Source organism: Photorhabdus akhurstii, assembly GCF_018448925.1.
Taxonomy (GTDB): Bacteria; Pseudomonadota; Gammaproteobacteria; order Enterobacterales; family Enterobacteriaceae; genus Photorhabdus; species Photorhabdus akhurstii.
Window position 1 is genome coordinate 346,027 of sequence record NZ_RCWE01000003.1, and the last position, 57,671, is coordinate 403,697.

Here is a 57,671-nt window from a genome sequence, read left to right on the forward strand (position 1 = left end):
CAGTCACCTGATAACGCGCGGTTACTGGCATTGTCACAGCGTCGGACAGTTGCTCCAGCAGCCAGAGACGTCTTTGCGCCGCAGAAAGTGGATAAGCACCAAGAGCTCCATGCTCAAGCGTGTACAGACGAAGCGTTTCTTCAAACGCGAGAGTATTGTGATTCCGCACGGTTTACTTCTCCTGAGAATGGGATGAACGTTGAGTGACGGCAATAAAGCTGATGGGTTTGAATTCCCAATCGCCTTTCACAGTTTGGCTGTCCGCACCTGCATCAAATTTCATAGAATCCAAGGTTGCTGCTATGCGCGCGATGGTCGGAGCAACATAGATATCCGCAATGGGCACATGTTGTCCGAAAGTGGCTTCAATACTTTCAACCATTCGCGCCACAAGAATCGAATGGCCGCCTATTTGGAAGAAATCGTCCGTGATGCCAAAATGTTCAATACCGAGCAATCGACACCAAATTTCATAGACTTTGGCTTCTGTCTCATTTCTTGGTGGAGTGCTATCGCGAGCAGCAGCAATGCGTGCCGCATGGAAACCAAGGCGTTTCTTATCTCGCTTTCCATTGCTTGTAAGTGGTATTTCCGGAATACGGTAATATTCTGTCGGCAGGTAAGCCTCCGGCAGGCTCTGTTTAAGTGATTCAAACGTGTGCGTCATCCATATTTTTTCATCATCGACATCCGCCGTAAGAACGATGAAAGCCTGTAGACAAGCTGAATCACCCTGGACGAACAAACGAGCAGCGGCATCTTCCACCCCGCTAAGCGTTCTTAGAGCAACCTCTATTTCTCCTAATTCAATACGATGCCCGTGGAGTTTGATCTGGTCATCACTGCGACCGATATAATCCAACAGTCCATCAGGCAACATGCGAACCATATCTCCGGTCAGATAAGCGCGTGAGCCTTCCGAGAATAAATCCGGCAGGAACTTTTTCGCTGTTTCTGCTGCATTGCCGTAATAACCTTTACTGACTCCCATCCCCGCAATCACCAGCTCGCCAGTAAACCCTCTGGGGACTGGATGAAAGTTTTTATCAACAACAGCAACCTGAGTTCCGGGAATTGGCTCGCCGAGACGAACTTTCCCACCTTGCTGCACGCAATATGCCGTAGACCAAATTGTGGTTTCCGTTGGCCCGTACAAATTCCAAAGTGTACTGCCTGACTGACATAGTTGATCGGCCAAATCCTGTGGTAACAATTCACCACCGCAAAACATGGTCAAAGATGGCCGAGGAGACCAACCAGCCTGCAACGCCATCGACCACGATACTGGCGTAGCTTGCGCGAAAGTGACCTTTCCATCGCTAAGGCAAGCTGCAAGTTTACGACCGTCACGCTGTGTCTCAACCGAAGCAATATAAACGCTGCCGCCGTGCACCAATGTCATAAGGAGTTCAAGCAGGGAGATATCGAAAGAGAATGTTGTCAGCGCTAACATACGATCATCAGAATCAATGTTTAGCAACTTCCCAAACGCACAAAGAGCAGCAATAAGGTTATCCTGTCCTATTTGTACCGCTTTGGGGCGTCCGGTCGAACCCGAGGTAAACATAATATATCCAGCAGTGGCGCTGTCAGCGGCAGGTATTACCGCCTGCTGGCCTGTTGGAACCAGAAGAGTTTTCAGGTCTATCGTGCCCGAATCTCTGAAGGTCTCAGGCACTCTATCGTCAGCAACCAACATTACACCATGTAGCCCTGATAAAATGTCTCTCAATCGTTGTTCAGGCATATCAATATCAAGTGGAATGTAGATCGCCCCCACATGCCAGATGGCAAGCATGGTCACAACCCAAGGCACACCTCGTCCACCCATCACGGCGACAAACGATCCGGGTTTAATGCCATGAGAGTGTAAAACACCTGCTGTGTTCAAGATATGTTGTTGTAATGAGCAGAAAGTCAGCTCCATTCGCTCATCACACAACGCAATGGCATCAGGCTGGCGTTCGGCTAATTCGCCAAGTCTGGTCGGAATACTGTCGAACTCGGGTTTCAGAGAATCCGCTACTGCTACCGATTCTCGACCACCAAACTGTAGTTCACCGAGCGACAAAGAAGGAGATGCAGTGAATTGACGCAACACAATTTCCAGCATCAATGCTATCTGTTTTGCTGTTGCAGCATCCAAGATATCTGTTGCGTATTCAAGGAAACCGGAAACGTTTTGTTCCTGATCCTCAAACAAGAATAAGGAAAGATCGAGGCGGGCAGCGCCCGTATCTATGTCAGAGAATTCAAGATGCAATGAGTCAACATCATGAGAACGTTGGGTATCCTGCTCATACCCGAATAGAACCTGAAACAACGGGTTGACGCCAGGAAGACGGACATGCTCCACACAGCGTAGCACTTCGGTCAGTGACGCTTCACCATGTTCAATAAGGTTGGAAAGTGTCTGCTGTACGTGCTGTAGGTATGTAGCAATGCTTTGTTCTTCATAGTATTGACTGCGAAAAGCACAAATATTGGAAAGGTATCCAATAACATTGCTTAACTCTGGCCGCATGCGGTTTGACGTCGGGACTCCAATCAAAATATCTTCTTGTTCGGCCATGCGGTGCAATATTACGCAATAGGCTGCCAAAAATACAGCAGCTGTCGAAACCCCGATTTGGGAGCAAGTTTGGCGCATATCTTGCCATTCGCTATGGTCAAAAACGAGCGGTATACGGGCACCGTTAAAAGATTGTTGGCTATACCGTTGCGCTAGAGGCGCGATTTCCAGCACCGTTCGCGCCCCGGCCAGTTTTAATTTCCAATAATCAAGTTGATAGGCAATATCACTATGATGGCTACGCTTGTTCCAGGCTGCATAATCGGCAAACTGCAATTCACTATCGTCTGCCACGACAGATTCATAAGCGCGAGTCTCATATGCAGAAAATACACGTTTTAGCAGCAATTGAAGCGATATGCCGTCACAGACAATGTGATGTGCACTGACAATGAATTCATAGTTTTTTTTACCCGTTTTCACCAATAATAATCGGTAAAGCGGAGCTTGTTCTAAAGACCACTCGCGTTTTATTTCCGCATTGATTAAACGCTGTATTTCTTTCTGGTCGTTTAGATAATCAATGATATGAATAGGCAATGTCGTCGAACGGGAAACGACCTGATTTAATTCTCCATGCGTATAGGAGAATGAAGTGCGCAGTATTTCCTGTGATGCCACAATAGAGTTAATGGCGTGTTGCAAGCGGAGAATATCCAGATCTCCAGTAATGGTGACACAAACTGCCATGGTATAGGCTAATTGCGATTTCTGGTTCAGTGCGTTAAGAAACCAAAGTTGTTCCTGACCAAACGAGGCAGGAAATACCATTATCTGATGTGAATTAACACTCATGCGATTCTCCTGACTAATTATCCGTGTTGTTCCGGTTAAGTCTTGGGATGACTGTAGGTGCCGACTTTATTGCGGTAGAATCAAGAAGGCTATGAATAAAATCAGCCTGTTGTTCAATGGTTGGTTTGGTCCAGAGATCATAGATAGGGATATGAATATTAAACTCTCGCCTCAATAACCCAGTTAATCTCGTCAACGTCAGGGAATGCCCACCAATTTCAAGAAAATTATCGTCCAGCCCCACGTCTGCGCCAATAATTTGCTTCCAACATGCAGCGACTCGTTTTTCAATGACAGTCATCTCCCGGTCATATTGCTTTTGTTGTTTCTGATTTTTATTCTCTTGTAACAGTAAGTTTCTATCGACTTTGCCATGCCTATTTCTCGGTAACCGGGCCAAAACATGAAACGCTGCCGGAATAGCATATGGCGGCAATTGGCGGGCCAACGTCTGTTTAATGTTGTTAATATGGGCAGCATGATTCTGTTCCTGTGTGCTCAGAGAAATAAACGCCACGATCTGCTGCTGTTGCCCTTCTCCTCTCACCAGAACAGCCGATTCCTCGACATTTTCGATAGCCAGCAATGCCGTCTGAATAGCCCCAAGCTCCACTCGGAATCCACGGATCTTCACCTGATCATCTTTGCGACCGACAAAATCCACGTTTCCATCAGGGAGCCAACGGGCCAGATCACCGGTGCGATAAAAACGTTGTCCGTCAGGTGCCAATAAAAATGACGCCGCGCTGCGTTCAGGATCATTAATATAGCCTTGTGCAACACCCCGCCCATAAATTACCAACTCACCAAGCACGCCAATACCAACACTTTTCAGGTTTTCATCAACAATACGCAAACGTGTCCCTGTTAGGGGGTGACCGATGGAAATCGTGTTGTAATGAGGCTGAGTCAATTCGACACCAGTGGAATAGGTCGTTGTTTCTGTTGGGCCATACAAATTCACAATGCGTGAATCAGGTAACACATGGCGCAAACGATAGTAAAGATGAGGGGACAAAGGCTCACCAGCGAGATTCACCACCCGCAGATCACGGTTGAGCGCATTATGATGCAACAGCGCCTCAACGGCTGATGGCACGGTGTTCAGTAATGTTACGCCGTTCATCAGCGAAGGGTGGTCGATGATATCGATAACCGAATGAACAAGCATGACGCAAGCACCTGAAACCAAAGGAGAAAACATCTCAAAAACCGAAAGGTCAAAGGTAATCGGCGTTACCGCCAATGTACACTGTAACTGCTCGCGGCCATAAACATATGTGGCCCAGAACATCAAATTCGCCGTGTTTTCATGGCTAATGACAACGCCTTTAGGCTGCCCAGTCGAACCACTGGTGAACAAAACATACGCAGTTGCTTTTAGATCAGAGAGATCTTCAAGTTGCCGCCTTTTCTCCACCAAAAGCTCACCGAGTAACCAACACTCGGTCATATCAAACAAGGCCTGATCGACAGAAAGATCCGTTATGATCGCCCGGCATCCTGCCTTGCGCACTATTGACTGGTTAAGTGCAAGTGGGTTTTCAGCACTCAAGGGAACATAATTCCCCCCACTCGCCATTACCGCCAACAATGTGGGAATAAGATTCACGTTACGTGATAAAAGGATGCCGACCGAATGTCCTTTCTCAAGCCCACGCGCTCGCAACTCACCCGCGATGCTTGCTACCCGATACCCCAATTCAGCATAGTTAATGGATTCAGTGGCACTTCGTATTGCAGGTTGGTCTGGGCATAGCGCAATATGCTTGAAGATAGAAGCAATTAAAGTTTCGGGATTATTGCTCGGTTGCGGACCGTTTTCCCATATTGCGAGTTGCTGATCTTGCCTGGCGTTAGTTTGCGGTAAAATTGACAACGCACATTGAGGATGACGTGTCATAGCCTGAATCGTGAGCTCAAACTGTTCAGCCATTGCTTGCGCTAACCATGCCGGATGTTGAGCAGGATCCACCTCAGCACGACCGAATAACATATTATCGTGTTGGGTCAGCAATATCGTATTGCTGAATGGACCGATGCAAGGGGGAGCTATCAAAGCTGATAAAGTTAACTCACCCAAACGTACCTGACCATGCCCGAGTAAAGCAGCTGCCAGCCCCTTCGGCATTCCAGGTGTATCCTGTTGAAACACTAAAGCTGCATTAGGGACTGGAGCCTGTAGCATCTCCTTAGCCATTAACATTGATAGCTCGGGATATCCCGCGCCAACCGTTGCCTGCATGGCATGGCGCAGTTGGGTCCCTGTATGTTTTACATATTCACCGACTGTGAAGTCAGCAATGTCGATGGGCAACGCAATGGTATTGGCAAAATAGCCTACATGCCGGTAATTGTTTTTATTCCGCCCATGTATTGTGATAGCAACAGGTACTCTTTGACTCATGCCCAGTTTAGACAGTGTCAGAGCCTGAGCGGCAAGCAAAACTGAATAGGGAGTAACAGTACAATCTTTGGCGAGTTGGGTTATACCGGCCGTCTCCAGTGGCCCAAGAACGAAAGGATACGCTACCATCTTTCGCTGTTCACTTAACCCTCTAGTCGCAATGGGCAAAGATAACGAACTCTCTTGTGATAGAGTTTTTACCCAAAAATCCTCGTCAATGCATACATTGGGATGCTTTATCTTCGTCTCCCGCCCAACAATTTTTTCAATGCAGGTTTCATCCAAATTGGCAACCAGCAATCCGATAGACCATAAATCAGCAATCGCATGATGTACGCGTACAACTAAGTACAAAAGGTTATCTTTCGCTTCAACAATCTCAGCTTGAAACAGCCGTTCTGACTCTATTTCGATAGGTTGACGCGAAGCTGGTAACAGAGCTTCCGATAGTGTGGTCACACCCGATTCATCAATGGTGCGAATACGGCAATACCCGGTGGTTTCAGGAGAAACCATGACCCAATACTTTCCATCTTGAAATTCGAAACGCTGCCGGAGCGCAATGTGTTGCCTGACAATATCATCAATACGTGATTTCAACTGTTGGGCAGAAATGAAACCATCAACTCGAAAAGCGATTTCAAGCACTAATCCTGGCAAATAAGGATCCATTGCTTGTTGGAGACATAACGCTTCCTGTCGCAAAGTAGCACGCTTTCTATTGCTCATTATTAATTAGAAATCCTTATATTAAATCAAGAAGAAAAATAATTAACATCACATAATGTCGCGTTACCAAATAGCTACATGAAGACACTTTAAGCAACATTACACAGGTAACCTCAAGTTACTTGCTGCTCACTAAAAAACTGTTAAATAATTAATAAATATAATATATAGATTTGACATTATGATTAAAATGTCAACAATAATAATCAAGATATTAATATTTTTTAGATGTGGATCTCAGGGAGCAAATAAAAGATGTTTAATTCAGACAAATTGAAAAAAAGTCCAGGCTTCATACGAACGTTCAGCCGCATAGCCCCGACCTATGAGAAAAAATACGGTGATAAATTGAGCTTGGCACATAATGAATGTCTGGAAGTCTTAAAACAACACACTTGGTCAGTTTCACCGCAATGCATACTCGATATCGGATGCGGCACAGGTGCTCTGCTGGAACGTCTCCATCAATTATGGCCCCAAGCCCGATGTATCGGTGTTGATCCTGCCGAGGGGATGGTAGATGAAGCAGCCAGACGCAGGCCATTTGCTTCATTTTTAAGGGGAAATGCCGAAGCCTTGCCCCTCGAATCTGCAAACATCAATCTCGTCGTCTGTTCGATGTCGTTTGGGCACTGGTATGACAAATCCGCAGGATTGAAAGAGGTAAAACGTATCCTCCATCCTGAAGGGCTGTTTTGTCTGGTGGAAAATTCCCCTCCGGGGTGGGGACTAACATACATAATCAACCGGTTACTACGCAGTCTCGCTGATTATGTTCCTAAAGAGGAAGTCATACGCCTTGCGGAATCAGTCGGTTTACACAATGTTCATGCATACACCACAGATCGCAATTTCATCGTATCCACATTTCAAGTTTCCCATTGAAGGCGGCTTACAACATGGATATTAAAAATAACCTGACACAACGTGTATTAGTAGTCGGAGCTGGGCCGATAGGACTGGCTGTTGCCTCTGCGCTCGCGTCTCAAGGCATTGCTGTCGATATCATCGACAAACGTGCTGCAGCATCTCCACATTCTCGTGCATTCGGCCTAGAACCTGTCACCCTAGAATTGCTGAACGCATGGGGTATTGCAGATGAAATGATACGCCAAGGAATCGTTTGGTCGAGCGCGCCTGTAGGCGATAAAAAAGGAAGAACACTTTCCTTTTCCACGCTGGCCCTTGAGTTTCCTTACATGGTTATCATTCCCCAATCCTATACAGAAGCCATTCTGACTGCATGGGCAGAAAAAATGGGTATCGATATCCAGCGGAATTGTAAACTCAAAACATTACAACCCACAGGCCAAAAGATAGAAGTAAAAATACAAGAAAAAAAATCAGATAAATTAATATCCAAGACATATGACTGGGTTTTAGGTGCAGATGGTGTGAATAGTGCGGTACGTCAACAGATGGATATCCCTTTTACCGGTCGGGATTATAAGCATTCTTTGGTTGTCGCCGATGTTATCCTTCACAATCCTCCTTCACCGACCGTCCATGCTCGTTCTGTATCAAGGGGACTTGTTGCTCTCTTTCCATTACCAGATGGCACATTTCGCATCAGTCTTGAAGATAATAAACGCATGACGATTCCCGTTGAACAACCGGTTACGCCAGAAGAAATACGTAACGGTATGCAAGCTATTCTGGGAAATGATTTTGGACTCGGAAAAATACTCTGGGGCGCACGTTACAGAAGCAAACAACGATTAGCGGACCAGTACAGAAAAGGCAATATATTCCTGCTTGGAGATGCAGCCCATACACATGTCCCTGCTGGCGGGCAAGGCCTTCAAATGGGGTTGGGAGATGCAGCTAATCTTGGCTGGAAACTTGCGGGCGTCATTAAAGGACAACTGTTACCGGAGATTCTCGACTCTTATGAAAATGAGCGCAGGCCTATAGCCGCCGCCGCACTGAAAAACACGGATTTACTTTTCAAGTTTAATACTGCATCGGGTTTTTTGGGACGCATGATACATTGGCTCGGCACACAAACCACCAAAATACCCTATGTGGAAAAAAAGGTTGTCAGCTTACTTGCAGGAGAAAGCGCCTATTACCATTGCTTGCGGCGAAAAGGTGATCATAAACTTGTCGGAGGTCGGTTACCCTATATTATTGTGTGTCTCAAAGCACAGAGCCAAGAACGTCTAAGCCTGACAGAACTGCTTCGGCAAGGAAAGTTTGTTTTAATCCATCGTGGTGCAGAAAAGCTAGCGGTAGAATTACGACATCATTATCATGAAATAGTTGTCGCGACGCTTGATGCGCCAAAAAACATTCTTAATGATGGACAAGCTGTAATAGTCAGGCCTGATGGCATTGTGTTGTGGGTAGGACACGATCTCCAACAAGCAAATGAACGACTTCGTTTCTGGATTTGAGAACGATTTGTTCGTGGCCCTGCGCTATCTGGAATATCAGCAACAAAAATGTGGAGCCACACCGTCGTATTCAGGCCAAACTGTAGCGTCTTTTGTCGGAGTACCGTCCAGGGCGGGGTTCCACTTTGTATTTAATTTAATCAAAGATAAGTTGACTACGGAATTCCTCTGACCAAATGGCTCTTCGACGTTTAGCCGCCTGACTGTCTTTTATACTGGTATTCTGTTTAATCACGCTTAATGCAATTCGGTTAAAAAGCGCCATTTGTGCAGCCCCATCAGGATCTTTGAGTGAGATAGCATCTTCTCGAAAAGTGACATCTAATACCCAATGCAGCTCGTTTTCTACCGACCAGTGCCTTCTTATTGCCTTAGCCACGATTTCCGCCTCCAACGGTAGCGAGCTGACATACCAGCGTGAATCACGATGGGGAGGCTGGCCTTTTACGCTTCGTTCACTGACGACTTCAATAACACTTTGTATTGAAGGCCATTGCCGCTGAAGGGCCTCCGGCAATACGGCACGAATTTGCATGACATGCCGAAATTCTGTCCGTCCATGACCACTATTTTTCTGCGTAAATTCAACAAGCTCATCACTCTCATAATGCGAAGCAAAATACGATTTGACCCATTCATAGAGGGTCTTTTGATTGCCTTTGAGACCCACAATAAAATCACCGCCGCGCTGAGTAATTAACGCAAGGGTTTCTTTCTGGCAATGCAAGGCATCCATAGTGACAATCGTGCCATCAAGCGCCAGTAATTCAATCAATTGTCTGGCAACCGGACCTTCCTGACCTTTGCTTTCGGCTGCCTGATGGTATAGGGCTACACCGGATTCAACATCATAAGCACTGACCACATGCAGGGCTTCAAATAATGTCCCCTTACAGGTTCCTCTCAGGGTTTTTCCATCAATGGCGATAAGACTTTTTCCTGCCCTGACCCGACGCTGGTTGATCCAGGCATAAAAGGCTTCAACCAGTGCATCTTGCTCTATCATTTTGATAATATTAGCAATACAGTGACGACGAGGAATACCGTGAGTAAAATGCGTGTATTGTTTAAGCCACTCGCACTGTAACTCACCAAATTCCTGAATCGATTTCCAGCCAGAAGCGCCGCATAATACAGCGGAGAAGGCTAAAAAAATCACATCCATTAATTCATGTTTTTTATTGATGTCAGAGCGAGTGTCTTCTATCTTGTTGATAAAATTAAAAATACTCATTATTAGGATCGCTTTTTTATGGAAGAGAGAGATCTTAACGTTTTAATGAGAGAAATGCCTATAAAAAGTCATATTCTGATTTTTATTTAACCAAAATAACCTCATTGAAAATGTGAGATCTTACCCTGCCTTACAGGCTGCGGAGCATTTTATTAAAATTGACGTCGGCGGCATCAGCAGTAGTGCCGGGATCAATTTTGCCAGTGGAACACCGGGTATAGGTTCTATAGGTTCGGGGTGGGGAGGAAAACTGCCGGATATGCTGGATAAATTGGAACAGGTCAGTGCTGAAATATCCACTCCTGTTTCTCAAGAACCACTCAAAGAAATTTGTCTCAGTTGTTTGATGAAAGCTGAGTTTGAAGAAGTAATAACCGTTATCCGGGGGTAATTATGACATTTGAGCGAAAAATTGGTTAATTACCAGAAAGAACATCCCGGCATTCGGCTTTATTTTCAACAGGTATATTATATTTATAAAAATATTAGTGTTCACTATACGCTGTGTCCTGAATTGAATGGTATTGTTTAAAGTAAAAGCAGGGTAAAATCAGAGCGACCGCTTGAGTGATTGAATATTATCCAAACGGGAAAAGCCTGCCTGTAGCACTCGTTCCAAAAATATGGTGATTAATTCATCTTGAGCGATGGTGTGAATTAAACGCATCCAATTGATAAAACAGAGGTTAAATTGTTTTGGATTGATACGGGCAATAATGATGTCATCGACGGGAGTCCTTTCTTTGAATATATCTTATCCAAGAAACCACTGATGATGCCCTTCGATGTGCTCTTGAATCTCACTCCAGCCCTTCATACCCCCACATAATGAGGCAAACAAAATATCGAATAGAGGGATAAGTGACTTTGGCACTCTGGCGTGGATCTTGGATGTCTGAGAAGTATTCGGTAAAGCTGTCAAGGGATATGGTATTTGCTCTCAAAAAGAGAGTATCAGATCATAACTATTCTCAGAGATCAAATCTGATTTTTTAACAAAATATTCACGATCTTGCCTTGGTTGAGAGGGTAAAATATTATTTTGTTGATTGCATTTAATAAATATTCAGAATATACATAATTATTGCAACTATAATTGTTACGGGGCGTGTAGCCCCGACTCTATTAAAGTATATTTGGCTATTTTAATCGTTTCTCTAAATTTTCGATGAAATCGTTTGCATTAAGCCCAACTCCACAGGCGGCTATTATCAGTTCCTTGAATTCGTAGTAACAACCCTGTTTGTAGATTTTTTCATCTAACCACTGGATTAAGCGGTTGAATTTTCCTCTAGAGAGTTCCATTTCGATCAAAGGGTTTTCTCGTGCTTTGTTGAATAGTTGGGCTGAAATAATTGCGCCCATGAGATAGCATGGAAAATACCCAAAATAACCCACGGCCCAGTGAATATCTTGCCAGGGGCCTTCATGAGGTAATGGGCTTATGCCAAGGTACTGTTCGAATAATTCTTGCCATCTTCCTTTGAGTTGTTTTATAGGAAGTTCTCCGGAGAGCAATTCTTTTTCTATTTTATAGCGTATAAAAATATGCGCGGGGTAGGTGAAGTCATCAGCTGTGACACGGATACCACCCGTATAGATTGTGTTGAAATATTCACATAATCTCTTTTTGTTGAAATAATCAACATAGCCAAATTTACTTTCTAGCTGCGTAGCCAAATATCCTAAATAGGCGTTGGAATGACCAACTTGTCTTTCAAATAGCAGGGCCAGACCTTCATAGATACACATTCCTCTAGAGTCGCTGACTGGTTGTCCAGGGTGTTGTTTTGGAGAGTCTTTAATGGTGGTGGCCAAGCTGAAGGTGAACGGCTTCTATTTTACTGAAAACAGCCTTGACCGATTCAGTTCTCAGGCCCAGTTGATGTTGTTCCAATAAGGCATATCATATGGGCTGATCTCAAGTTTTTCTCCAAGGGAAGAGGCATATTAATGCATTTAGTAGAGGTCTACCTGAGGAAGCTTGGGAAGACGTTTTTTGTAACAACGCACTCGGACTCTATGGACTCAGGATAGAACAAGAGACGAATAGACGATTGGTGCGAGTGGTTGAAAGTTAGTCTAATAATTTAATTAGCGGATTTCTATGAGCATTATTCGAGTAAGAGATTTGAGTAAATCCTACAGTATTTACTCAAAAAACCCTGGTCTGTTGGGCAGTTTAAAGTCGTTCATTAAAAGAGACTATTCAGTCGTACAAGCGGTAAAGGCGATCAATTTCTCCATCGAAGAAGGAGAAATTGTGGGTTTTCTCGGGGCGAATGGGGCGGGAAAAACGACTACTATGAAGATGTTGGCTGGTATCATTCTACCCTCTTCTGGTGATGTTAAAGTTTTGGGACATACACCTTATGAGCGTAGGAACGAATATTTAAAGTCAATATCATTTGTAGCTGGACAGAAACAGCAACTTGCTTGGGATCTTACGCCTAATGATTCCTTCATACTCAATAAGGTTATCTATGATCTCGAAGATAATGAATTTTTCAGATGTCGTGACGAACTGGTTGAACTGCTTTCTATTCGTTCAGTGATTAACAGACCGGTTCGTAATTTGTCTCTCGGTGAGCGTATGAAATGCGAATTAGCTTTATCATTGCTACATAAGCCAAAGGTTTTGTTCCTGGATGAACCCACTATTGGGTTAGATGTTAACATGCAGCGCATCGTCCGAGAATTCATTCTGCATTATAATCAGACGTATAAAGCAACAATTCTCTTGACTTCTCACTATATGGCGGATGTAGAAGCACTTGCGCGACGTGTTGTCATTATCAATTCGGGAGAGATTGTCTACGATGGGCAGCTCTCGCATTTAATTGAAAAACGTTCACCCAAAAAGATTATAAAGGCTAGTCTTTCAGGTCCGATTAGTCCAGAGCTGAGTTCATTACCCGGCTTGCTATTCTATGATGGTCACGATATTGAATTGATGGTGGAGCGTGACACATTATCTTCTGCAATGACAAGGTTGATGTCGGAACGAGTCGTTTTTGATATCTCTATCCATGATGAACCGATAGATCGTGTGCTGGAGGGGTATTTATCCTCGAATGGTGAGTTTAATGTGCAAATCTTTTAAGCGGACCCTACAGTTATGGAGGGTGCTCATTGGTCAATCTTTCTCTCAGGCTATTGCATATCGAGCGCAGTCGATGGTTTGGATGATAGGTGGTGTAATGCCCATTGCTGTGATGTTAGTTTGGCTTAGTTTGGCAGATGGAGGGGCTATTGGCGGTTATACGCCCAGCGATTTTGCGGTTTACTTTCTTTCCATTTACTTGGTGCGTCAATTAACGTCCATTTGGGTAATGCAACGCTTGGATCGTGATATTCGCCGAGGGGAACTCTCTATGTTATTGCTGCGTCCTGTGTCTCCTCTTTATTGCTATATTGCGGATCATGTGGGACAGATGATTGTTAGAGGACCGATTATATTAGTGGTTTTTATTTCTGGTATCGTTTTAACTGGTAATTTGCAACGCTTGGATATCTGGAGCTTTTTGTTTTTTTTACCTTCACTTATGCTTGCTTGGATTATCATTTTCCATCTTTATTATTGTCTAGGCTTGTTGGCTTTTTGGATTAATAACGCAATGGCATTTGACCCATTGCTTTGGGCGCTTTATACGATACTTGGGGGATCCCTCATTCCTCTTGATTTATATCCGTCTGGTATCGCAGGATTATTGAAAGTTTTACCTTTTGCATCGGCAATCGATTCTCCAGTGCAAATAATATTAGGAAAATTAGATCGTGGAGAATTATTGACCAGTTTTTTGATGCAGTTATTCTGGGTTATAGCGCTCATGTTAATTCGTGCTTTGCTATGGTCGGTAGGATTAAAAAAATATACGGCTTCAGGAGCCTAGCTAAATGCGGTACGGTTTATTATTATTGGTGTTAATAAGGAATTCTTTCGTCTTAGAGCTTGAATTTCGGCTCAATGCTTTAGTCAACTTGATTAATTCCTCCCTTGCTTGCCTGCTGGCTTTGCTTGTTTTAACGGGGTTCTTCGGTCAAGTATCCCAAGTAGGAGGGTGGAGTTTCAATCAAATGGTTGCTTTACTTGGCGTGACTCTCATTGTGGAATCATTAATCGATAGCTGGTTATTTCCGAGTATCCACTCTTTATCTGAATACATCAGGCGAGGTGACTTGGATTTTATCCTTATTCGCCCCGTCGACCCTCAGTTTTTTATCACATTTCATCGTTTTAATGTGTGGGATGGTGCAAATTTCGTCGTTGGATATATAGTTGTTCTGGTTGCTATGTATCAACAAGATGCTTTGATATTTTCAAACTTCATGCAGTTTAATTTGACACTATTATTGGGTGCGTGCATTTTCTATTCTCTGTTTATGTGTTCAAATCTCATCGCTTTTTGGTTCACTAAAGTTTCTGATGTATGGATTATTTGCTATTCTCTCATGGATATGGGACGGTTTCCTGTCAGTGCTTATCCTGGTGCTATGCGATTTGTTTTGAGTTTTATATTACCAATTGTTTTCGTAAGTAATGTGCCTGCGCAAGCTGCTTTGGGAATGCTTAATTTTGGCACGTTGGCTATGGCTTTTATGTATGCATTAGGGGCGTTATTTTTCACCCGATACCTTTGGCTTAAAGCGCTATCAAGATATAGTAGCGCAAGTAGTTGATGAGATGTATTTAAGGAAAATGGAGGGTAAATTCACATAATAAGTGCATAAAGGTGTTTTTCCTATTATTCAGGGTGCTAGCTCTCTAAAATATAAAGGAAAACCTATTGCGCTTGAAGGAATGCAAACAGCTTGTGAGGTAAACTTGATTGCCAGTCAGAGTAACGGCCTATTCCAATAGGGCTATTTTATTTGCCCTTCTTTGCCATAAAGAGCGAACCTAGGTAGTGCTCAGACAAAAGCATGAGCTTTTGAACGCACTTTTAGTGCGGCCCGTAGGGTGAGCGAAGCGAGTCATCCTCACGTATTACATTCTGCATTCATGCTCTCACTATGATTGCGTTTTATGCTTCGACATTAAATGATGTTTTAAATAAGGGGTTAATTGTTCCAATAGATTACTATTAGATTGGGCTATAGTAAGTTCTTCCCAGCCATCAGTGGACAGTATAAAAACCGTTGAGAGAATTATGGTCATCTCATCCGTGGGAGTTGATGAGGTATACCCGTTAGCTTTGAATACACCTAGTTCAGTATGTATTCTGCTGATTTTGAATGGCAGAAGTGACGTTGGTAATTTCATCAAAAATCATCCTTCAATGGTATGAAGTAGAAAGAAATTGTAAGAAAAAGCGTAAATGCTAATGTTATATGGAAGAGATAACCGTAGCCAATCACTTGATAAATAGCGCCTCCCATAAGACCTCCCAAGCATAACGCACCCCAAGAGAAAAGTCTGTAAACAGCATTAGTCCTCGAAAATATACCCTCCGGTATTAATTTCTGTCTGTAAGTTACAGCAATACAATCCCAAAAACCCATACCACAGCCGAGTAAAAAAACGGATAAAAGCATTGCATAGATAGTATGATTCAGCGCTATAACAAGGGTAGATAAAAATGCCAAGCTCAGTGAAATGGATACGTCAGAAACCGGGACGACAGAAAACACCATTTTGAAATCATCGCCGGAAAATCATTCATGGCTAATGTCCCGACCAAACGTTTTGGTTTTGTGCAATGTCTGGAAGATCACTCAGAAGAAAACTCATAGCCCAGCTATCTTCACAGGGTATTGTTCACTGTTCATTTATAAGAACGGTCTGCAACAATTACGCCTATTGGGATAGGCGCTAAATTTACCCATGACTCTTGAAATCAATGGAGCTGACGTCCGATAAGGCGGGCTCCATGATAAACAAACTCTATAAAGTCTCTAAGATAGTGATGAATTGGTTTTTCAGTCACATTAAGCATATTCAATATACATGAATATTGAATATCAGAGCCTATAAATTAAAGGTGGTTTCTGTTCACTTCACTTGATTGGCTATTATCACCGTAATATTAAGCTGAAAATTTAAATCACCTTATGTGGGCCAAAACATTCATAGTGAATAAATTGTTTATCAATTCCTATATCCAATAACTGCTTCGCTACATATTGCATAAAGGGGACAGGACCACAGAAATAGAAATGCATTCCCTCTGTTTTCAACGCCTCATTCAAAACTGCCAGATCCATAAAGCCTTTGTGTTGATAATGAATACCTTGTTGATCTTCATCCCTTGGTTCACGGTACCAAATTGTGCTAGCAAAATTTGGCATCGCCTGCGCCATTGTTGCGACTTCATTGCTAAATGCGTGATGGCCGCCGTGTTCAGCCGCATGTAACCAATTAATCTGGCTGTTGTGATTTTGCTGGTGGAGGTGATGCAACATACTCATCATGGGTGTCAGGCCAACGCCCGCAGAAATCAAAGTAACCGGTGTTTCTGGTTTAATATCAAGGAAAAAATCACCGCGTGGGGCGGCCAGCCAGACGGTATCGCCTTCTTGCATCTTATCGTGCATATGGTTGGAAACGATTCCTTGTGGCTCACGTTTGATTGCAATCCGATAGCTGGAACCATTTGGTGCTGCCGTCAGTGAATACTGGCGAATTTCTCGGTTGTCAAAACTATCATCTGCCAGATAAATACTCAGATACTGGCCAGGTTTGTAATCCATCACTTTCCCGCCATCTTGAGGCACAAATTCAAAGCTGCAAATCACTTCACTTTTTACCTCTTTCCGGCTGATACGGAATGGACGCAAACCACGCCAGCCGCCATCTGTTGATTCACCGCTATGATAGATTTGCTCTTCACGATTGATAAAAACATCAGCCAGCACGCCATAAGCTTTCCCCCAGGCGTTCAGAATTTCATTTCCCGGCTGGAACATTTCATCCAACGTTGCCAACAGGTGAGTACCGACTATCTGATAATGTTCTGGTTGAATATTCAGACTAGCGTGTTTATGCGCGATTTTTTCCACTGCCGGTAGTAGTACCTCTAAGTTATCAATGTTGGCTGCGTAGGCACAGATCGCATTGAACAGGGCTTCACGCTGATCGCCGTTAAGTTGATGGCTCATATTAAAAATGTTTTTTAACTCAGGATTATGTTTAAACATCCGCTCATAGAAGTGGGCTGTCAGTCTTGGTCCGGTAGCAGAAAGTAATGGAATAGTTGATTTGACAGTTGCAATAGTTTGGCTATCCAGCATGGTGAAACTCCTGAATTTCTTTCAAGTGATAATGAAAGTCATAACATGTATTTTAAATGCAACTTATACCCTTTTGGGGATTTTGTAAATATAGAATGTGGTCTTTATGGTGAAAAAAATATTCGTAAAAGATATTTGCACTAAGGAAAGGACTACTTTAGGTCATAAATTCCAACCAAAGAGGAAAAATGCAGTGTAATTTTCATTCTTCTATTTAAAATAGATATCTTGCTTGTGACAGGCATGCAATCGTTTGCGTAAAATATTTTGTCAAGACTATCTCATTCGGTGAAAAGGGTTTACACTGTGTGCCATTCGGCCCTTTAGGGTGTTGTTTGAAGAGAAGTTAGCTGAGTCAGGAGAACCCAATGTTAAAGCGTGAAATGAATATTGCTAGTTATGATCCCGAACTATGGCAGGCGATGGAGCAGGAAGTTGTTCGTCAGGAAGAGCATATCGAGTTAATTGCTTCTGAAAACTATACCAGCCCAAGAGTTATGCAGGCACAGGGCTCTCAACTCACTAACAAATATGCTGAAGGTTATCCGGGTAAACGCTACTACGGCGGCTGTGAATATGTAGATGTTGTTGAACAATTAGCTATCGATCGTGCTAAGGCGCTGTTTGGTGCTGATTATGCCAACGTTCAGCCACACTCTGGTTCTCAAGCGAACGCGGCAGTTTATATGGCTTTGCTACAACCGGGCGATACGGTTCTGGGGATGAATTTAGCGCATGGCGGTCATTTGACTCACGGCTCTCCGGTTAACTTCTCTGGTAAGTTATATAACGTTGTGCCTTATGGCATCGATGAGAGCGGTAAAATCGATTATGACGATATCGCGGCACAAGCTCAAAAACATCAGCCAAAAATGATTATCGGTGGTTTCTCCGCTTACTCCGGTGTGGTTGACTGGGCAAAGATGCGTGAAATTGCAGACAGCATTGGTGCTTATCTGTTCGTTGATATGGCGCATGTTGCTGGCCTAATCGCCGCAGGAGTATATCCTAACCCGGTTCCTCATGCTCATATCGTCACTACCACGACGCATAAAACACTGGCTGGTCCACGTGGTGGTTTGATCCTGGCGAAAGGTGGCGATGAAGAGTTATATAAAAAACTGAACTCTTCTGTATTCCCTGGTTGTCAGGGTGGGCCTCTGATGCATGTTATTGCAGGTAAAGCGGTGGCATTGAAAGAGGCAATGGAACCAGAGTTCAAAGCGTATCAACATCAGGTTGCAGATAACGCAAAAGCTATGGTTGAAGTGTTTTTGGCACGTGGTTACAAAGTGGTTTCTGGCGGTACAGAAAACCACTTGTTCCTGCTGGATCTGGTTGATAAAAACATCACTGGTAAAGATGCCGATGCTGCGTTGGGCCGTGCAAATATCACGGTAAACAAAAATAGCGTGCCTAATGATCCGAAGAGTCCATTTGTGACTTCTGGTGTGCGTATTGGTACGCCTGCGATTACCCGTCGTGGTTTTAAACAAGCAGAAGCGCGTGAATTGGCTGGCTGGATGTGTGATGTATTGGACAACATCAATGATGAAGCGACCATTGAAGCAACTAAGCAGAAAGTTCTGGCTATTTGCGCGAAATATCCGGTTTACGCATAAATTAAAATTTCAATAAATCATTACAAAACCTGCTCCGGCTAACATTGTTTGCTTAAATAAGATATTGAGGTGTGATGTGTGGATTTTCCCCCGGGAATATCCACTCCAAGATAACTCTCAATATCTAGTTTCTTGAGTTAACTAAGTTAGGGGTGGGTTTTTTGCATTTTTTACCAGGGGGATTAATGGTTATTCGATCGACGCGCTGGTTGGCGTTAGATTACTTCACATATTTCTTTTCTTACGGGATATTTTTACCTTTCTGGGCAACCTGGCTCCAGGGTGAAGGTATAGAGTACGATATGATAGGGGTTATATTAGGTGCAGGCTTGATTTCCCGTTTTTTGGGCAGTTTATTAATCGCGCCTACAGTTAAAGATCCCGCAAAACTTATTTTTGCGCTGCGTATATCGGCATTGATAACTTTTATTTTCATTATTGGCTTTACATTAGGAAATCATTGGGCATGGCTCCTGTTTGTCATGGTTGGCTTCAACCTATTTTTTGCGCCGATGATGCCATTGAGTGATGCGCTGGCAGGAACATGGCAAAAACAATTTCCTTTTGATTACGGCAAAATACGGGTTTGGGGTTCAATTGCCTTTATTATCAGTTCAGCATTAACTGGGGAATTAATTTCTGTCTGGGGACATCATGCCATCCTCATCACGATATTGTTTAGCGTCTTCTCTACCTTATTGGTGACATTACTTAGGCCCTCTATCATGCCGGTTGGGGAAACTAAATCTGCCAAAGTGGATGTTGTGTCATTTAAACAGTTGTTGTCTGAAAAATCAGTACGTCGATTCTTGTTATGTGTGGCTTTATTACAGGGCGCCCATGCGGGATATTACAGCTTCAGTGCAATTTACTGGAAAAATGCGGGTTATTCTGCCTCGGTAGTCGGTTATCTCTGGTCATTGGGCGTAGTGGCTGAAGTGATTATTTTTACTCTGAGTAATAAATTATTTCGGCGCTGGAGTGCCCGTAATCTTCTGTTGCTTTCTGGTATATGTGGTGTCATTCGCTGGGGATTAATGGGAACATTCATCGCATTACCGGTGTTGATTATCATTCAAATCTTGCATTGTGGCACATTCACTGTCTGCCATTTGGCGGCGATGCGTTTTATCAGTGCGAGAAAAGAAGGGGAAATTGTGCGTTTGCAAGCGGCTTATTCCGCGTTGGCAATGGGAGGCGGTATCGCTGTCATGACGGTAATTGCCGGATTTATGTATGATTATCTGCACGGTGGGATTTTCTGGATGATGGCCTTAATTGCTTTTCCTGCTATCTTTCTGCGGCCGCAGGTTAAAGCTTATAATTATTAACACTATAAATTTAGTGTCTTGCAATATTTTTGCAAGACACTAACTGCCTCTTAATAATGTTTTTATGAGATATCATGTCGAATAAATTAACAATAAAAGATATCGCTCGTTTGGCTAATGTCGGCAAATCAACAGTTTCGCGGGTATTAAACAATGAAAATAGTGTAAGTCCACAAGTACGTGAAAGAGTTGAGGCGATTATCCAACAAAATAATTTTGTTCCATCTAAATCAGCAAGAGCGATGAGAGTGAAAAGTGACAAAATCATTGCTTTAATTGTGTCGCGTCTGGGATCTTTTTCAGAGAATTTATCGATAAGTACCATGTTACCTCTGTTTTACCAGCGTGGTTACGATCCGATTATTATGGAAAGTAATTTTGATCTACAGCTTTTACAGGAACATCTACGTCAATTGGCATTGCGTCATGCAGATGGCATTATTTTATTCGGTTTCACTGGATTGTCAGAAGAGCTCCTCTGCCCTTGGCGTGACAAAATAGTGGTACTTGCCCGCGAATATACGGATTTTTCTTCTGTATGTTATGACGATATTGGTGCTGTGCGTTTATTGATGAATGAATTCTATCGGCGGGGACACAGAAATATCAGTTTTCTCGGCGTAGATGATTGTGATACCACGACAGGTTTGCTTCGCCATCAATCTTATCTAGCTTGTTGTGAACAGAAAGATCTGCGCCCACTTTCCGCCCAATGTGATTTAAGCTATCAGAGTGGATTTCAGCATGTTAATAAGGTATTGAGAGAGAAAACAACAGCTTTAATCTGTGCAACCGATAGTTTGGCTTTAGGTGCATATAAATATTTGCAGCAAAATAATCGGGAAGATATACAAATAGGTAGCATTGGTAATACACCTTTGTTGAACTTTTTATACCCTAACACGCTTTCTATTGATCTGGGTTATAGTGAGGCAGGTAAATATGCGGCTGGTCAATTAATTGCTCAGATAAACCAGCAATACCCTAAACAACAAGTAATCATTCCGAGTAAGTTGGCTTAAAAATAAGAAATATTGCCGTTTCAATGTGATCTTCAACCCATTTTTGGGAACGTTCCCATGACAAGCATAACCAAATGATATTAGGATGAAATTAGTTTACTAAGCATGCTAATTAGTAATTGATATTCACTTATGATGACTGGCTGTTATGAAAAACAAAATAAATTCTAAAGATATAGAAAAACTAATTACATTAATCGGTGGTTGTGAAAATATAGCCAGTGTAAGTCATTGTATTACCCGATTGAGGTTTGTATTAGTTGAACCAGTTAAAGCCAAGCCGGATGAGATAAAAAATTTACCGATGGTTAAGGGCTGTTTTACCAATGCAGGGCAATTCCAGGTAGTGATAGGCACTAATGTTGGCGATTATTATAAGGTTTTAAATAGTTATCTTGGTCAATCTGAATTGAACAAAAAAGATAAACAACAGGTTGAGAAGAAAAATATGAAATGGCAAGAGCGCTTCATTTCTAAGTTTGCGGAGATATTTTTTCCTCTCTTACCAGCATTAATTAGTGGCGGACTCATTCTAGGTTTCCGTAACATTATTGGTGATATTCCTTTTAGTGAAGGTAAAACTTTAGCTCAAACATATCCTATTTGGAAAACAATATATGATTTTCTGTGGCTGCTAGGAGAGGCAATATTCTTCTATCTGCCAGTGGGTATTTGTTGGTCGGCGGTTAGGATGATGGGTGGAACACCAATATTAGGCATTATATTGGGAGTAACACTGGTCTCGCCGCAATTAATGAATGCTTATCATTTAGGGCAACAAATCCCTGATATATGGAATTTTGGCCTGTTCACGATTGGAAAAGTGGGTTATCAGGCGCAGGTTATTCCGTCACTTTTGGCGGGCGTTACTTTGGGGTGGATTGAAGTTCAGTTAAAACGGGTGGTTCCTAGTTATCTCTATTTAGTCATTGTTCCGGTAGTTTCGTTAATATTGGCGACTTTTTTAGCACATAGCCTTATTGGGCCATTTGGTCGGTTAATGGGTGATGGAGTTGCTTGGGTTGTTAAGGCATTGATGACGGGAAGTTTTGCGCCTATTGGTGCAGCTTTATTTGGATTCTTTTACGCGCCGTTGGTGATTACAGGTATCCATCAAACCACATTAGCCATAGATATGCAGATGGTGCAGAGTATAGGAGGAACACCGATATGGCCTATTATTGCATTATCCAATATTGCTCAGGGCTCCGCAGTTGTTGGTATTATTTTAATCAGTAAAAAGCGTAATGAACGTGAAGTATCCGTACCTGCGGCTATTTCCGCCTATCTGGGCGTCACTGAGCCGGCAATGTACGGTATTAATATCAAATATCGATTCCCTATGCTCTGTGCCATGATTGGTTCTAGTTTAGCCGGGTTGATTTGTGGGTTGGGTGGTGTATTGGCAAACGGTATTGGTGTGGGTGGCTTGCCAGGTATTCTTTCGATCAAACCGCAATTTTGGCTAATTTACGCATTAGCTATGCTTGTCGCCATTATTGTTCCGTTGATTCTCACTACTGTTGTGTATCGGAAGAAGAATATGACCGGTATGTTAGCTGTCGAATAATGCGGTTAAATCTTCACAAATAACAGATATAAAAATATACCCTATGGATTTCAAGATGGATCGCGACGGCAAGGGAGCGAATCCCCGGGAGCATAGATAACTATGTGACCGGGGTGAGTGAGTGCAGCCAACAAAGAGGCAACTTGAAAGATGACGGGTATAACCATGTGGTTATTCAATTCAGGAAATATATTGATAAGGTGTTTTTGATGGACAAAATCATTCCGTGGTGGTTACAAGGTGTCATCTATCAGATATATCCTAAGAGTTTCCAGGATACTACGGGTAGCGGAACGGGCGATCTTAACGGCATTACTTATCGGCTTGATTATTTGAAGAAACTGGGCGTAGACGCTATTTGGGTGACGCCTTTTTACCGCTCGCCACAGGTAGATAACGGTTATGATGTCGCTGATTATTGTGCGATTGATCCGGCTTACGGCTCAATGGATGATTTTAAGCGTTTGGTTGATGAGGCGCATCAACGTGATATCCGTGTCATCGTAGATATTGTTTTCAACCATACATCGACTCAACACCCTTGGTTTAAACAAGCACAGGATATTGATAGCCCTTATCGGCAATATTACATTTGGCGGGATGGGGAACCTGGGACGCCGCCCAATAATTGGGCGTCAAAATTTGGCGGCAATGCTTGGGCGTGGCATGAAGCAAGCCAACAGTATTATTTGCACTTGTTTGCTGTTGAGCAGGCCGATCTAAACTGGGAGCATGAACCTGTACGGGCTGAACTGAAAAAGATTTGCGAATTCTGGGCTGGCCTTGGTGTTGATGGCTTCCGTCTGGATGTCATTAATTTGGTTTCTAAGCAGCAAGACTTCCCTGAATCAACTCAGGGAGATGGGCGTCAGTTCTACACTGATGGCCCGCGTATTCATGAATTTCTGCAAGAAATGAACAGAGAAGTATTCCAGCCAGCCGGAGTGATGACGGTTGGGGAGATGTCTTCTACCTCACTGGAACATTGCCAACGCTACTCTTCATTGGATGGTGAAGAATTGTCGATGGTTTTTGCTTTCCATCACTTAAAAGTCGATTACCCTAATGGTGAAAAATGGGTTGCGGCACCGCCTGATTTTATTGAATTGAAGAAAATTTTTGCCAAGTGGCAGCAAGGCATGCACGAACGGGCATGGAATGCGCTTTTCTGGTGTAATCACGATCAGCCGCGTATTGTTTCACGCTTTGGCGGTGAAGGTGTTTGGCGGGTGCCGTCCGCCAAAATGTTGGCAATGGTACTGCATGGCATGCAGGGAACCCCTTATATCTATCAAGGGGAAGAACTGGGAATGACTAACCCTCATTTTTCGCATATTGAAGAGTACCGGGATATAGAAAGTTTAAATATTTATCAAGAGAAGATTGAGCAGGGCAGTGATAAACAGCAAATCTTATCGGTCTTAGCGAAGAAATCTCGTGATAATGGGCGAACGCCGATGCAATGGGATGCGACTGCCAATGCCGGGTTTACTCAAGGGGAGCCGTGGATAGCGTTGAATAGTGATTACCAGGCTGTGAACGCTGAAAATGCTATCCAGGATGAGGATTCAGTTTTCCATTGTTATGCCCGCTTGATAAAACTGCGTAAAACGTATCCGGTATTGACTTATGGCAGCTATGAAGATTTGTTGCCGTCTCACCCTTGGCTATGGTGTTATGTTCGCCGTTGGGAAAACCAAACGTTGTTGGTTATTGCTAACCTCAGCGCAGAAGTGCAAGGGTGGTCGCTGGATGCTTCTTTATCCCACTGTTCATGGGTGAAATTGATGGGGAACTATCCTGAAAACCAGTTACCTGTAGAAAATATGCAGCTACAGCCTTATGAAGCTGTTTATTGGTTGGCGGAGTAACAACGGTCTTTATTGCTAGTTAAATCAATCGCAGAGTAGACCGCATTTTTTGCGGTCTACCTAAAATACCGTCTTGCAATTCTATTTAGAATTCACTTGAATTAACGTTTCAATGCTTCTGATAATTCATCACGCATTTCGGCCAGAATGTCTTTAACAACGCGTGGATTACCTGCGACAAGGTTGCCGGAATGAATGTAATTATGACCGCCAACGAAATCAGTTACGATACCGCCAGATTCACGAACTAACAGCTCGCCGCCCATAAAATCCCACGGTTTTAGGCCAATTTCAAAGTAACCATCCACCCGACCAGCCGCAACATAAGCCAGGTCCAGAGCAGCGGAGCCTGTACGACGGAAATCAGCACAACGAACAAATAATTTACCCAAAGTATTAATAAAAACAGTGGAATGATACTTTGCTTTGAATGGGAAACCTGTTGCCAGAATAGTGCCATCCAGATCGCGAGCATTGGTGCCACGCAAACGGTAGCCATTCAACTGTGCCCCTTGACCGCGGGTTGAGGTGAAAAGCTCATTACGCATTGGGTCATAAACAACCGCAACTTCAGTACGGCCTTTAATGCGTACCGCAATAGAAACAGCAAAGTGAGGGAGGCGTTTGATAAAGTTGGTCGTGCCATCCAGTGGATCGATTACCCATTGAATATCAGCCTCTTCGCCTAGCAGCTCGCCACTCTCTTCGGTAATAATCGAGTGTTTGGGATAAGATTTGCGAATAACGTCGATAATGAGCGCTTCTGCGGCTTTGTCAACATTGGTAACAAAGTCGTTACTGCCTTTTTGGCTCGCTTCAACCGCATCGGGAGTTTCATAATTTTTGGCAATTAGGTTGCCGGCTTTACGCGCAGCGCGTATGGCGATGGTCAGCATCGGATGCATGGGATATCTTCCACCAGGATGTTAAAGAACGGGTAATTAATCGGCGCATAGTATAGCAGTAATTCGGAAAAATACTAATGTTGTGTTAAGATATTTGGTTCTTATAACCATCCAGACTATTCAGAAGTTGCCATGTTAGAAAATATCCGCATTATCCTGGTTGAAACTTCCCACACCGGGAATATGGGGTCAACCGCCCGGGCAATGAAAACAATGGGATTAACTAATCTTTATTTGGTTAATCCACTGGTTCAGCCAGATTCTCACGCGATTGCACTTTCTGCTGGCGCCAGCGATGTTATTGGTAATGCGACAATGGTCGATAGTTTGGATAAAGCGCTGGTGGGTTGTGGATTGGTGATTGGCACCAGCGCCCGTTCAAGAACGTTATCATGGCCGATGGTCGAACCTCGTGAATGTGGTGAACGTAGTGTTCAAGAGGCTGAACATGCGTCGGTTGCCATTGTTTTTGGCCGTGAGCGGGTAGGGTTGACCAATGAAGAATTGCAGAAGTGCCATTATCATCTGAATATCCCAACTAATCCTGATTACGGTTCGTTAAATCTGGCGATGGCGGTTCAACTTGTCAGTTATGAAATCCGTATGGCTTATTTAGCGCGTCAGGATAAAAATGAGCAGAAAACCGATGAAGTGGAATATCCATTAGCTGATGATATGGAACGCTTTTATCATCATCTTGAATGTGTGTTAAATGATTCTGGTTTTATCAGAAAAGCGCACCCCGGCCAGATAATGAATAGATTAAGGCGGCTTTTTACCCGTGCCCGGCCTGAGATGCAGGAACTGAATATTCTGCGTGGCATCTTGTCCTCTGTTGAAAAATGGGCGAAGAAATAGTTGAGTAAATTACTAGGTTAAATAGTTGACTAAAATACTCAGGAATGACACAATTTCGCTCATATTTCACCACGGGGTAATTCATTTATGAGATTGACATCTAAAGGGCGTTATGCAGTAACTGCCATGCTTGATGTGGCGTTGCACTCACAAGAAGGCCCGGTACCACTGGCCGACATTTCTGAACGTCAGGGTATTTCCCTCTCCTATCTTGAACAGTTATTTTCTCGCTTGCGCAAAAATGGTCTGGTTTCAAGTGTCCGTGGTCCGGGTGGTGGTTACTTATTGGGCAAAGATGCCAGTGAAATTGTTGTTGCCGAAGTGATTTTCGCAGTTGATGAATCGGTAGATGCTACCCGTTGTCAGGGTAGAGAAGGGTGTCAGGGGGGTGATCGCTGCCTGACTCATGCTTTATGGCGCGATTTAAGTGATCGTATTACCGGTTTCCTGAGCAGTATCAGTCTAGAAGAATTAGTCAATAACCAAGAAGTATTGGACGTTGCTGGTCGCCAGGATAACGATAAACGCCGTGCGCCTAACGGTAGAGCACAAGAAACAATTAATGTCAATCTGCGCCCATAAGCAGAGCTTGTGATGAATTGAAGTATTAGAAGTAGGGAGCATGTGAGCAATGAAATTACCAATTTATTTAGATTACTCAGCAACGACGCCGGTTGATCCGCGTGTTGCTGAAAAAATGATGAGCTATCTGACCAGGGACGGGATATTTGGTAACCCCGCTTCTCGTTCACACCGTTTTGGCTGGCAGGCTGAAGAAGCGGTTGATATTGCCCGTAATCAGATTGCTGATTTGGTGGGTGCGGACCCGCGAGAAATTGTTTTTACTTCTGGCGCAACGGAGTCTGACAATCTTGCCATCAAAGGCGCGGCTAATTTTTACCAGAAAAAGGGCAAGCACATCGTCACCAGCAAAACCGAACATAAAGCGGTTCTGGATACTTGCCGTCAATTGGAACGTGAAGGGTTTGAAGTCACTTATTTGGCGCCTCAGAGCAACGGGTTGATTGATTTAAACGATCTGGAAGCCGCGGTGCGTGATGACACCATTCTGATTTCTATCATGCATGTTAACAATGAAATTGGCGTGGTGCAGGATATTGCCGCCATCGGTGAAATGTGTCGCAGCCGCGGTATCATTTTCCATGTTGATGCCACTCAGAGCGTAGGCAAACTGCCAATTGACTTAACCAAACTGAAAGTCGATCTGATGTCTTTCTCCGCCCATAAAATTTACGGGCCGATGGGAATTGGCGCACTGTACGTTCGCCGTAAACCACGTATTCGTATTGAAGCACAGCAACATGGCGGCGGCCATGAACGTGGTATGCGCTCTGGTACTTTGCCTGTTCATCAGATTGTGGGTATGGGTGAAGCTTATCGTATTGCCAGGCAGGAAATGGAGAGTGAATCCCAGCGTCTGCGTGGCCTGCGGTTGCGTCTGTGGCACGGTATCAAAGATATCGAAGAGGTCTTCCTTAACGGAGATTTGGAACACGGCGCGCCGCATATTCTGAATGTCAGCTTCAACTATGTTGAAGGTGAATCACTGATGATGTCATTAAAAGATCTGGCGGTTTCTTCGGGTTCTGCATGTACTTCTGCCAGCCTGGAGCCCTCCTACGTACTGCGTGCGTTGGGGATGAATGACGAACTGGCTCATAGCTCTATACGCTTCTCTTTAGGGCGTTTTACGACAGAAGAAGAGATCGACTACGCCATTGAACTGATTCATAAATCTATTGGCCGCCTGCGTGAACTTTCTCCACTGTGGGAAATGTTTAAACAAGGTGTGGATCTAAACAGTATCGAATGGTCTCATCATTAATCAGACGGTTTCAGGAGTAACAACATGGCTTACAGCGAAAAAGTAATTGATCACTATGAAAATCCACGTAACGTCGGCTCTTTCGATAATGAAGATCCAACGGTTGGCAGCGGCATGGTCGGCGCCCCTGCGTGTGGCGACGTGATGAAACTGCAAATCAAAGTCAATGATGAAGGCATTATTGAAGATGCGCGTTTCAAAACTTACGGTTGCGGTTCTGCGATTGCTTCCAGCTCTTTAGTGACTGAATGGATGAAGGGCAAATCTCTGGAACAGGCAGAAGCGATTAAAAATACTGAAATCGCAGATGAATTAGAACTGCCGCCGGTGAAAATCCACTGTTCCATTCTGGCAGAAGATGCGATTAAAGCAGCGATTGCGGATTACAAAAGTAAACGTCAGGGCAGATAACGGCCCTTAATAATAAGAAGAAATTTGGTGGATACTGGCTGCTACATACCATCCGGTATCCGCCTTTGCTGGTTTTAATAAGTGAGGTTGTTGTATGTCAATTTCCCTTACAGAAAGTGCTGCACAACGCGTTTCGTCATTCCTGAGTAACCGTGGAAAAGGTGTTGGTTTGCGTCTGGGCGTCAGAACATCAGGCTGTTCAGGTATGGCTTACCTGCTTGAATTTGCTGATATGATTAACGAAGACGACACAGTGTTTGAAGATAAGGGTGTCAAAGTTATCGTAGATGGCAAGAGCATGGTCTATCTCGACGGTACAGAGCTGGATTTTGTTAAAGAGGGCCTTAACGAAGGCTTTAAATTCAACAACCCAAATGTTTCCAGTGAATGTGGTTGTGGAGAGAGTTTTAACGTTTAATTCCGTTTTTCGGCCAAATCCAGAGTAAGTTTAGATTATGGACTATTTCACTTTATTTGGGCTGCCGGCTCGTTATGCTGTTGATCGTGAACAACTGGCAAGCTGTTATCAAGAATTGCAACGTCAGTTTCATCCAGATCGCTTTGCTAGTCAGCCAGAGCGTGAAAAAACGCTGGCGTTGCAGCAAGCCGCGACTATCAATGACGGTTATCAAACGCTCAAACATCCACTGAAACGCGCTGAATATATGCTCTCTCTGCATGGTTTTGATTTAGCCAATGAACAGCACACGATGAGTGACAACGCTTTCCTGATGGAACAGCTTATGTTGCGGGAAGAGTTGGAATGTATTGCCAGCAAAGCTGATCCAGAAGTGGCATTGGCTGATTTTTCGACTCGTCTGAGTGGGATGACTAAAACCCGCAGTCAGCAAATGGTGCGGCAATTGGATGAACAGCAGTGGGAACCAGCAGCCGATACGGTGCGTAAATTGCGTTTTCTGGATAAATTGCAACAGCAGGTTGAGCAACTGGAAGAACGTTTACTGGACGACTTTTAAGGAAAGCGTATATGGCTTTATTACAAATTAGCGAGCCGGGGTTATCCGCTGTACCACATCAACGTCGTTTAGCTGCCGGTATTGATTTAGGTACGACACATTCATTAGTTGCCACTGTTCGCAGTGGGCAAGCGGAAACATTGATGGATAGTGAAAATCGTTACCTGCTTCCCTCAGTTGTTCGCTACCATGAAAAGGGGCTTGAAATTGGTTGGCAGGCCCGTCAACAGGCGGTACATGATCCCGCTAATACTATCAGTTCAGTAAAACGTATGATGGGGCGCTCTCTGGCTGACATTCAGCAACGTTATCCAAATCTTCCATATCAATTTCAAGCGAGTGAAAACGGGTTGCCGTTAATCAACACCGTAGTGGGTTTGGTCGATCCTATTCAGGTTTCTTCTGAGATTCTTAAATCGCTGGCGCAGCGTGCAGAAGAAACACTGGATGGTAAGCTTGACGGTGTTGTGATCACGGTTCCTGCTTACTTTGATGATGCACAGCGTCAGGGAACAAAAGATGCGGCGCGTTTAGCCGGATTGCACGTTCTGCGCTTGCTTAATGAACCGACTGCTGCTGCGATTGCCTACGGACTGGACTCCGGCCAAGAAGGTGTGATTGCGGTTTATGACTTAGGCGGCGGTACATTTGACGTTTCTATTCTTCGGCTAAGCCGTGGTGTCTTTGAAGTGCTGGCAACTGGCGGCGACACCGCGCTGGGTGGCGATGATTTCGATTTGATACTGGCTGATTGGATTCGTGAACAGGCGGATATTGGCGACCGAAATGACCATAGTCTGCAACGCCGGCTATTGGATACGGCTACTCAGGTAAAAATCGCCTTGAGTGATGCTGATATTGCAGAGATAAACATTGCCGGTTGGCAGGGTAAAATCACCCGTTGCGAATTTGAAGCTCTGATAACACCATTGATAAAACGGACTTTACTGGCAAGTCGCCGGGCATTGAAAGATGCAGAAGTCTCTGCGGACGAAGTTTTACAGGTGGTTATGGTGGGTGGTTCTACCCGTGTACCGCTGGTTCGTCATAGGGTTGGCGAGTTTTTTGGCCGCGAACCGCTGACTTCCATTGATCCTGATAAAGTGGTTGCGGTGGGGGCTTCAATTCAGGCGGATATTTTGGTGGGTAACAAGCCAGATAGCGACATGCTGTTGTTGGATGTGATTCCGCTTTCACTTGGGCTGGAAACGATGGGAGGCTTGGTTGAAAAAATTATCCCACGTAACACGACCATTCCGGTTGCCAAAGCGCAGGAATTCACTACCTTCAAAGACGGCCAGAGTGCAATGAGCATTCATGTAGTGCAAGGGGAAAGAGAATTGGTAAGTGATTGCCGTTCACTGGCCCGTTTTACCCTACGTGGTATTCCGCCATTACCCGCTGGTGGGGCCCATATCCGGGTTACTTTCCAGGTCGATGCTGATGGCTTGTTGAGTGTCAGTGCGTTGGAGAAATCCACTGGCGTCGAAGCTTCTATTCAGGTGAAGCCTTCCTATGGCTTATCTGATGAAGAGATTGCTCGCATGATAAAAGACTCTATGGCGAATGCTCAGGAAGATCTCAGTGCGCGTAAACTGGCAGAACAAAAAGTTGAAGCGGCGCGAGTACTGGAAAGTGTCACCAGTGCGTTAGAAAAAGACGCTGATCTACTGAATAAACAAGAACAGGCGGCAATTGATGCGGCCGTGGAAATACTTATAACAAGCGTTCAGGGCAATGATCCTGAAATTATTGAAAACGCGATTAAACAACTGGATAAGCAAACGCAGGAATTCGCTGCGCGTCGGATGGATTCATCTGTTCGCCGGGCGTTGGCGGGCCATTCTGTGGACGAGATTTAATTATGCCGAAAATTGTCTTTTTACCTCATAACGATCTTTGCCCTGATGGCGCAGTTCTGGAAGCCGAAGAAGGGGAATCCATTCTGAATGTTGCATTGCGCAATGGGATTGAAATTGAGCATGCTTGTGAAAAATCCTGTGCTTGTACAACTTGCCATTGTATCGTTCGTGAAGGTTTCGATTCACTGGAAGAGAGTTCTGAACTGGAAGATGACATGCTGGATAAAGCTTGGGGGCTGGAACCGGAAAGTCGTCTGAGTTGTCAGGCTAGAGTCTCCGACGAAGATTTAGTGGTAGAAATTCCCAAATACACCATTAACCATGCCCGTGAGCACTGATTGGCAGGAGAAAAATAAATGAGCCTGAAATGGTCCAATAGCCGTGAAATCGGTGAAGCGCTATATGACAAATTTCCTGAGGTAGACCCAAAAACGGTTCGCTTTACTGATATGCACCAGTGGATTTGTGAGCTGGAGGATTTTGATGATGCGCCTGAAAAATCCAATGAAAAGATTTTGGAGGCGATCTTGCTTGTTTGGTTGGATGAGTTTGAATAGCAAATCGCATTAATTTGTTATTTATCCGTCATAATTTTGATGTAGGCTGAACTTCAATGAAAAACTGGCTCTGGCCGGTTTTTTTATAGGATGAATCTCTGGCAGACGAAGAATTATATCGGTAGAAGCTTGAATAAGCTCCTCACTGCCATTGAGTGGTAATAATAAGAGGTGAAAAAAGAATGAATAAACAAATCATGCCGATAACACTGTCTTATGAACCAGCAGCAGCTTGCTGGGGTGAAAAAGCGCTGATTAGTTCCAGTGATCAAGGGGTAATGATTCATCTGGTTGGTAAAGGTAAATTAGGGGCAGTGCAACGTGCCGGGCGTAAAATTGACGGACAGGGAATTCGTCATGTGGCTCTGGTTGGCGAAGGTTGGGATTTAGAGAAAAGTTGGGCTTTCTGGCAAGGATTCCGTGCGCCAAAAGGTAATCGTTCGATTGAATGGCCTCAATTGCCTGCGGCTGAAAAACAGGAATTGGAAAGCAGAATTAAAATTATTGATTGGGTGCGTGACACCATCAATATGTCAGCGGAAGAGCTTGGGCCGGAACAATTGGCGAAGCGGGCGATTGACCTGATGTGTGGTATGGCTGGTGAGTCAGTAAGTTATCGTATTATTAAAGGCGAAGATTTACGTGAACAGGGTTATGCTGGCATTCACACCGTTGGCCGTGGCTCTTCTCGTGATCCGATTCTGTTGGCGTTGGATTACAACCCAACTAACGACCCGCAAGCGCCGGTGTTTGCCTGTCTGGTAGGGAAAGGCATCACATTTGATACTGGCGGCTACAGCCTGAAACAATCTTCCTTTATGGATTCCATGAAATCGGATATGGGTGGAGCCGCAACCCTGGCAGGCGCATTGGCGCTGGCAATCAGTCGTGGCTTGAAACATCGAATTAAATTGTTCCTCTGCATAGCGGATAACATGGTCAGTGGTAACGCCTTTAAACTGGGTGATGTTATTCATTACCGTAATGGCAAATCTGTTGAAGTGATGAATACGGATGCGGAAGGTCGTCTGGTTTTGGCTGATGGTCTAATTGACGCCAGCAGAGAGAAAGCGAAATTAATCATTGATGCGGCAACCTTGACTGGTGCGGCGAAAACGGCGGTGGGGAATGACTACCACTCTATATTCAGCTTCGATGACAAACTGGCGGCTGATCTATTGGCTGCGGCTGCATCCGAGAATGAACTGTTCTGGCGCCTGCCGCTAGCTGAATTCCATCGTAGCCAACTGCCATCGAATTTTGCTGACTTGAATAACATTGCTGGGTCATCGCATACTGCGGGTGCCAGTACCGCGGCAGCTTTCCTGTCTCACTTTGTGGAAGAATACCAAAAAGGTTGGATTCACATTGATTGCTCGGCAACTTATCGTAAATCTGCGGTAGAACATTGGTCCGCTGGCGCAACAGGTTATGGGGTTCGTTCGATTGCTAATTTGCTGTTGGCGAAGGCGAAATAAATTTATTTTATCTAAAAAACTGATTGGAGATTTTTATGGGTTCATTAAGTGAATTAATTTCGGTTGAGGTTGATGTTCCAAGTGGTAGTAAAATAACGCTTAGCCAACCGGAAGAATATCCTTCGCAGCTCATTGAAGCTTTGGTCAGTTTATTTAGCCAACGTAAACCTGTTCGCCGTGCTTTTATCATTCAAGCGCATGATAAAAATGTGGATGAAAACCCCAATTTATTAATTGGACTGGAAATAAGTGGCGCGGCAGACGAAATTGATCAATTAATCCACGAAGCAGGCACTATTGCTTGTGAATACACCTCCGAAGAGGAGCCGATTGACTTCTGTTTAGTTGATGAAAAAGAGGGTGGTATTAGCCATTATTTGATTCAACATACGCAACCATTTTACCAGCGTAAATTAGGTAGTTGGCTACGTGGAAGCATTCCGGTGATGAATAAGTGACTATTTAACGGGTGATACTATAGTTGTCGGTAGAATTGAAATCTCCTGTTTATTACCACAACCATTACCGGATCAAGTAAAAATTAAAGCGTCTGAGCCCAGTAAAATACAGGACTCAGACCTTGGTAGCCCAGTAATTTAACTTGTTCAATTTTTAGGGATAATTCACAGGGCTAGGATAATTTTGGGCATCATATTTTAAACTCTATAATTCTTACTGAAACTTAGGTAAAAATTACTGGAGATCTATATCGGTTGAAAGCCATTTAGCACTCTAAGCAACTAGCCGCCTTATCTGTATCTGGTAGTAAAGCTCAATAACTTTTACCAGGTTTTTAACTTGAAAAGCCGACCAGACTCTCCTTCGTCATGCAGTTGAAGAACAATTTCCGTACTGTCAAATACCGGCAGTTCTTTAGGAGATCGAGTAGGAAGATCTGAATCTATTAGTGTGATAACAGACTGAATACCTAGTTCAACGTAATCACGTAAAATAGCCAATAAATTCTCTTTCTTTCTATTATCCAAAGACTCGAATACTCCATCGTGAAAGGCAAAATGAGGAAATTTCTCATCTTTATGAGTTCTTAGTACAGCTAAATCAAAAGCGATACATAGCAGCTTTCTATAAGTATGCCCTAAGTCTGCACTTGTTGCGTTGCCTGATTCATCAAGGATTTCCGCTTTAAATTGCAAGTGCCCCTTTCGATTCGGAGACACACTGAGTAATGCTTTACGGCTAATGACAGCATCGACAATTTCACTAAAGTAGAGCCGAATTTGAGAGAAAACGCTAGATTGATCTGAGTTTTGAGACTCAACATTATCCTCAATTTTGGATTGTAAATGACTACACTCTTCGGAAAGTGCTCGAATTTCAGTTCTAAGCTCTTGCAACTTGTGTAGATGTGCCTTTTGTCTTTCTAGAGTCTCAATATCCGCACGTAGGGAAACTAGCTCTCTTGAGAGAATTTTATATTTGGAAAAAACCTCGGTGTCACTTAAGAATGACAAGTTTTTTGAGCGACATTTTCCTAGTTCGTTTAGTCTAGTGTTTATACTTCTCAATTTGGCTTCAATTTCTGATTTTTCTTCGGTCAGATATCCAAATCGCTCTTCAGTTATAGCTTTATTGAATCCTAACAGTTGTTCGAAATCCTTTTTTATCTGACCGCTAAAAAGCACCCCTGCCTCATTGAAAAGCTTTTCAGCTTTCAGTATTGAATAAAATTTTATCCTCTTGTGACTGCTCCCCGCCGTAAAAAACGGCGAGGCTTCCCACTTCTCAGGCCGCCACCGTCTTTATGACGGATTGACGCTGGCCTCCGTGGGCAGAGACGACGAGTCCCGCCGCCTGTAATTCTGTTATGCCCTTGTGCTGGATGTTGATCGCCGCATTGATATCGCGGTCATGTTCGACTCGACAGCAAGGGCATGGCCAGATCCGCTTACACAGCGGCATTTCCGGCATTTTGTGACCGCAGCAATGACAGGTCTTCGAACTGGCGAACCACTGATCCAGTTTGACCAAATGAACGCCCGCCGCTGTGGCTTTGTATTCCAGTTTCTTGATGAAGCCATGCCAGCCCGCATCCCCGATAGCGCGGGCAAGGTGGTGATTCTTCATCATGTTGGCCGATTTCAGCGTCTCAACAATGACCGCTTGGTTTTCGTCAACCATTGTTCGAGAGAGTTTGTGTTGAAAATCGGCGCGGGCATGGGCTACCCGCTCATGGACGGCCGCCAGACGTAAGCGGGCCTTGCCGCGGTTAGCGCTGCCCTGTTGTTTGCGGGAGAGCGATTTCTGCTTACGACGCAGGTTACGGGCGGCGTTGATAAGGTGACGCGGGTTATTGACCTTCTCCCCGGTCGACTGAACAAGATAATAGGATAACCCCATATCACACCCGGTCACGCGGGTGATAACGCCCGGCTTTTCCGGCGCCTCTTTGCCATCGTCACACAGGATAGCGGCGAAATATTTTCCCGTGGCGGTGCGAGAAAGAGTAATGCTCTTCACTTTCCCTTCAATTTTTCTGTGTATGCGGGCCTTTATCGGTGACAATTTCGGGATTTTCACCGCGCCCTCCAGCACTTTCACCCCAACACAGTGATAGCTGGATTGCTTGCCCTGTTTACGCTTGAACGTGGGAAATTTGGCTTGCAACTTCGGATTGAAAAAATTATCAAACGCGGTATTCAGATTGATCACCGCCTGCTGTAATGCAATGGAGTCATATGCCCTGAGCCAGGCATACTTGCGGGATTGCTTCGCGACCGCCAGTAACGGTTTGAGGTCTTTGCGCGGATTTAAATTCACGCCGTGACGTTTGTAGGCATGCTTTTTGATGTGCAGCGCCTTGTTGTACGCAAAACGGACCGCCCCGAACTGGCCGTTAAGATACTCGGCCTGTTCGGGTGTGGGGTAGATGCGGACTTTGGTCGCTCTTAACATATTCAGCGCTCATTGAAAAAAAGTGGATTCATTTTAGCCTGTTTTACCAGCAGATATCCATTCAGTCAGGAGACGTCGGAGTCGCCAGCCCTAAAGCCCTCTGGGCTTTTCGCCTGATATCCCCGCCCGCACTGGACAAGGGTTTACGGCGGTTTTTGCTAAGGATTTTAGGATTTTCTTTCTATTCTGATTTAATGAATATCTTTCCTGATTAAGACTAGCAATCTCTTCATCTATCTCTTCAACAAGAACTTTTGTTTTCTCTTTATCTTGTTGTCGGAAATCAAACGCATCAAGAAGTTCTTGTTTCTTCTCCGCATCTTTCTTCTTTAATAGCAAAATACCTTCAACTTTGCTGATGTTTTCGAACGACTCTCCCAATTCTTTCTTTACCGCTTTTTCAGTTGTCTGTTTCTCTTCCAGAGCTTTTTCTTTTTCATAGTGTTCTTTTATAAGCTCTGCATTAAACCCGAGTATATGAGAGAGATAGGGCTTCCATGATGCATCTTTGGAACGAAACTTTCTCAATTGGAAGACATCGCTATAATCATCCTGAGATCGAATAAGGTATCCAAGACTATTGCGATAATCCCAAGGTTTTATCACGCTAAGATCAAGTAAACTATCTAGCAGCTCTTTGGCTTTATCAAAGGAAACATCTTCATGATCCCATTGCCCTGTAGGCAAAAGAGAGTAATCTTGATTTTTTTCTTGATGTTTCTTAAAGCGTATTTTTGCGGCTTGGGCAACATCCTTACGGATAGTCAAGAAACTTGAATCTTTTAGTTCTATCTCAAGAAAAAAGACAAACTGATTAAATATGTCAGGGTGTTTAAATAGGAAAAAGTTTGGATTTCGCTTGGATAATAGAGCGAAGTCTATCACATGACCCAATGTGCTTTTCCCTAGATTATGTGTGTCTTTTTCTTTGTTTTCTGGGAGCCGAATTTCACCATATATAACATTAAGCCCTTCGTAAAAAGTAACGGGCTTAAAAAGAGATGGCTTGTTTGAGTAAATCTTAGATAGTTTCATTGTTATTAGCTACATATTCAATGGCATCAGTTTTAGGACGATATTCAATGATACCCATAATAAATAAAAAGTTTAGAGCTGGGAGAAACAATACATCACCACCGGAAACTGCTTTCTTTGTATAGCTCAACAGGTCGCTATAACTCTCGATTCTCAATCCCTTAAGACGTGAAAGAATAATCAAAGCTACATTGATTACTGTCCTGTCTGGATGAGAATGTTTAGTTGGTCGCAGCATATTCTTCTTCACTACCGATGTCGCAATTCCAATACATGTAAAAAAGCATTATTTTAGTAAGTCGTCTATGCTTTTTTAGAACAGGGTCCCTTCCAAAAAGAAGATCGAAAAGGTAATTCATTACGCTATCAAAGTTTTGATATTCCTTTCTTTTTACAATTATTTTAAGTTGAAACTCTTCAACTACATTTTCATAAAGCTGCATAATTTCTGCATTTTCCGGTGCAGCCAGGAAAGCTTTAATCTGAGCTGTCTCTTTCAAATATCTCCTTCTTAGTATTTCGGCATATTCGCTACTCATGTTGTTAATTTGGTTTTTCTGACTATAGGGTATCCTGGGAGTTGGTGGATCGTCTTTCGTAGATAAACCTTTCTTTGAGTTCTTATGGTCGGATTCCCAGTTGCTGAGAGCGCTCTATAGAGAGATTCTCTAGATAAACCAGTCTCTTTAGCAATAAAGGATAATCCACCATGAGCTTCGGCAACCTGTCTTGCAGTTTCCAGTAACAAGCGAACATCTTGAGTTTTCCTGTCCTCATTCAATTCTGGGCTAAGGTGTTCAATAGCACTCTTGTTTTTTACAGATTTATCCAATTTTCCTACCCCTTTTAACCAACTATCAGAAGTTAGAGTACTGTAGCTTAAAAGATATAAACTATAAATAGTAATCTTAGCTAAAAAACTGGGATAGTCTATTCATCAATAGGCTATCCTTTAACTATAATGAATAAACTAAAAATCAGAAAGAGATGATTATAATCCAGTTTTATTTTATATATAATAGGATGATATTAAATCGGAGATTTAAATTAATAAATTAAAAAACCGATAAAATAATAGCAAAATTTAATGCCAAAGATAATGACGAAAAAATAAATTCAATTCATAATAATCTGTAAATGATTAAATTATTCCATTATATATTAACTCTCATTTTCTAAATAAATGAAATCATTTATAATTGACACTGCCATTTTTTCATGGCAATCCAATTTAATTCTGTCAGGAAAAAACTTTATATAATAGATGAAGTATTATCTGGTAATACATATTGCCCTTATTTTTTTTGGACTGTTTAAATAGTTGCTTTATAAAATTATTAATAGTGGTTTTATAAGGTTTTTTAAGTTTACTATATTGATAATTAAATGAGAAATAATTTTAAAATAAAATGCTGATAAAAAATTAGCAATATTTTTTGCCTTAAATAGCTATGTTATATAAAACAATTATTTATTTGTTTTATGCTATTTTTATCACGTTTATATTAAAAAAATATGTTAATTGTTTTTTACGTAATTAACTTTAGTGTTACTTTTATGGGCAGGGATTTTAAATTGCGTAGCCGGGATAGCTCATCACTTCTAGGTTTTATTGACAGGTGTTTAATTAAATAAACAGGGTTTTATATCTAAGTTTTGAACTTATGGAGAACTATATGTCTTTAAAGAGGAAAATTTCATATTTGGAAGAAGTTAGTGGTTCAGCAAAGGCAAATGAGGTATTGACCTGGCTACAGGCTTATATTCCAGGCAAAGATCCTAATATTGTCGTTGGGCATGAGCCTAGTAAAGATGCGGCGAAAGAGTTAATCCGAAGTGATTACCGTTGGGGGCATCAGAGTAATGACAAATCTGAAACTTTCCAATTAACGTATAATTTCCTGGAGAGTGAACCGGATGACATGCCGTGGAGTATTTATGGATTTTCAGCATTTAATGAAGAGCAAAAAGCCGCTGCAAAACTGTCAATTCAATCTTGGACTGATGTCGCGAATATTAAATTCACGGAAACCTCTGATGCGAGTAAGGCGAATATCACTTTTGGTTTCTTTGATTTTAGTTTAACAGGGGATTATGCGTTTGCTGAGATGCCGAATCCAGGTTTGAAACAAGTCGGAACTTGGTATAATGCGGCAAGCCGTACTTTCTTAAAAAATGATATTGAATTGAATGGTTATGGCCGTCATACATTTACCCATGAGATCGGCCATACATTGGGGTTGGATCATCCGGCTGATTATGATGCGTCTGATGATGTAATACCGACTTATAAGAACAAAGCTACCTATTTTGAAGATAGCGGTGCTTATACCGTCATGGGTTATTTCAGTGAAAAAAATACCGGGCAGGACTTTAAAGGTATTGATTCTTCTGCGCCATTACTTAACGATATTTCAGCCATTCAGTCGTTGTATGGCGCGAATAATACTACCCGTACCGATGACACGGTATATGGTTTTAATTCCAACACAGATCGCGATTTCTTTACGGCAAAAGATGCCAAGAGCAAACTCGTATTTACTGCTTGGGATGCGGGTGGGAATGATACCTTTGATTTCTCTGGTTTTACCCAAGATCAACGTATTAACTTGAATGAAGCTTCTTTCTCGGATGTTGGCGGCCTGAAAGGAAACATCTCTATTGCCCGTGGCATCACGATTGAAAATGCGATTGGCGGCAGTGGTAATGACATTCTGATAGGGAATGACGCCGCCAATACTTTAAAGGGTGGTGCCGGTGATGACATTATCTACGGTGGACTGGGAGCAGATAATCTTTGGGGTGGGGAAGGCAAAGATACATTTGTTTACCTGAACGCCAAGGAATCACCTTTTCTTGAGCGTGATTGGATTCATGACTTTGTTTCCGGTGAAGACAAGATTGATGTGTCATTGTTCGATCTGGGTGAAGCAGGAAAAGGCACTATTAAGTTTGTCGAAGAATTCACGGGCGCTATTGGGGAAGCGGTGATCAGCTATGATAGCGTTAATAAGGTAAATGATTTCGTGATTAATATGGGGGGAGAATTATCCCACGATGGTTTTGGAGTGAAGATCGTTGGAGAGCCGCTGACAGAGGCCGATTTCATCCTTGCATAACACAACAATACAATAATACAACAACACAACCGCATCTGACTGGATGCGGTTATTCGTTTAGTCACTTTGAGCGTCTGGACGTATAATTTTGCTGTCTTCTGTCTTCCGTTTCCTGTCTTCCGTTTCCTGTCTTCCGTTTCCTGTCTTCCGTCTTCTGTTTCCTGTTTCCTGTCCATGTGGTTGGAGTTCCTAATCTACCATTTTTCTATAATATAAGTAGTCAAGTATATTTGGATAAGTAATGAATGATGTGATATTTGGATTTAAAAACAATCGCAAAATAATTTATTTTTAAATTAAAATTATTTATTGTTGATATTAAACATAATTAATATATACATTGGTCGTATTATTTCATGATAAAAAAACATATATAGGGAAGTTAGTTTTAGTTTGAAATTGTTTCATGTGGGTGTTAAATGTAATTAACGTTTACATTAGTTGTATAATTTGATTATTATAAAATAATATGTAATCAGGCAGGTTGATAATTTTTACGTGTATAAATATACATTAATTAATATAACCAAATGATAAATCATGCTTTTTATGGTGCAATCTGTTTCCCGTCGAAATACGGGGAGGTTAATCTTACAGAGAATTATCAAGGTAAATTCGGTGTTAATTGGGGATCAGGAGGTTTAATTTGTCTTTATAATTACGTGATTTTTTATGAAATAATTTACATGTGATATTAATTCAAAATGGACAAAATACAACAGGGATTTAACACTCATGCCAGTAAATATATTCAATAAATCCATTTTTATTTAGTTATGGAATTCAGCGTCGGCCAATAAAAAATCGCACAAAATCAAAGGCGCTTATTAAAAAAATAGGAACAAAAATGGAATATCTTTTGCCGGTTCACTGGGTGAATCGTTTATTCCGTTATCAGGAAAATAATTGTCGCAGAATTGTTAATTATGCGGTTATCAACCGGGCTATTACCTCTAGCGTCCAAAAGAATGTGCTGTCTGAGGATCTTAATTGATGCCTGGTGCGTGCCCGTTTTTATTTCTTTGAGGAAAGAAATAAGGGCAAAACATTTGTGATGACTGTTGAGAATGACAGTTTTCAAATAACTAACAGATTCGTTGAGGTAGTAAGTAGATGAAAGATAGCATGGCTAAAAAGGAAATTATCTTTGACGTTGGATTAGAACAAGTACCGTCAGAAAAGGTTGGTGATGACATATCTGTTCAGAAACTTAATTTGTTGTCAGAAGCTGAACGCACACTGCTGTTGAAAACCTGGAACGCCACTGAAACCGTCTATCCTGACCAGTTAGGCATTCATCAGTTGTTTGAACGGCAAGTGGAGAAAACCCCGACAGCCACAGCGTTAATAGCAATGGATAAGACCCTGAGTTATGCGGAATTGAATGCTCGCGCTAACCGACTGACTCATCAACTGATTAAACAAGGGGTTGGCCCGAATGACCCTGTGGCAATTCTGTTAGAGCGATCTATCGAATTGGTGGTGGCTCAATTGGCTATTCTCAAGGCGGGCGCGGTTTATGTCCCTATCGATCCCGGAGCGCCGAACGAGAGAAAGAATTGGCTGATAAGCGATTGTTTAGCCAAATTGTTGCTCACCAGTGCAGAGGTGGATATCCCGGCTAATCTGGATGTTCCGCTAATTCGTCTCTCTGATGAGACAGACGTGAGCAAGGAGGAAGAAAGTTTTAATCCTGACTTACTTTGTGCCAGTACCGCGCCAGCGTATATTATGTACACCTCCGGCTCGACCGGCATCCCTAAAGGGGTGATTGTGCCTCACCGCGCTGTGGTTCGACTGGTTATTAATAATAGCTATGTTGAAATTGAACCCAATGACCGAGTTGCCTTTGCGGCTAATCCCGCATTCGATGCCAGCACCTTTGAAGTCTGGGCCCCTTTGCTCAATGGTGGGGCACTAGTCGTTATTGACCACACGACTTTGTTGACGCCACAGGAGTTTGTACAGGCATTAGACCGTTATCAAATTAATATCTTATGGTTAAGCGTCGGCCTGTTTAACCGGCTGGCGGCGGAGTTGTCTCCAGTCCTTCCACAGATGAAAATCCTCATTGTCGGCGGCGATGTCCTTGATCCCCATGTGATTGCCCAAGTTTTACGTAACAACCCGCCTCAGCAGTTATTGAATGCCTATGGACCGACCGAAGGCACTACCTTTACCACCACATACCGGATTGAAGCTTTAGCCACAGGAACAACCAATATCCCTATTGGTCGACCCATTGCCAACACGCGGGTTTACTTACTGGACGAGCAAGGCCAACCGACGCCATTAGGAAGGGTGGGCGAGATTTATGTTGGAGGCGACGGGGTAGCCTGTGGTTATCTCAATCGTCCTGAATTGACCGCTGAACGCTTTTTGGTTGATCCATTTAGTGATGCACCGAATGCGCAGATGTACCGGACCGGCGATTTGGCCCGTTATCTGCCGGATGGCAATCTAGAATTCCTTGGCCGCAACGATCAGCAAGTGAAAATCCGGGGTTTTCGGATTGAACCGGGGGAAATTGAAGCCTGCCTGGTAGAGTATCCGACAGTACGGGAAGCGGTGGTATTGGCGTTAGGCACAGGGCAGAACAAGCAGTTAGTTGCTTATGTGCTGGCGGAGTCGGATAACGAATTGCCTACTCGTTTGCGTGAACATTTAAGTGCGCGGTTGCCTGATTATATGGTGCCGGTGGCCTTTGTGCGTCTGGATGAATTCCCGCTAACTCCCAATGGCAAACTGGATCGCCGGGCGTTGCCGGCACCGTGCGAAGACGCCTTTGCCCGTCAGGTTTACGCCGCACCGCAAGGGGAAAGGGAAATTGCATTGGCGACTATCTGGCGCGAGTTACTGGGTATTGATCAGATAAGTCGACATGATAGCTTCTTTGCCTTGGGTGGTCATTCACTACTCGGCGTACGTATGATTGAACAGCTACGCCATTTAGGGCTGACATTGGCTGCCCGCGATCTGTTTCAAGCGCCAATATTGGCGGAGTTGGCTCAAACATTGGAGCAACATCAGATTGTGGCAGTGCCGCTGAATGTCATTACCCCGGCGACCACTGCATTGACGCCAGCGATGTTGCCACTGATTGATTTGACTCAGCCTGAGATTGATCACATCGTCGAGCAGGTACCGGGCGGGGTGGTCAATATTCAGGATATTTATGCGCTGTCGCCGTTGCAGGACGGTATCTTGTTTCACCATCTGCTGGCGAAAGAGGGTGATCCTTACTTGCTGGCCTATCCAATGATCTTTGCTGAGCGTGGTTTGTTAGACCGCTATTTATTTGCGGTACAACAGGTGGTTGACCGCCATGATATTTTGCGTACCGCGTTTATCTGGCAAGGATTATCCGTTCCGGCGCAGGTGGTTTGGCGTCAGGCGCCGTTGTCAGTGACTGAACTGAAGTTAAACCCGACTGATGGGCCGGTCAGTGACCAACTGGCGCAACGTTTTGATCCGCGGCAACACCGTTTCGATCTAAATCAGGCCCCGTTGTTGCGCTTTGTGATAGCACAGGAAACCGATGGTCGCTGGTACGTATTGCAATTACAACATCACCTGATTGGCGACCATACCACGCTGGAAGTGATGAACCGCGAGGTTCGGGCCTGCCTTGACGGACAGGGCGATAATCTACCGGCATCGGTACCGTTCCGCAATCTGGTGGCTCAGGCTCGGCAAGGGGTTGACCAGACAGAACATCACCGATTCTTTACCGACATGTTGGCAGAAGTGGATGAACCGACGTTACCGTTTGGGCTGACCGAGGTACATCGTGATGGTTCTCAGGTCGTACAGGCGCACCGGATGCTGTCTCCCACGTTGAATGATCGTCTGCGTGCGCAGGCAAGACGTCTGGGCGTCAGTCTGGCGACCCTGTGTCATCTGGCTTGGGCGCAGGTGTTGTCGGGCACCAGTGGACAAGAGAAAGTGGTGTTCGGCACTGTGCTGTTTGGACGTATGGCGGCGGGGGAAGGGGCTGACAGCGGCATGGGGCTGTTTATCAATACCTTACCATTACGGTTGGATATCGATGATACTCCGGTACAGGATAGCGTCAGGGTGGCGCATACCCGATTAGCTGGATTGCTGGATTATGAACATGCTTCATTGGCGTTAGCTCAACGTTGCAGCGGAGTACAGGGAGGCACCCCGCTTTTTAGTGCCTTATTGAATTACCGGCATAATGAGCAACCGATGATCCCGCATGAGGCAATGCCGGGAATCGAATTTCTGGGTGAACAGGAACGGACCAACTACCCGTTTGTCCTGTCAGTGGAGGATGGCGGCGCCACACTGGGGTTGACAGCACAGGTGGTACAACCGTTTGATTCAGAACGGGTATGCGGTTATATGCAACAGGCGCTGGAAAGTCTGGTGGATGCCCTTGAACTGGCGCCGGAAACGCCGGTACGGGCGCTAAACATTTTGCCGGAATCGGAACGTACATTATTACTGGAAACCTGGAACGCGACAGAAACCCCCTATCCTGAACAACTCTGTATCCATCAGTTGATTGAACAACAGGTAGAGAAAACGCCAGAAGCCACTGCATTGATGTCTGAAGATCAGACACTCAGCTATGGACAACTGAATGCCTGCGCTAACCGGCTTGCCCATCAACTGCTTGCCTTGGGCGTCGTGCCAGATCAACCGGTGGTGATTTGCATGACAAGTTCACCGGCGCGGGTGATAGCGGTGCTGGCGGTGCTGAAAGCGGGCGGGGCCTATGTGCCGTTGGACCCGGCTTATCCGGGAGAACGATTGTCGCATATCTTGACCGATGTAGCTCCGGCTAGGGGGTTAAAAACAATAGCGCTGGTGGACAGTACCGGGCAGACTGCATTGGGTGAGCAAACGCTTGCGGAGCTGACGGTACTAGACCCGCATATCTTGCCTGACCAGCCGGACGGTAACCCGCAGGTTCCTGCATTGACCTCCCGCCATCTGGCCTACGTGATTTACACTTCCGGCTCAACCGGGACTCCCAAAGGGGTGATGAGTGAACATCGTGGGCTGGTTAATCTTATTCGGGATAAAATCAGCCGATTCGACATTCGCCCCGCTAGCCGGATGTTACAGTTTGCTTCATTTGGCTTTGATGCCGGTGTCTGGGAAATCATGATGGCATTAGGCAGTGGAGCCAGCCTGATGATTCCTGCCGAAACTGTTCGTCAAGACCCGCGTCGCCTCTGGCATTATCTGGAAGAACAATCGGTGACGCATGCTTGTTTGACCCCTGCTTTGTTGCGAGAAGGGGGCGATTTGCCAACGATAACAATAAAACCGACATTGATATTGGGCGGTGAAGCGCCTAGCCCCGTGCTACTGCGGGCGCTAAGTCGTCAGGCAACGCTATTTAATGCCTATGGCCCGACAGAAATTACCGTCTGTGCCGCTAGTTGGCGTTGTCCGCCAAACTATACCGAGGTGTTGGTTCCTATTGGGCGCCCGACGGCGAATACGCGTATTTATCTATTGGATAACCACGGCCAGCCAGTCCCATTAGGCGCGGTGGGGGAACTCTATATTGGCGGGGATGGTGTCGCTCGTGGCTATCTCAATCGTCCTGATCTGACTGACGAGCGCTTTCTGCCTGACCCATTTAGTGATGTTGCTGATGCTCGGATGTATCGTACCGGCGATTTGGTGCGCTACTTGCCGGACAGCAATCTGGTGTTTGTTGGCCGTAACGACCAGCAGATTAAAATCCGCGGTTTCCGTATTGAGCCGGGTGAAATTGAAGCCCGATTGGCGGAACATCCTATGGTGCGCGAAGCGTGGGTCGTAGCTTTGGGGGATGGGCAGGATAAGCGTTTAGTCGCCTATATTGTAGCCGAAGCGGATAGCGGACTGGCGGCCAGTTTGCACACTCATTTGAGCGCTATGTTGCCTGATTATATGGTACCGGCGGCCTTTGTGCGTTTAGATGCCTTCCCGCTGACCCCAAATGGTAAGTTGGATCGTCAGGCATTACCGGCACCGGGGGAGGATGCCTTCGCCCATCAAATTTATGTCGCGCCACAAGGGGAAATGGAAATTGCAGTGGCGGCTATCTGGCGTGAATTACTGGGCATTGAGCAGATCGGCCGACATGATAATTTCTTTGCCATAGGCGGACATTCCTTGTTGGCGGTACGGATGATGAACCGCATAGCTGTTTTCGGCGTCGACCTGCCGTTGGCTTCGTTGTTTATGTTTCCGTCACTGTCTGCGTTTACCGAGAAGATCTGCGCACAACGTCATGCGGGCAGTGATAAATTGCCTGCAATTAGGCCAATATCTCGTGATAGTGTCTTGCCCTTATCGTTTGGTCAACAGCGTCTGTGGTTTCTGGCGCAATTTGAGGGGGTGAGTGATACCTACCATGTTCCGACAGCCTTGCGTTTACGTGGCCAACTTAACCTCTCTGCCTGGCAGCAGGCCCTGAATCGCCTGTTTGCTCGCCACGAGGCGCTTCGTTCTGTTTTTATCACAGTTGATGGTCAGCCTCAGGTTGAACTGTTACCGGCGGAATTTGGTCTACCGGTGAAAAAATACGATTTGCGTAAAGCATCTAACGTGGACGAACAATTTAAGCGCTTGTGTGTACAGGAAGCCAAAACGCCGTTTGATCTTGCTCGTGGCCCCCTCATGCGTTGCGCATTGATCCAACTGGCCGATGAAGAGCATATATTCTTACTGACTCAGCATCATATTATCTCCGATGCTTGGTCTTTAAAGATACTTGAATCAGAACTGGTGGCGCTTTACGCTGCTGGTCTAAATCAACAGCCTGATCCGTTGCCGTTATTGACCATTCAATATCCTGATTATGCGGCCTGGCAGCGGCAGGTATTTTCTGGTGAAGGAGTACAGGCACAGAGTGATTACTGGCGCCGGACGTTGGCAGACGCACCGGTATTGCTTGAATTGCCGATAGACAGACCTCGACCCTTCCAACAATCATTTACCGGTGGCCGGGTAGCGGTGCACATTGATGCTCCGTTGGTACAGGCGCTAAAACATCTGGGACAACAGCATGGCGCCACACTGTTTATGACACTGTTGACCGCTTGGGCTGCATTGCTATCGCGCTTGTCTGGGCAGGATGATGTCGTCATTGGTATACCAAGCGCTAACCGCAATCTGCGGGAAATTGAACCACTGCTTGGCTTCTTTGTTAACACATTGGCGTTGCGTATCGATTTATCCGACATGCCGGATGTGGACACACTACTGCGTCGTGTGCGGCAGACGACACTGGGAGCGCAGGAGCATCAAGATCTGCCTTTCGAACAGGTAGTGGAAATTGTTCAACCGCCGCGCAGACCGGAGCATACGCCACTGTTCCAGGTAATGTTTGCCTGGCAGGAGAATGAAACAGAGGAATGGCAATTACCGGAATTGGCGGTAACACCATTCGAGCTGGAATATGATATAGCGAAATTCGATCTGCAACTGGAATTAACGGAGAAGTCGGGAGAAATTGTCGGAGAACTGAACTACTCTTCCGCCCTGTTCGACCATGAAACCATCGAAAGGCAGGTGGGTTATTTGCAGGCCATATTGCGGGCAATGGTGAACCAGCCTCAGCAACCGGTCACGGCTATCGATATTTTGTCATCTGCGGAACGGGAGTTATTGCTGGAGAATTTGAATGCGACCGAAGAACCGTATCCTACTCAGGTATGTGTTCATCAGCTATTTGAACAACAGGCAGAAAAGACCCCGGACGCCATAGCGGTAATCTATGAAAACCAGACGCTCAGCTATGCGGAACTGAATGTCCGCGCCAATCGGTTAGCCCATCAGCTTATCGCTTTAGGCGTAACGCCGGATCAGCGGGTGGCGATTTGTGTGACACGCTCACTTGCGAGAATAATTGGGTTGTTAGCGGTGCTGAAAGCGGGCGGAGCCTATGTGCCGTTAGATCCCGCCTATCCCGGTGAACGTCTGTCTTATATGCTCACTGATGCCGCACCGGTTATTTTACTGGCGGATAATGTTGGGCGGGCTGCGCTAAGTGAGGACATTCTGGCGATGCTGACGGTGCTCGATCCGAATACCTTGCCGGAGCAGCCGGATAATAACCCGCAAGTCTTTGGATTGACTCCACAGCATCTGGCTTATGTGATTTACACTTCTGGTTCAACCGGCAGGCCAAAAGGCGTGATGATTGAACATCGTAGCGTGGTTAATTTGACGCTGACACAAATTACCCAGTTTGATTTTTGCTCTGCCAGCCGAATGTTGCAGTTTGCTTCATTTGGTTTCGATGCCAGTGTCTGGGAAATTATGATGGCGCTGAGTTGTGGGGCCATGCTGGTTATTCCTACCGAAACAGTGCGTCAAGATCCACAGCGCCTTTGGCATTACCTGGAAGAACAGGCGGTGACCCATGCCTGTTTGACACCGGCTATGTTTCACGATGGCGCCGATTTACCGGCGATAGCGATAAAACCAACATTAATATTTGCAGGAGAAGCGCCGAGTCCCGCGTTATTTCAGGCACTGTGCAGCCGGGCCGATGTGTTTAACGCTTATGGGCCGACGGAAACCACTGTGTGCGCGACCACTTGGGATTGCCCGCCAGATTATACCGGGGGACTCATTCCTATCGGCAGCCCGACCGCCAACAAACGTCTCTATCTGCTGGATGAACACGGCCAGCCGGTCCCATTGGGCACAGTGGGAGAATTGTATATTGGCGGCGTTGGGGTAGCGCGTGGTTATCTCAATCGCCCTGAATTGACCGCTGAACGTTTCCTGAATGATCCGTTTAGTAATGAGACGGATGCCCGAATGTACCGGACCGGAGATTTAGCCCGTTACCTGCCGGATGGCAATCTGGTGTTTATTGGCCGTAATGACCAACAGGTTAAAATCCGTGGTTTCCGCATTGAGCCGGGAGAAATTGAAGCACGACTGATTGAACACCCTGCGGTAAGTGAAGCGCTGGTATTGGCGTTAGGTGATGGACAGGATAAGCGTCTGGTGGCTTATGTGGTGGCGCAAGTGGATGACGAGCTGGCAACCAAACTGCGTGAACATCTGAGTGATATTTTGCCTGACTATATGGTGCCGGCGGCTTTTGTGCGTTTGGATGCTTTTCCGTTGACCCCTAACGGTAAGCTGGATCGCCGAGGACTGCCCGCACCGGGGGAGGGCGCTTTTGCCCGCCAAGCTTACCAAGCGCCACAAGGGGAAATTGAGATAGCGTTAGCGGCTATCTGGCGCGAATTACTGAATCTTGAGCAGATTGGTCGACATGACAGTTTCTTTGCCTTGGGCGGTCACTCGCTGTTGGCTGTCAGGATGATTGAACGTTTACGACGTATTGGTTTAGGGCTATCGGTACAAACGCTATTCCAGCATCCGACATTAAGTGTATTGGCCCAATCTTTGGCGCAGCATCGTGAAATTAGCGTGCCTGATAACCGTATTACCGCGGATACGACGGTGCTGACGCCAGCCATGTTGCCGCTGATTGATCTGACTCAAGCTGAAATTGATCGCATTGTTGAGCAAGTACCGGGTGGAATTGCCAATATTCAGGATATCTATGCCTTGTCACCGTTACAGGATGGCATTTTATTCCACCATTTATTGGCAAATGAGGGTGATCCCTATCTACTGATCACTCAACAGGCTTTTGCCGATCGGCCCTTACTTGACCGTTATCTGGCGGCGGTTCAACAGGTGGTTGACCGCCATGATATCTTACGTACCGCTTTTATTTGGGAAGGATTATCTGCGCCGGCTCAGGTAGTTTGCCGTCAGGCGCCTTTGTCAGTAACGGAATTGACGCTCGATCCGGCGGATGGGCCGATAAGTGACCAACTGGCTCAACGTTTTGACCCGCGCCGGCATCGTATTGACCTGAATCAGGCTCCGTTATTACGTTTCGTTGTGGCACAGGAGAGTGATGGCCGTTGGATTGTATTGCAATTGTTGCATCATCTCATTGGCGACCATACCACGTTGGAGGTGATGAACAGCGAAGTACAAGCGTGCCTCTCGGGACGAATGGACAGCTTGCCTGAGCCGGTCCCGTTCCGCCATTTAGTGGCACAGGCTCGGCAGGGAATCAGTCAGACAGAGCATACTCGCTTCTTTACCGACATGCTGGCTGAGGTGGAGGAGCCTACGTTGCCATTTGGGTTGGCGGAAGCACATCATGATGGCTCACAGGTGACGGAATCTCACCGAATGTTGCCGACAGGACTAAACGATCGCTTACGTGGTCAGGCGCGGCGGTTGGGCGTCAGTGTGGCGGCGTTGTGTCATTTGGCTTGGGCGCAGGTATTGTCGCGTACCAGTGGTCAGCAACAAGTGGTGTTCGGTACCGTGTTGTTTGGACGTATGCAGGCGGGTGAAGGATTTGATAGTGGCATGGGGCTATTTATTAACACCTTGCCGTTGCGGTTGGATATCGATCACACCCCGGTGCGGGACAGTGTACGTATAGCACATAGCCGATTGGCGGGATTGCTGGAACATGAACACGCTTCACTGGCGCTGGCGCAACGTTGCAGTAGCGTAGCCAGTGGAACGCCGCTTTTCAATGCGCTGTTGAACTATCGCCATAATACTCAGCCGGTAACACCGAATGAGATCATGAACGGCGTCGAATTCCTTGGCGCACAGGAGCGGACCAACTATCCGTTTGTCTTGTCGGTAGAGGATGGGGGTTCTGATTTAGGGCTGACAGTTCAAGTAGTGCAACCGTTCGATCCAGAACAGATATGCGGCTATATGCAACAGGCATTGGAAAGTTTGGCGGATGCCCTTGAGCAGACGCCCGACATGCCGGTACAGCAGTTAGAAATTCTGCCGGCAACCGAACGCACATTGTTGTTAAAAACTTGGAACGCCACTGAAACAGCCTATCCTGAGCAGTTGTGCATTCATCAACTGTTTGAGCAGCAGGTGGAGAAAACCCCGGATGCCACGGCACTGGTGTGTGAAGAGCGATCCCTTAGTTATGCGGAATTGAATACTGATGCTAACCGATTGGCGCGCCAACTTATTGCACTGGGTGTGACGCCGGATCAGCGAGTGGCGATTTGCGTAGCAAGTTCACCGGCGCGGATAGTGGCGTTGTTGGCGGTGTTAAAAGCGGGAGGCGCTTATGTGCCGCTGGACCCTGCCTATCCGGGAGAGCGTCTGGTCCATATTTTGGCTGATGCTGAACCGATTATTTTATTGGCCGATAGTGTTGGACGTTCAGCCTTAGGCGAGCAAATGCTTACGGGGCAGATTCTACTTGATCCGAATTCATTACCTGATCAACCGGATAACAACCCACAACTGCCTACATTGACCGCCCGCCATCTGGCGTATGTGATTTACACTTCCGGCTCGACCGGCACGCCAAAAGGGGTGATGGTTGAACATCGTGGGTTGGTTAACCTTATCCGGGATAAAATCGCCCGATTCGGCATTTTACCTGCTAGCCGAATGTTACAGTTTGCCTCATTTGGTTTTGATGCGAGTGTCTGGGAAATCATGATGACGCTATGCAGTGGCGCTACTTTGGATATTCCTGTCGACACTATCCGTCAGGACCCCAATCTTCTCTGGCATTATCTGGAAGCGCACTCGGTAACGCATGCCTGCCTGACTCCGGCCCTGTTGCGGGATGGAGCTGATTTGCCTGCGATAACGATAAAACCCACATTAATATTGGGAGGTGAAGCGCCCAGTGCGGCGTTGCTTAGGGCGCTGGGCGGCAAGGCAACGGTATTCAATGCTTATGGCCCGACAGAAATCACCGTTTGCGCCACGAGCTGGCGTTGCCCATCAAACTATTCAAGTTACTCAAACTGTGGGGATGAACTCATTCCTATTGGGCGCCCGACAGCCAACACTCGTATCTATCTGTTGGATGCTCTCGGCCAGCTGGTGCCGTTGGGAGGCGTAGGTGAACTCTATATTGGTGGCGTCGGTGTAGCGCGTGGCTATCTCAATCGTTCTGAATTGACTGATGAACGTTTCCTTGCAGACCCATTCAGTGAAATTGCTGATGCCCGAATGTATCGAACCGGCGATTTGGTACGCTATCTGCCGGATGGCAATCTGGTGTTTGTTGGCCGTAATGACCAACAGATTAAGATCCGTGGTTTCCGAATTGAGCCGGGGGAAATCGAAACTCGACTGACAGAGCACCCCGCAGTCCGTGAAGCACTGGTACTGGCCTTGGGTGATGGTCAGGACAAACGGCTGGTGGCTTATGTGGCGGCGGCAGAGGATGACGGGTTGGTTAACTGCCTGCGCGAATATCTGAGCGGATTGTTGCCTGACTACATGGTACCGGCGGCCTTTGTGCGATTGGAGGCTTTTCCGTTGACGCCTAACGGCAAGCTGGATCGCCGGGCGTTACCTGCGCCGGGGGAGGAAGCCTTTGCCCGCCAGATTTACGCCGCGCCACAGGGAGAAACCGAAACCGTACTGGCTGATATCTGGCGTGAATTATTGGGCATTGAGCAGATCAGCCGGTACGACAGCTTCTTTGCTTTGGGCGGCCATTCGTTGCTCGCGGTACGGATGGTTGAGCGTCTGCGTAATGCGGGTTTAACCCTGGCAGTACGAGATCTGTTCCAATCGCCGATATTGGCTGAACTGGCGCAAACATTGAAGTTGAATCAGGCGGAAAGCGTACCGGCTAACGTCATTACACCGGCCACTACGGTATTAACACCGGCAATGTTACCGCTGATTGAACTCACTCAATCTGAAATTGATTACATCATTGAGCAGGTACCGGGCGGGATAGCTAATATTCAGGATATCTATGCGTTATCGCCGTTACAGGATGGGATCTTGTTCCACCATTTGCTGGCAGACGAAGGCGATCCTTATCTGTTGGCCGGTCAAATGGCCTTTGCTGATCGGAAGCTGTTAGATCGTTATCTGGCGGCGGTTCAGCAGGTGATTAATCGTCATGACATCTTGCGGACTGCCTTTATCTGGCAAGGATTATCCGTGCCGGCACAGGTTGTCTGCCGTCAGGTGCGATTGTCGGTGACGGAACTGATATTAGATCCGGCTGACGGGCCGATCAGCGAACAATTTGCGCAACGTTTTAATCCACGCCAATATCGCCTCGATTTGGGACAGGCGCCGCTGTTGCGCTTTGTGGTGGCACAGGAGAGTGATGGCCGCTGGATTGTGTTGCAACTGATGCACCATTTGATTGGCGACCATACCGCGTTGGATGTGATGAGTCACGAAGTTCAGACATACCTTGACGGGCAGGAAAGCGACTTACCTGCCCCGGCGCCATTCCGCAATCTAGTGGCGCAGTCCCGGTTAGGGATGAGTCAGGCGGAACATACCCGTTTCTTTACTGAAATGTTGGCTGAGGTGGATGAACCGACACTACCGTTTGGATTGGCGGAAGTCCGCCATGATGGTTCTCAGATGACCGAATCACATCGGATGTTGACTACCGAGTTAAATGAGCGCTTGCGTGGTCAAGCTCGGCGGTTGAGTGTTAGTCTGGCGGCGCTGTGTCACTTGGCTTGGGCACAGGTGTTGTCGCGTACCAGCGGACAGCAGCGAGTGGTATTTGGCACCGTGTTGTTTGGACGCATGGCGGCGGGTGAAGGGGCTGAAAATGGCATGGGACTGTTTATCAATACTTTGCCGCTCCGCTTGGATATGGATGATACCCCGGTGCGAGACAGTGTACAGGTAGCACATCACCGGCTGGCGGGATTATTGGAACATGAATATGCATCACTGGCGCTGGCTCAACGTTGTAGCGGGGTGCAAGGGGGAACGCCGCTGTTTAGTACCTTGTTGAACTATCGACACAACGTGTCGTCGTCGACATCGAATGAAATCATGAGCGGCGTCGAATTTCTTGGTGCGCAAGAGCGGACTAACTATCCGTTTACACTGTCGGTGGAAGATTTTGGTGAGGCATTGGGGCTGACTGCGCAAATCGTCCAGCCGTTTGATGCCGAGCGGGTGTGTGGCTATATGCAACAGGCGCTGGAAAGTTTGGTCGACGCGCTTGAACATGCCCCGGAAACTCCGGTTCGGCAGTTGGAAGTATTACCGACAGACGAAAGGAAACTGCTGCTGAAAATCGGCAATGGCTTGCAAACGGCGTATTCCGCCCCGTTGTGTATTCATCATCTGTTTGAACAACAAGTGGCGAAAAATCCTGATGCGGCGGCGCTGATATACGAAGAGCAAACCCTCAGCTATGCGGCACTGAACGCGCGAGCTAACCGACTGGCTCATCAATTAATTGAACTCGGGGTGGAGCCTGATCAGCGGGTGGCGATTTGTGTCACGCGTTCACCGGCAAGAGTGGTCGCGCTACTGGCGGTATTGAAAGCGGGTGGGGCTTATGTTCCTTTGGACCCATCTTATCCGGGTGATCGGCTGGCTTATATGCTCACGGATGCGGCGCCGTCAGTGGTGCTGGCGGATAATGCGGGCCGCACCGCGCTAGGCGAACAGGCGCTTGCTGGATTAACGGCGCTTGATCCAACGATCCTGTCTGATCAACCGGATAACAACCCGCAAGTTCCTGAACTCACTTCACGGCATCTGGCGTATGTGATTTACACATCCGGTTCCACCGGCACGCCGAAAGGGGTGATGGTGGAACACTGTGGCTTGGTCAACCTGATTGGGGAGAAAATCACCCAATTTGACATTCACGCGGATAGTCGGCTCTTGCAATTTGCCTCATTTGGTTTCGATGCCAGTGTCTGGGAAATCATGATGGCGCTGTGTGGGGGAGCGACGCTGGACATTCCGGTTGATACGGTTCGTCAGGACCCGCTGCGCTTGTGGCGTTATCTGGAAGAACAGCGGGTAACACACGCCTGTTTAACTCCGGCTCTGCTACGGGATGGGGCCGATTTACCGGCGATAACGATAAAACCCACCTTGATACTGGGCGGAGAAGCACCCAGTGCGGCGTTGTTGCAAGCGCTGCATGGTCGGGCAACGCTGTTTAACGCTTATGGCCCGACAGAAATTACCGTCTGTGCAACCTGTTGGCGTTGCCCTCCAGACTATACGGATGTGCTGATCCCTATCGGGCGCCCGACAGCGAATAGTCGTATTTATCTCTTGGATAATCACGGCCAGCCAGTGCCGTTTGGGGCAGTGGGAGAATTGTACATTGGTGGCGCTGGTGTCGCCCGTGGCTATCTCAACCGGCCTGATTTAACGGCTGAACGCTTTCTGGCAGATCCATTCAGTGATGAACCGGATGATCGCATGTACCGCACCGGGGATTTGGCCCGTTATTTGCCAGATGGCAATCTGGTGTTTGTAGGGCGTAACGATCAGCAGATTAAAATTCGTGGCTTCCGTATTGAACCGGGTGAAATCGAAGCGCGGTTGACGGAGTATCCTGCGGTGCGCGAAGCGATAGTATTAGCACTAGGTGACGGTCAGGATAAACGTCTGGTGGCTTATGTGGCGGCGCCAGAGGATAACGGGCTGGCTAGCCAATTGCATCGTCATTTAAGAACTTTATTGCCTGACTATATGGTACCGGCGGCGTTTGTGCGTCTGGACGCCTTTCCGTTGACTCCGAACGGCAAGTTGGATCACCGGGCATTGCCGGCGCCTGATCAGAATGCGTTTGCTCGTCAGATCTATGAAGCGCCGCAAGGAGAAACGGAGATCGCCTTGGCGGCCATCTGGCGTGAATTATTGGGGGTTGAGCGGATTGGTCGGCATGACAATTTCTTTACCCTCGGTGGACACTCGCTGCTCGCCATGCGGATGATCAATCTGGCCGCAGAACGGGGATTAATTTGCTCGCTAAATAATCTGTTCCAATTCCCGGTGTTGGCGGAACTGGTGGCGGAGATCACCTCAGATCCGCTGTCTCAGTGGCAAATCAGCGCCATACCGGTACGACCGGATGGCACCGAGCCGCCGCTCTTCTTCGTACCAAGCGGCATGGATGATTATTCATATGTTTTCGGGCTGGCGCAGCATATTCAGGCGGATTACCCGATTTATGCGCTACCTTGGCCATCTATCAATGAGGAAATGGTGTCAACCATTGAAGCGCTGGCGACCAGAATGATCACCTATATGAAGGCGGTGCGACCAGAAGGCCCGTATCGAATATACGGCTACTCTTCCGGCGGCATACTGGCTTATGCCATTGCTCAGCAACTGTTGCATGCCGGAGAGACAGTGAATTTCTTGGGGCTAATTGATACGCCTGCTCCTCACTGTTTCAAGACACGAGTCGATCAACCTAAACTCCAGTTCCTTGCTGAATTGGCAAGGCAGTCAGTGGATGAGCATCCTCAAGAGATTGAAGCATTGCATCAGAAAATGGATGAACTGAATTTAGTGCAATTTATTGCGGCCGCGCAGGAGCTGGAATTATACCCATCAAATCTGCACCCTGACTTAATTGCCAAACGTTGGGTACAGATGGGAAATTATGTCCAAATGGTCAAGGATTATCAGCCGAAAGCTCTGGCGATAACGCTGCATCAATTCTATGCGATGGAATCTTATCCGCAGATCCCGTTTGTTACCGATGTTGCGCTACAGTCCGTAACGATGGAGCCGTCGTTAGGTTGGGAACAGATAGTTCCTGACTCTTCGCTACAATTAACCTCGGTTCCGGGGGATCATTTTAGTCTGATGGAAGATAGTGAAAATAAAACTGTTTTGGCTAAGACCTTAAGCATGGCGTTGGCCATGAATTGTGAGGCGGAGGCGTTGTAATGCCGGTGATATTGTGTGATGAAAAGTTGTAATTAGTAAATAACTTGTCCGGTTAAAGGTTTTCATAATAGCCGGACAACCTTGCTGAATATAGGCACCGAATGTTGATCACTTCGGTGCCTTATTTTTTTTATGAAATCCTATACCTGACGCTGGCGGAGAAATCCTATTTTTCAGCATTGCCGATGCATGTAAACAATTCTTAC

Annotated in this window: 37 protein-coding genes and 4 pseudogenes (1 of these 41 running past the window's edge); 27 read left to right on the forward strand and 14 right to left on the reverse strand. The window is 45.6% G+C overall.

Annotated elements, in window-relative coordinates; genetic code table 11:
- The 3 genes in view from EAE93_RS06270 to EAE93_RS06280 are tightly spaced (at most 13 nt apart) and all read right to left on the reverse strand, a layout consistent with a single transcriptional unit that may run on beyond the window.
- Positions 1-169 carry the 5' end (the start) of an amino acid adenylation domain-containing protein gene (locus EAE93_RS06270; RefSeq protein ID WP_110086969.1) on the reverse strand. Its footprint begins 4,196 nt before the window's first position, so 169 of the gene's 4,365 nt are visible here — the first part of the coding sequence; the start codon lies at positions 167-169; its stop codon lies beyond the left edge, outside the window.
- Between the two features lie 3 nt (positions 170-172).
- Entirely contained in the window at positions 173-3,367 is a 3,195-nt protein-coding gene (locus EAE93_RS06275) for a non-ribosomal peptide synthetase (RefSeq protein ID WP_214039304.1), read from the reverse strand.
- A gap of 13 nt (positions 3,368-3,380) precedes the next feature.
- On the reverse strand, positions 3,381-6,503 hold the full coding sequence (locus tag EAE93_RS06280) for a non-ribosomal peptide synthetase (RefSeq protein ID WP_214039305.1): 3,123 nt from the start codon (positions 6,501-6,503) through the stop codon (positions 3,381-3,383).
- Between the two features lie 255 nt (positions 6,504-6,758).
- On the opposite strand from EAE93_RS06280, the gene EAE93_RS06285 reads away from it, so the two are divergent.
- Both EAE93_RS06285 and EAE93_RS06290 read left to right on the forward strand, forming a co-directional pair.
- Entirely contained in the window at positions 6,759-7,388 is a 630-nt protein-coding gene (locus EAE93_RS06285) for a class I SAM-dependent methyltransferase (protein ID WP_058589106.1), read from the forward strand.
- Between the two features lie 14 nt (positions 7,389-7,402).
- Positions 7,403-8,899 (forward strand): FAD-dependent monooxygenase, encoded by a 1,497-nt coding sequence (locus tag EAE93_RS06290; protein ID WP_110086974.1) that lies wholly within the window; start codon positions 7,403-7,405, stop codon positions 8,897-8,899.
- A gap of 136 nt (positions 8,900-9,035) precedes the next feature.
- Here EAE93_RS06290 and EAE93_RS06295 read toward each other — a convergent pair whose 3' ends face one another.
- Positions 9,036-10,133 (reverse strand): ISAs1 family transposase, encoded by a 1,098-nt coding sequence (locus tag EAE93_RS06295; RefSeq protein ID WP_214039306.1) that lies wholly within the window; start codon positions 10,131-10,133, stop codon positions 9,036-9,038.
- Between the two features lie 112 nt (positions 10,134-10,245).
- Here EAE93_RS06295 and EAE93_RS06300 point away from each other — a divergent pair, with 112 nt between their 5' ends.
- A complete protein-coding gene (locus tag EAE93_RS06300) occupies positions 10,246-10,524 on the forward strand; it encodes a hypothetical protein (RefSeq protein WP_214039307.1) in 279 nt (92 codons plus the stop codon).
- Between the two features lie 231 nt (positions 10,525-10,755).
- Here EAE93_RS06300 and EAE93_RS24425 read toward each other — a convergent pair.
- A pseudogene (locus tag EAE93_RS24425) lies at positions 10,756-11,062 on the reverse strand (transposase family protein); the annotation flags it as partial.
- 211 nt (positions 11,063-11,273) lie between these two features.
- Complete coding sequence (locus EAE93_RS06305; protein ID WP_250150901.1) at positions 11,274-11,951, reverse strand: gluzincin family metallopeptidase; 678 nt, start codon at positions 11,949-11,951, stop codon at positions 11,274-11,276.
- Between the two features lie 289 nt (positions 11,952-12,240).
- On the opposite strand from EAE93_RS06305, the gene EAE93_RS06310 reads away from it, so the two are divergent.
- From EAE93_RS06310 to EAE93_RS06325, 5 genes and pseudogenes are all read left to right on the forward strand, one after another.
- Positions 12,241-13,236 carry an ABC transporter ATP-binding protein gene (locus EAE93_RS06310; protein WP_214039308.1) on the forward strand — a complete coding sequence of 332 codons (996 nt, stop codon included), beginning with the start codon at positions 12,241-12,243 and terminating at the stop codon, positions 13,234-13,236.
- A gap of 97 nt (positions 13,237-13,333) precedes the next feature.
- Positions 13,334-14,026 carry an ABC transporter permease gene (locus tag EAE93_RS06315; RefSeq protein ID WP_229000179.1) on the forward strand — a complete coding sequence of 231 codons (693 nt, stop codon included), beginning with the start codon at positions 13,334-13,336 and terminating at the stop codon, positions 14,024-14,026.
- Positions 14,027-14,030: 4 nt separating this feature from the next.
- Positions 14,031-14,813 (forward strand): ABC transporter permease, encoded by a 783-nt coding sequence (locus EAE93_RS06320; protein ID WP_214039309.1) that lies wholly within the window; start codon positions 14,031-14,033, stop codon positions 14,811-14,813.
- Positions 14,814-14,856: 43 nt separating this feature from the next.
- A complete protein-coding gene (locus tag EAE93_RS24430) occupies positions 14,857-14,994 on the forward strand; it encodes a PAAR domain-containing protein (RefSeq protein WP_332008416.1) in 138 nt (45 codons plus the stop codon).
- A 737-nt stretch (positions 14,995-15,731) separates the two neighbouring features.
- Positions 15,732-15,889: pseudogene (locus EAE93_RS06325) on the forward strand (ISKra4 family transposase); the annotation flags it as partial.
- A 283-nt stretch (positions 15,890-16,172) separates the two neighbouring features.
- On the opposite strand, the pseudogene hmpA reads toward EAE93_RS06325, so the two are convergent.
- Positions 16,173-17,366 (reverse strand): annotated as a pseudogene (hmpA, locus tag EAE93_RS06330) (NO-inducible flavohemoprotein); the annotation flags it as partial.
- A gap of 365 nt (positions 17,367-17,731) precedes the next feature.
- On the opposite strand from hmpA, the gene glyA reads away from it, so the two are divergent.
- From glyA to treC, 5 genes are all read left to right on the forward strand, one after another.
- Positions 17,732-18,985, forward strand: coding sequence for a serine hydroxymethyltransferase (glyA, locus tag EAE93_RS06335; protein WP_105396796.1), 1,254 nt, complete (start codon positions 17,732-17,734; stop codon positions 18,983-18,985).
- A gap of 185 nt (positions 18,986-19,170) precedes the next feature.
- Positions 19,171-20,316 (forward strand): 3-phenylpropionate MFS transporter, encoded by a 1,146-nt coding sequence (locus EAE93_RS06340; protein WP_214039310.1) that lies wholly within the window; start codon positions 19,171-19,173, stop codon positions 20,314-20,316.
- A gap of 74 nt (positions 20,317-20,390) precedes the next feature.
- Positions 20,391-21,338 carry a trehalose operon repressor TreR gene (treR, locus tag EAE93_RS06345; protein ID WP_040149434.1) on the forward strand — a complete coding sequence of 316 codons (948 nt, stop codon included), beginning with the start codon at positions 20,391-20,393 and terminating at the stop codon, positions 21,336-21,338.
- A gap of 148 nt (positions 21,339-21,486) precedes the next feature.
- The gene (gene treB / locus EAE93_RS06350) at positions 21,487-22,908 is read left to right on the forward strand and encodes a PTS trehalose transporter subunit IIBC (protein WP_036812492.1); all 1,422 of its coding nucleotides are present in this window, start codon (positions 21,487-21,489) and stop codon (positions 22,906-22,908) included.
- Between the two features lie 209 nt (positions 22,909-23,117).
- Positions 23,118-24,779, forward strand: a complete 1,662-nt coding sequence (treC, locus tag EAE93_RS06355) for an alpha,alpha-phosphotrehalase (protein ID WP_214039311.1) — start codon at positions 23,118-23,120, stop codon at positions 24,777-24,779.
- 101 nt (positions 24,780-24,880) lie between these two features.
- Here treC and suhB read toward each other — a convergent pair whose 3' ends face one another.
- Complete coding sequence (gene suhB / locus EAE93_RS06360; protein WP_214039312.1) at positions 24,881-25,684, reverse strand: inositol-1-monophosphatase; 804 nt, start codon at positions 25,682-25,684, stop codon at positions 24,881-24,883.
- A 132-nt stretch (positions 25,685-25,816) separates the two neighbouring features.
- Between suhB and trmJ the strand changes: the two genes are divergently transcribed.
- The 11 genes and pseudogenes from trmJ to EAE93_RS06415 form a co-directional block, all read left to right on the forward strand.
- Entirely contained in the window at positions 25,817-26,542 is a 726-nt protein-coding gene (gene trmJ, locus EAE93_RS06365) for a tRNA (cytosine(32)/uridine(32)-2'-O)-methyltransferase TrmJ (protein ID WP_110091964.1), read from the forward strand.
- A gap of 87 nt (positions 26,543-26,629) precedes the next feature.
- Positions 26,630-27,124 carry a Fe-S cluster assembly transcriptional regulator IscR gene (iscR, locus tag EAE93_RS06370; RefSeq protein ID WP_011147479.1) on the forward strand — a complete coding sequence of 165 codons (495 nt, stop codon included), beginning with the start codon at positions 26,630-26,632 and terminating at the stop codon, positions 27,122-27,124.
- Positions 27,125-27,173: 49 nt separating this feature from the next.
- Positions 27,174-28,388, forward strand: coding sequence for an IscS subfamily cysteine desulfurase (locus EAE93_RS06375; RefSeq protein WP_214039313.1), 1,215 nt, complete (start codon positions 27,174-27,176; stop codon positions 28,386-28,388).
- A gap of 24 nt (positions 28,389-28,412) precedes the next feature.
- The gene (iscU, locus tag EAE93_RS06380) at positions 28,413-28,799 is read left to right on the forward strand and encodes a Fe-S cluster assembly scaffold IscU (protein ID WP_036812482.1); all 387 of its coding nucleotides are present in this window, start codon (positions 28,413-28,415) and stop codon (positions 28,797-28,799) included.
- A 94-nt stretch (positions 28,800-28,893) separates the two neighbouring features.
- Entirely contained in the window at positions 28,894-29,217 is a 324-nt protein-coding gene (gene iscA / locus EAE93_RS06385; protein ID WP_036779216.1) for an iron-sulfur cluster assembly protein IscA, read from the forward strand.
- Between the two features lie 37 nt (positions 29,218-29,254).
- Complete coding sequence (hscB, locus tag EAE93_RS06390) at positions 29,255-29,776, forward strand: co-chaperone HscB (protein WP_036812481.1); 522 nt, start codon at positions 29,255-29,257, stop codon at positions 29,774-29,776.
- Between the two features lie 11 nt (positions 29,777-29,787).
- Complete coding sequence (gene hscA / locus EAE93_RS06395; protein ID WP_036812479.1) at positions 29,788-31,638, forward strand: Fe-S protein assembly chaperone HscA; 1,851 nt, start codon at positions 29,788-29,790, stop codon at positions 31,636-31,638.
- A 2-nt stretch (positions 31,639-31,640) separates the two neighbouring features.
- On the forward strand, positions 31,641-31,976 hold the full coding sequence (fdx, locus tag EAE93_RS06400; RefSeq protein ID WP_036812477.1) for an ISC system 2Fe-2S type ferredoxin: 336 nt from the start codon (positions 31,641-31,643) through the stop codon (positions 31,974-31,976).
- A gap of 18 nt (positions 31,977-31,994) precedes the next feature.
- Positions 31,995-32,195: a Fe-S cluster assembly protein IscX gene (gene iscX, locus EAE93_RS06405; protein WP_036812475.1), complete on the forward strand. Its 201-nt coding sequence runs from the start codon at positions 31,995-31,997 to the stop codon at positions 32,193-32,195.
- Positions 32,196-32,377: 182 nt separating this feature from the next.
- Complete coding sequence (pepB, locus tag EAE93_RS06410) at positions 32,378-33,673, forward strand: aminopeptidase PepB (protein ID WP_036812473.1); 1,296 nt, start codon at positions 32,378-32,380, stop codon at positions 33,671-33,673.
- A 65-nt stretch (positions 33,674-33,738) separates the two neighbouring features.
- A pseudogene (locus tag EAE93_RS06415) lies at positions 33,739-34,131 on the forward strand (enhanced serine sensitivity protein SseB C-terminal domain-containing protein); the annotation flags it as partial.
- A 324-nt stretch (positions 34,132-34,455) separates the two neighbouring features.
- Here the strand turns inward: EAE93_RS06415 and EAE93_RS25285 are convergent.
- The 6 genes from EAE93_RS25285 to EAE93_RS06445 form a co-directional block, all read right to left on the reverse strand.
- Positions 34,456-35,316 carry a DUF2326 domain-containing protein gene (locus EAE93_RS25285; protein WP_258165503.1) on the reverse strand — a complete coding sequence of 287 codons (861 nt, stop codon included), beginning with the start codon at positions 35,314-35,316 and terminating at the stop codon, positions 34,456-34,458.
- A 100-nt stretch (positions 35,317-35,416) separates the two neighbouring features.
- Positions 35,417-36,586 (reverse strand): RNA-guided endonuclease InsQ/TnpB family protein, encoded by a 1,170-nt coding sequence (locus tag EAE93_RS06425; RefSeq protein WP_214039314.1) that lies wholly within the window; start codon positions 36,584-36,586, stop codon positions 35,417-35,419.
- Between the two features lie 90 nt (positions 36,587-36,676).
- Entirely contained in the window at positions 36,677-37,621 is a 945-nt protein-coding gene (locus EAE93_RS06430) for a hypothetical protein (protein WP_214039315.1), read from the reverse strand.
- A complete protein-coding gene (locus tag EAE93_RS06435; protein ID WP_046397736.1) occupies positions 37,608-37,859 on the reverse strand; it encodes an ABC-three component system middle component 8 in 252 nt (83 codons plus the stop codon). The genes EAE93_RS06430 and EAE93_RS06435 overlap by 14 nt, the downstream gene beginning before the upstream one ends.
- Entirely contained in the window at positions 37,843-38,193 is a 351-nt protein-coding gene (locus EAE93_RS06440; protein WP_332008445.1) for an ABC-three component system protein, read from the reverse strand. Before EAE93_RS06440 ends, EAE93_RS06435 begins: the two co-directional genes overlap by 17 nt.
- Positions 38,157-38,453: a helix-turn-helix domain-containing transcriptional regulator gene (locus EAE93_RS06445; RefSeq protein ID WP_046397737.1), complete on the reverse strand. Its 297-nt coding sequence runs from the start codon at positions 38,451-38,453 to the stop codon at positions 38,157-38,159. The genes EAE93_RS06440 and EAE93_RS06445 overlap by 37 nt, the downstream gene beginning before the upstream one ends.
- Before the next feature lie 844 nt (positions 38,454-39,297).
- Between EAE93_RS06445 and prtA the strand changes: the two genes are divergently transcribed.
- The 3 genes from prtA (at position 39,298) to EAE93_RS06460 (ending at position 57,465) form a co-directional block, all read left to right on the forward strand.
- Positions 39,298-40,740, forward strand: a complete 1,443-nt coding sequence (gene prtA / locus EAE93_RS06450) for a serralysin (RefSeq protein ID WP_214039316.1) — start codon at positions 39,298-39,300, stop codon at positions 40,738-40,740.
- 847 nt (positions 40,741-41,587) lie between these two features.
- Positions 41,588-41,734 carry a hypothetical protein gene (locus EAE93_RS06455; protein ID WP_161786695.1) on the forward strand — a complete coding sequence of 49 codons (147 nt, stop codon included), beginning with the start codon at positions 41,588-41,590 and terminating at the stop codon, positions 41,732-41,734.
- A gap of 119 nt (positions 41,735-41,853) precedes the next feature.
- A complete protein-coding gene (locus EAE93_RS06460; RefSeq protein WP_214039317.1) occupies positions 41,854-57,465 on the forward strand; it encodes a non-ribosomal peptide synthetase in 15,612 nt (5,203 codons plus the stop codon).
- Positions 57,466-57,671: the final 206 nt, after the last annotated feature.

Coding starts and splice junctions, on each gene's coding strand:
- EAE93_RS06310 (WP_214039308.1), top strand. CDS start 12,241: ATGAGCATTATTCGAGTAAGAGATTTGAGTAAATCCTACAGTATTTAC.
- EAE93_RS06340 (WP_214039310.1), top strand. CDS start 19,171: ATGGTTATTCGATCGACGCGCTGGTTGGCGTTAGATTACTTCACATAT.
- prtA (WP_214039316.1), top strand. CDS start 39,298: ATGTCTTTAAAGAGGAAAATTTCATATTTGGAAGAAGTTAGTGGTTCA.
- EAE93_RS06315 (WP_229000179.1), top strand. CDS start 13,334: ATGCCCATTGCTGTGATGTTAGTTTGGCTTAGTTTGGCAGATGGAGGG.
- iscR (WP_011147479.1), top strand. CDS start 26,630: ATGAGATTGACATCTAAAGGGCGTTATGCAGTAACTGCCATGCTTGAT.
- EAE93_RS06290 (WP_110086974.1), top strand. CDS start 7,403: ATGGATATTAAAAATAACCTGACACAACGTGTATTAGTAGTCGGAGCT.
- EAE93_RS06375 (WP_214039313.1), top strand. CDS start 27,174: ATGAAATTACCAATTTATTTAGATTACTCAGCAACGACGCCGGTTGAT.
- fdx (WP_036812477.1), top strand. CDS start 31,641: ATGCCGAAAATTGTCTTTTTACCTCATAACGATCTTTGCCCTGATGGC.
- iscX (WP_036812475.1), top strand. CDS start 31,995: ATGAGCCTGAAATGGTCCAATAGCCGTGAAATCGGTGAAGCGCTATAT.
- EAE93_RS06425 (WP_214039314.1), bottom strand. CDS start 36,586: ATGTTAAGAGCGACCAAAGTCCGCATCTACCCCACACCCGAACAGGCC.
- treB (WP_036812492.1), top strand. CDS start 21,487: ATGAAAAACAAAATAAATTCTAAAGATATAGAAAAACTAATTACATTA.
- EAE93_RS06460 (WP_214039317.1), top strand. CDS start 41,854: ATGAAAGATAGCATGGCTAAAAAGGAAATTATCTTTGACGTTGGATTA.
- EAE93_RS06275 (WP_214039304.1), bottom strand. CDS start 3,367: ATGAGTGTTAATTCACATCAGATAATGGTATTTCCTGCCTCGTTTGGT.
- treR (WP_040149434.1), top strand. CDS start 20,391: ATGTCGAATAAATTAACAATAAAAGATATCGCTCGTTTGGCTAATGTC.
- EAE93_RS06455 (WP_161786695.1), top strand. CDS start 41,588: ATGGAATATCTTTTGCCGGTTCACTGGGTGAATCGTTTATTCCGTTAT.
- iscA (WP_036779216.1), top strand. CDS start 28,894: ATGTCAATTTCCCTTACAGAAAGTGCTGCACAACGCGTTTCGTCATTC.
- EAE93_RS06295 (WP_214039306.1), bottom strand. CDS start 10,133: ATGAGTATTTTTAATTTTATCAACAAGATAGAAGACACTCGCTCTGAC.
- trmJ (WP_110091964.1), top strand. CDS start 25,817: ATGTTAGAAAATATCCGCATTATCCTGGTTGAAACTTCCCACACCGGG.
- iscU (WP_036812482.1), top strand. CDS start 28,413: ATGGCTTACAGCGAAAAAGTAATTGATCACTATGAAAATCCACGTAAC.
- pepB (WP_036812473.1), top strand. CDS start 32,378: ATGAATAAACAAATCATGCCGATAACACTGTCTTATGAACCAGCAGCA.
- EAE93_RS06285 (WP_058589106.1), top strand. CDS start 6,759: ATGTTTAATTCAGACAAATTGAAAAAAAGTCCAGGCTTCATACGAACG.
- treC (WP_214039311.1), top strand. CDS start 23,118: ATGGACAAAATCATTCCGTGGTGGTTACAAGGTGTCATCTATCAGATA.
- EAE93_RS06430 (WP_214039315.1), bottom strand. CDS start 37,621: ATGAAACTATCTAAGATTTACTCAAACAAGCCATCTCTTTTTAAGCCC.
- suhB (WP_214039312.1), bottom strand. CDS start 25,684: ATGCATCCGATGCTGACCATCGCCATACGCGCTGCGCGTAAAGCCGGC.
- EAE93_RS06320 (WP_214039309.1), top strand. CDS start 14,031: ATGCGGTACGGTTTATTATTATTGGTGTTAATAAGGAATTCTTTCGTC.
- EAE93_RS06280 (WP_214039305.1), bottom strand. CDS start 6,503: ATGAGCAATAGAAAGCGTGCTACTTTGCGACAGGAAGCGTTATGTCTC.
- glyA (WP_105396796.1), top strand. CDS start 17,732: ATGTTAAAGCGTGAAATGAATATTGCTAGTTATGATCCCGAACTATGG.
- hscB (WP_036812481.1), top strand. CDS start 29,255: ATGGACTATTTCACTTTATTTGGGCTGCCGGCTCGTTATGCTGTTGAT.
- hscA (WP_036812479.1), top strand. CDS start 29,788: ATGGCTTTATTACAAATTAGCGAGCCGGGGTTATCCGCTGTACCACAT.
- EAE93_RS06435 (WP_046397736.1), bottom strand. CDS start 37,859: ATGCTGCGACCAACTAAACATTCTCATCCAGACAGGACAGTAATCAAT.